At 57.1% G+C, this 57,671-nt stretch carries 48 protein-coding genes and 4 tRNA genes (2 of these 52 only partly in view); 39 read left to right on the top strand and 13 right to left on the bottom strand.

Annotated elements, in window-relative coordinates:
* Together thpD and chaB are read left to right on the top strand one after the other, a co-directional pair.
* Positions 1 to 473, top strand: partial view of an ectoine hydroxylase gene (gene thpD, locus ACAM27_RS13200; RefSeq protein ID WP_226538086.1) — the 3' portion only. Its footprint begins 385 nt before the window's first position; only the last 473 of its 858 coding nucleotides appear in the window; the start codon falls outside the window, past its left edge; its stop codon occupies positions 471 to 473.
* Positions 474 to 518: 45 nt separating this feature from the next.
* Entirely contained in the window at positions 519 to 749 is a 231-nt protein-coding gene (gene chaB / locus ACAM27_RS13195; RefSeq protein ID WP_011785326.1) for a putative cation transport regulator ChaB, read from the top strand.
* Positions 750 to 781: 32 nt separating this feature from the next.
* Here the strand turns inward: chaB and lpxH are convergent, their stop codons facing one another.
* Positions 782 to 1,516 (bottom strand): UDP-2,3-diacylglucosamine diphosphatase, encoded by a 735-nt coding sequence (lpxH, locus tag ACAM27_RS13190; RefSeq protein WP_113879022.1) that lies wholly within the window; start codon positions 1,514 to 1,516, stop codon positions 782 to 784.
* Positions 1,513 to 2,013, bottom strand: a complete 501-nt coding sequence (locus tag ACAM27_RS13185) for a peptidylprolyl isomerase (RefSeq protein ID WP_011785324.1) — start codon at positions 2,011 to 2,013, stop codon at positions 1,513 to 1,515. Before ACAM27_RS13185 ends, lpxH begins: the two co-directional genes overlap by 4 nt.
* 161 nt (positions 2,014 to 2,174) lie before the next feature.
* Here ACAM27_RS13185 and ACAM27_RS13180 point away from each other — a divergent pair, with 161 nt between their 5' ends.
* The 3 genes from ACAM27_RS13180 (at position 2,175) to ACAM27_RS13170 (ending at position 7,572) form a co-directional block, all read left to right on the top strand.
* Positions 2,175 to 3,854, top strand: coding sequence for a glutamine--tRNA ligase/YqeY domain fusion protein (locus ACAM27_RS13180; protein ID WP_011785323.1), 1,680 nt, complete (start codon positions 2,175 to 2,177; stop codon positions 3,852 to 3,854).
* On the top strand, positions 3,854 to 5,245 hold the full coding sequence (cysS, locus tag ACAM27_RS13175) for a cysteine--tRNA ligase (protein WP_011785322.1): 1,392 nt from the start codon (positions 3,854 to 3,856) through the stop codon (positions 5,243 to 5,245). The genes ACAM27_RS13180 and cysS overlap by 1 nt, the downstream gene beginning before the upstream one ends.
* A 146-nt stretch (positions 5,246 to 5,391) precedes the next feature.
* The gene (locus ACAM27_RS13170) at positions 5,392 to 7,572 is read left to right on the top strand and encodes a malate synthase G (RefSeq protein ID WP_011785321.1); all 2,181 of its coding nucleotides are present in this window, start codon (positions 5,392 to 5,394) and stop codon (positions 7,570 to 7,572) included.
* Between the two features lie 84 nt (positions 7,573 to 7,656).
* On the opposite strand, the gene folD is transcribed toward ACAM27_RS13170, so the two are convergent.
* A complete protein-coding gene (gene folD / locus ACAM27_RS13165) occupies positions 7,657 to 8,517 on the bottom strand; it encodes a bifunctional methylenetetrahydrofolate dehydrogenase/methenyltetrahydrofolate cyclohydrolase FolD (protein ID WP_014421154.1) in 861 nt (286 codons plus the stop codon).
* A 222-nt stretch (positions 8,518 to 8,739) separates the two neighbouring features.
* Here folD and ACAM27_RS13160 point away from each other — a divergent pair.
* The 10 genes from ACAM27_RS13160 to ACAM27_RS13115 all read left to right on the top strand — a co-directional run bounded on the left by ACAM27_RS13160 (position 8,740) and on the right by ACAM27_RS13115 (position 18,037).
* Positions 8,740 to 8,816: transfer RNA gene (locus ACAM27_RS13160), tRNA-Pro, on the top strand.
* 32 nt (positions 8,817 to 8,848) lie between these two features.
* Positions 8,849 to 8,925, top strand: a tRNA-Arg gene (locus ACAM27_RS13155).
* Positions 8,926 to 9,013: 88 nt separating this feature from the next.
* Positions 9,014 to 9,089: transfer RNA gene (locus ACAM27_RS13150), tRNA-His, on the top strand.
* 65 nt (positions 9,090 to 9,154) lie between these two features.
* A tRNA-Leu gene (locus ACAM27_RS13145) sits at positions 9,155 to 9,239 on the top strand.
* A 218-nt stretch (positions 9,240 to 9,457) separates the two neighbouring features.
* Positions 9,458 to 10,762 carry a trigger factor gene (tig, locus tag ACAM27_RS13140; RefSeq protein ID WP_222533822.1) on the top strand — a complete coding sequence of 435 codons (1,305 nt, stop codon included), beginning with the start codon at positions 9,458 to 9,460 and terminating at the stop codon, positions 10,760 to 10,762.
* Positions 10,763 to 10,925: 163 nt separating this feature from the next.
* A complete protein-coding gene (clpP, locus tag ACAM27_RS13135) occupies positions 10,926 to 11,561 on the top strand; it encodes an ATP-dependent Clp endopeptidase proteolytic subunit ClpP (RefSeq protein ID WP_011785318.1) in 636 nt (211 codons plus the stop codon).
* Between the two features lie 76 nt (positions 11,562 to 11,637).
* On the top strand, positions 11,638 to 12,921 hold the full coding sequence (gene clpX / locus ACAM27_RS13130; protein ID WP_011785317.1) for an ATP-dependent Clp protease ATP-binding subunit ClpX: 1,284 nt from the start codon (positions 11,638 to 11,640) through the stop codon (positions 12,919 to 12,921).
* 175 nt (positions 12,922 to 13,096) lie between these two features.
* Positions 13,097 to 15,514 (top strand): endopeptidase La, encoded by a 2,418-nt coding sequence (gene lon / locus ACAM27_RS13125; RefSeq protein WP_222197394.1) that lies wholly within the window; start codon positions 13,097 to 13,099, stop codon positions 15,512 to 15,514.
* Between the two features lie 238 nt (positions 15,515 to 15,752).
* Positions 15,753 to 16,025 carry an HU family DNA-binding protein gene (locus tag ACAM27_RS13120; protein WP_008174603.1) on the top strand — a complete coding sequence of 91 codons (273 nt, stop codon included), beginning with the start codon at positions 15,753 to 15,755 and terminating at the stop codon, positions 16,023 to 16,025.
* A 158-nt stretch (positions 16,026 to 16,183) separates the two neighbouring features.
* Complete coding sequence (locus ACAM27_RS13115) at positions 16,184 to 18,037, top strand: SurA N-terminal domain-containing protein (protein ID WP_222197395.1); 1,854 nt, start codon at positions 16,184 to 16,186, stop codon at positions 18,035 to 18,037.
* A 54-nt stretch (positions 18,038 to 18,091) separates the two neighbouring features.
* Here the strand turns inward: ACAM27_RS13115 and ACAM27_RS13110 are convergent, their stop codons facing one another.
* Positions 18,092 to 18,964 (bottom strand): MurR/RpiR family transcriptional regulator, encoded by an 873-nt coding sequence (locus ACAM27_RS13110; RefSeq protein WP_369612110.1) that lies wholly within the window; start codon positions 18,962 to 18,964, stop codon positions 18,092 to 18,094.
* 207 nt (positions 18,965 to 19,171) lie between these two features.
* On the opposite strand from ACAM27_RS13110, the gene zwf reads away from it, so the two are divergent.
* Genes zwf through ACAM27_RS13095 form a run of 3 tightly spaced genes read left to right on the top strand, consistent with a single transcriptional unit; the run spans position 19,172 to position 22,051 of the window.
* Positions 19,172 to 20,647: a glucose-6-phosphate dehydrogenase gene (zwf, locus tag ACAM27_RS13105; RefSeq protein WP_222197396.1), complete on the top strand. Its 1,476-nt coding sequence runs from the start codon at positions 19,172 to 19,174 to the stop codon at positions 20,645 to 20,647.
* A complete protein-coding gene (pgl, locus tag ACAM27_RS13100) occupies positions 20,640 to 21,353 on the top strand; it encodes a 6-phosphogluconolactonase (RefSeq protein ID WP_222197397.1) in 714 nt (237 codons plus the stop codon). The genes zwf and pgl overlap by 8 nt, the downstream gene beginning before the upstream one ends.
* A 50-nt stretch (positions 21,354 to 21,403) precedes the next feature.
* A complete protein-coding gene (locus tag ACAM27_RS13095) occupies positions 21,404 to 22,051 on the top strand; it encodes a bifunctional 4-hydroxy-2-oxoglutarate aldolase/2-dehydro-3-deoxy-phosphogluconate aldolase (protein WP_121206787.1) in 648 nt (215 codons plus the stop codon).
* A gap of 77 nt (positions 22,052 to 22,128) precedes the next feature.
* Here the strand turns inward: ACAM27_RS13095 and pyk are convergent, their stop codons facing one another.
* Positions 22,129 to 23,577 carry a pyruvate kinase gene (pyk, locus tag ACAM27_RS13090; RefSeq protein WP_183578936.1) on the bottom strand — a complete coding sequence of 483 codons (1,449 nt, stop codon included), beginning with the start codon at positions 23,575 to 23,577 and terminating at the stop codon, positions 22,129 to 22,131.
* Positions 23,578 to 23,852: 275 nt separating this feature from the next.
* On the opposite strand from pyk, the gene edd reads away from it, so the two are divergent.
* Genes edd through ACAM27_RS13075 form a run of 3 tightly spaced genes read left to right on the top strand, consistent with a single transcriptional unit; the run spans position 23,853 to position 27,228 of the window.
* Positions 23,853 to 25,673, top strand: coding sequence for a phosphogluconate dehydratase (edd, locus tag ACAM27_RS13085; protein WP_369612109.1), 1,821 nt, complete (start codon positions 23,853 to 23,855; stop codon positions 25,671 to 25,673).
* Positions 25,670 to 26,635 (top strand): glucokinase, encoded by a 966-nt coding sequence (glk, locus tag ACAM27_RS13080; RefSeq protein WP_369612108.1) that lies wholly within the window; start codon positions 25,670 to 25,672, stop codon positions 26,633 to 26,635. Before edd ends, glk begins: the two co-directional genes overlap by 4 nt.
* Positions 26,632 to 27,228, top strand: coding sequence for a uracil-DNA glycosylase family protein (locus tag ACAM27_RS13075; protein ID WP_011785307.1), 597 nt, complete (start codon positions 26,632 to 26,634; stop codon positions 27,226 to 27,228). Before glk ends, ACAM27_RS13075 begins: the two co-directional genes overlap by 4 nt.
* Here the strand turns inward: ACAM27_RS13075 and glpD are convergent.
* Both glpD and ACAM27_RS13065 read right to left on the bottom strand, forming a co-directional pair.
* Positions 27,212 to 28,753 (bottom strand): glycerol-3-phosphate dehydrogenase, encoded by a 1,542-nt coding sequence (glpD, locus tag ACAM27_RS13070; protein ID WP_369612107.1) that lies wholly within the window; start codon positions 28,751 to 28,753, stop codon positions 27,212 to 27,214. The two genes, ACAM27_RS13075 and glpD, sit on opposite strands and share 17 nt — an antisense overlap.
* 84 nt (positions 28,754 to 28,837) lie before the next feature.
* Positions 28,838 to 30,088 carry a substrate-binding protein gene (locus ACAM27_RS13065; RefSeq protein WP_011785305.1) on the bottom strand — a complete coding sequence of 417 codons (1,251 nt, stop codon included), beginning with the start codon at positions 30,086 to 30,088 and terminating at the stop codon, positions 28,838 to 28,840.
* Positions 30,089 to 30,288: 200 nt separating this feature from the next.
* Here ACAM27_RS13065 and ACAM27_RS13060 point away from each other — a divergent pair, with 200 nt between their 5' ends.
* Entirely contained in the window at positions 30,289 to 31,290 is a 1,002-nt protein-coding gene (locus ACAM27_RS13060) for an FAD:protein FMN transferase (protein ID WP_369612106.1), read from the top strand.
* 20 nt (positions 31,291 to 31,310) lie between these two features.
* On the opposite strand, the gene ACAM27_RS13055 is transcribed toward ACAM27_RS13060, so the two are convergent.
* The 3 genes from ACAM27_RS13055 to ACAM27_RS13045 all read right to left on the bottom strand — a co-directional run bounded on the left by ACAM27_RS13055 (position 31,311) and on the right by ACAM27_RS13045 (position 36,575).
* Positions 31,311 to 32,765, bottom strand: a complete 1,455-nt coding sequence (locus ACAM27_RS13055) for a general secretion pathway protein GspF (RefSeq protein WP_228198054.1) — start codon at positions 32,763 to 32,765, stop codon at positions 31,311 to 31,313.
* Positions 32,766 to 32,885: 120 nt separating this feature from the next.
* Positions 32,886 to 35,378, bottom strand: a complete 2,493-nt coding sequence (locus ACAM27_RS13050) for a LamG domain-containing protein (RefSeq protein WP_369612105.1) — start codon at positions 35,376 to 35,378, stop codon at positions 32,886 to 32,888.
* Between the two features lie 3 nt (positions 35,379 to 35,381).
* Entirely contained in the window at positions 35,382 to 36,575 is a 1,194-nt protein-coding gene (locus ACAM27_RS13045; RefSeq protein ID WP_227548969.1) for a hypothetical protein, read from the bottom strand.
* Between the two features lie 201 nt (positions 36,576 to 36,776).
* Between ACAM27_RS13045 and ACAM27_RS13040 the strand changes: the two genes are divergently transcribed.
* The 15 genes from ACAM27_RS13040 (at position 36,777) to ACAM27_RS12970 (ending at position 51,903) form a co-directional block, all read left to right on the top strand.
* Positions 36,777 to 39,455, top strand: a complete 2,679-nt coding sequence (locus ACAM27_RS13040; protein ID WP_369612104.1) for a hypothetical protein — start codon at positions 36,777 to 36,779, stop codon at positions 39,453 to 39,455.
* 22 nt (positions 39,456 to 39,477) lie between these two features.
* The gene (locus ACAM27_RS13035) at positions 39,478 to 40,230 is read left to right on the top strand and encodes an SH3 domain-containing protein (protein WP_369612103.1); all 753 of its coding nucleotides are present in this window, start codon (positions 39,478 to 39,480) and stop codon (positions 40,228 to 40,230) included.
* Complete coding sequence (locus ACAM27_RS13030; protein WP_014421172.1) at positions 40,200 to 40,844, top strand: outer membrane beta-barrel domain-containing protein; 645 nt, start codon at positions 40,200 to 40,202, stop codon at positions 40,842 to 40,844. Before ACAM27_RS13035 ends, ACAM27_RS13030 begins: the two co-directional genes overlap by 31 nt.
* 12 nt (positions 40,845 to 40,856) lie before the next feature.
* Entirely contained in the window at positions 40,857 to 41,360 is a 504-nt protein-coding gene (locus tag ACAM27_RS13025) for a TlpA disulfide reductase family protein (RefSeq protein WP_278803373.1), read from the top strand.
* Positions 41,361 to 41,379: 19 nt separating this feature from the next.
* Positions 41,380 to 41,616, top strand: a complete 237-nt coding sequence (locus ACAM27_RS13020; RefSeq protein ID WP_222180059.1) for a DUF4266 domain-containing protein — start codon at positions 41,380 to 41,382, stop codon at positions 41,614 to 41,616.
* On the top strand, positions 41,603 to 42,763 hold the full coding sequence (locus tag ACAM27_RS13015; RefSeq protein WP_374730288.1) for a DUF3570 domain-containing protein: 1,161 nt from the start codon (positions 41,603 to 41,605) through the stop codon (positions 42,761 to 42,763). Before ACAM27_RS13020 ends, ACAM27_RS13015 begins: the two co-directional genes overlap by 14 nt.
* 19 nt (positions 42,764 to 42,782) lie before the next feature.
* Positions 42,783 to 43,334 carry an AraC family transcriptional regulator gene (locus tag ACAM27_RS13010; protein ID WP_369612102.1) on the top strand — a complete coding sequence of 184 codons (552 nt, stop codon included), beginning with the start codon at positions 42,783 to 42,785 and terminating at the stop codon, positions 43,332 to 43,334.
* A gap of 20 nt (positions 43,335 to 43,354) precedes the next feature.
* Complete coding sequence (locus tag ACAM27_RS13005) at positions 43,355 to 45,289, top strand: hypothetical protein (protein WP_369612101.1); 1,935 nt, start codon at positions 43,355 to 43,357, stop codon at positions 45,287 to 45,289.
* Positions 45,282 to 48,164, top strand: a complete 2,883-nt coding sequence (locus tag ACAM27_RS13000; RefSeq protein ID WP_369612100.1) for a tetratricopeptide repeat protein — start codon at positions 45,282 to 45,284, stop codon at positions 48,162 to 48,164. Before ACAM27_RS13005 ends, ACAM27_RS13000 begins: the two co-directional genes overlap by 8 nt.
* On the top strand, positions 48,151 to 48,720 hold the full coding sequence (locus ACAM27_RS12995) for a tetratricopeptide repeat protein (RefSeq protein ID WP_014421179.1): 570 nt from the start codon (positions 48,151 to 48,153) through the stop codon (positions 48,718 to 48,720). Before ACAM27_RS13000 ends, ACAM27_RS12995 begins: the two co-directional genes overlap by 14 nt.
* 15 nt (positions 48,721 to 48,735) lie before the next feature.
* Positions 48,736 to 49,047: a hypothetical protein gene (locus ACAM27_RS12990; RefSeq protein ID WP_222447950.1), complete on the top strand. Its 312-nt coding sequence runs from the start codon at positions 48,736 to 48,738 to the stop codon at positions 49,045 to 49,047.
* A 133-nt stretch (positions 49,048 to 49,180) separates the two neighbouring features.
* Positions 49,181 to 49,888 (top strand): MotA/TolQ/ExbB proton channel family protein, encoded by a 708-nt coding sequence (locus ACAM27_RS12985; RefSeq protein WP_014421181.1) that lies wholly within the window; start codon positions 49,181 to 49,183, stop codon positions 49,886 to 49,888.
* A 25-nt stretch (positions 49,889 to 49,913) separates the two neighbouring features.
* Entirely contained in the window at positions 49,914 to 50,426 is a 513-nt protein-coding gene (locus tag ACAM27_RS12980; RefSeq protein WP_014421182.1) for a biopolymer transporter ExbD, read from the top strand.
* Positions 50,423 to 50,923: a biopolymer transporter ExbD gene (locus ACAM27_RS12975; RefSeq protein ID WP_014421183.1), complete on the top strand. Its 501-nt coding sequence runs from the start codon at positions 50,423 to 50,425 to the stop codon at positions 50,921 to 50,923. The genes ACAM27_RS12980 and ACAM27_RS12975 overlap by 4 nt, the downstream gene beginning before the upstream one ends.
* Positions 50,924 to 50,928: 5 nt before the next feature.
* Positions 50,929 to 51,903, top strand: coding sequence for an AgmX/PglI C-terminal domain-containing protein (locus ACAM27_RS12970; RefSeq protein ID WP_014421184.1), 975 nt, complete (start codon positions 50,929 to 50,931; stop codon positions 51,901 to 51,903).
* A gap of 41 nt (positions 51,904 to 51,944) precedes the next feature.
* On the opposite strand, the gene ACAM27_RS12965 is transcribed toward ACAM27_RS12970, so the two are convergent.
* The 3 genes from ACAM27_RS12965 to ACAM27_RS12955 form a co-directional block, all read right to left on the bottom strand.
* On the bottom strand, positions 51,945 to 53,669 hold the full coding sequence (locus tag ACAM27_RS12965) for a diguanylate cyclase domain-containing protein (protein ID WP_369612099.1): 1,725 nt from the start codon (positions 53,667 to 53,669) through the stop codon (positions 51,945 to 51,947).
* 80 nt (positions 53,670 to 53,749) lie between these two features.
* Positions 53,750 to 55,549, bottom strand: coding sequence for a PHA/PHB synthase family protein (locus tag ACAM27_RS12960; RefSeq protein WP_369612098.1), 1,800 nt, complete (start codon positions 55,547 to 55,549; stop codon positions 53,750 to 53,752).
* Positions 55,550 to 55,619: 70 nt separating this feature from the next.
* The gene (locus ACAM27_RS12955; RefSeq protein ID WP_022991791.1) at positions 55,620 to 55,976 is read right to left on the bottom strand and encodes a phasin family protein; all 357 of its coding nucleotides are present in this window, start codon (positions 55,974 to 55,976) and stop codon (positions 55,620 to 55,622) included.
* Positions 55,977 to 56,121: 145 nt separating this feature from the next.
* On the opposite strand from ACAM27_RS12955, the gene ACAM27_RS12950 reads away from it, so the two are divergent.
* Both ACAM27_RS12950 and ACAM27_RS12945 read left to right on the top strand, forming a co-directional pair.
* Entirely contained in the window at positions 56,122 to 56,442 is a 321-nt protein-coding gene (locus ACAM27_RS12950) for a TraR/DksA family transcriptional regulator (RefSeq protein WP_369612097.1), read from the top strand.
* A gap of 30 nt (positions 56,443 to 56,472) precedes the next feature.
* Positions 56,473 to 57,671, top strand: the 5' portion of a protein-coding gene (locus ACAM27_RS12945) for a DASS family sodium-coupled anion symporter (RefSeq protein ID WP_369612096.1). 265 nt of this gene lie beyond the right edge of the window; 1,199 of the gene's 1,464 nt are visible here — the first part of the coding sequence; its start codon is at positions 56,473 to 56,475; its stop codon lies beyond the right edge, outside the window.

Raw genomic sequence — 57,671 nt, 5'->3', positions numbered from 1 at the left:
TTGAATGGCACTCGGATTTTGAAACCTGGCACACGGAAGACGGGATGCCCGCCATGCGGGCCGTGAGCGCGTCGATCATGCTGACGGATAATAATGCTTTCAACGGCCCGTTGATGCTGATTCCCGGTTCGCATGAGTATTTTGTGCCCTGTGCCGGTGCCACGCCTGAGAACAACTGGACACAGTCACTGCAGAAGCAGACAGCAGGGGTGCCGTCCCGTGATGCTGTAGGTCAGCTGGCAAATCGACATGGTATTGAGGCGCCCACCGGTCCGGCAGGGTCTCTGCTATTGTTTGAGTGCAATACCCTGCATGCCTCTAACCGGAACATGTCGCCCTGGCCTCGAGCCAATCTGTTCTTTGTTTACAACAGCGTGGACAACCACCTTGTGGAGCCATTCTGCGGAAGTAAACGGCGTCCTGAGTATCTGGCGGCTCGTGCCAATACCCGGCCATTAAAGCCCTGGCGGTAACGCTGCTAACTATGGGGATCATCTCTTGGCAAAAGGAGGTAAACGATGCCTTACGATCGCAAATCCGATCTGCCAGACGGGGTTCGAAACAATCTGCCTGCGCACGCCCAGGAGATTTATCGCAAAGCGTTCAATTCGGCTTGGGAAGAGTACCGCAACCCTGAAGACCGCCGTGGCGACGCCGATCGTGAAGAAACCGCCCATCGCGTCGCGTGGGCGGCGGTAAAACAGGAATACCACAAAGCCGACGGTAAGTGGGTGAAAGACCACTCTTGATTTCTGGCAGCAGTACCGCTGCCGTCCAGTACCTAGAAGTCAGCGAGTGGCTGGTGCCTCAGGGCAACGGGCTGGTTCTTGCTGGCTTCAAGCCACCAGACATTCTCGTCCCAGTCCCCCAGCACAATCCTGCGGGCAGGCCTGCCATTGGCTTCCAGTTCATGAATGGCGGGGCGATGGGTATGGCCGTGAATCATCAGTTGGACGTCATGAGCTTCCAGTTCTTTCACGACTTCCTCGGGGGTCACATCCATGATGGTCTCAGCCTTGCCCTGATTCTTCGCCATGGAGATTTCCCGCAGTTGCCGTGCCATCAGCTGACGGTCTTTGAGTGGGCGGGCGAGCAGCATTTTCACGGTTTGCGGGTTACGCATGTTGGCCCGGAACTTCTGATATTCCACATCGGCCGTGCACAGGCTGTCACCGTGCATCAGTAGGGCTGTTGTGCCATACAGATCCACTACCGTTGGATCATCCAGCAGAGTGGCGCCGGCGCGCGCGCAGAAGTCTTCGCCAATGAGGAAGTCCCGGTTGCCGTGCATCAGGTAAATGTCGGTGCCTGTGTCCCGCACCTCCCGCAAGGCCGCCGCCACCTGTTCCTGCAGCGGTGTGCGCTCGTCATCTCCAATCCAGGCTTCAAAAAAGTCGCCGAGAATGTAAAGACGCTCAACGCCCAGAGCCTTGTCTTTGAGGAAGGACAGAAACGCGCCCGTAATATCCGGGCGCGATTCTTCCAGGTGCAGATCCGAGATAAACAGCGTGGTCACGCGTCCTCCAGAACCTCGGCTTTTTCGATCACTACGTCCTCAAACGGGACGTCCTGGTGGCCGGCGCGCATGGTGGTGCGAACGGCGCGGATCTTGTTGACGGTATCCATGCCCTCGGCCACCTTGCCGAATACGCAGTAGCCCCAGCCCTCTGCGTTCTTGGCGGTGTGGTCCAGAAAACCGTTGTTCTCAACGTTGATGAAGAACTGGGCGGTGGCGGAGTGGGGGTCCATGGTGCGGGCCATGGCAATGGTACCGACCATGTTGCTCAGGCCGTTGTCAGCCTCGTTCTGGATAGGTTCGCGGGTTTTGCGCGGCGTCATGCCAGGCTCAAAGCCGCCGCCCTGAATCATGAAGTTGCTGATAACGCGGTGAAAAATCAGGCCATCGTAGAAGCCGTCGCGAACGTACTGTTCGAAGTTTTTGGCGGTTTCCGGGGCTTTTTCGTAGTCCAGTTCCAGTTTGATATCACCGAAGTTTGTCTGCAGCAGAATCATCAGGGTTTCCTGTATTTTGGGATCGGAATGTTGAAAGTGGCTATTGTACTCAAGAGTTTCGTCCGGTGCATGAGTCCGGCATGGATTTGTGAGTATAATAGGCGGTTTAAACGGAGCATCCGGACAGCTCCCATGATTCATTCCCTGTTAACAGAGATTGTATGAGCGCCGAGTCGAAGAAAGCCCACAACTTTATCCAGAGCCTTATTGAAGACGCCATTGCCAAAGGGGAGCACACCGGCAAGGTGGTCACCCGTTTTCCCCCGGAGCCCAATGGCTATCTGCACATTGGCCATGCCAAATCCATCTGTTTGAACTTTGGCATTGCCGAAACCTTTAACGGTGAGTGCAACCTGCGCTTTGACGACACCAACCCGGAAAAGGAAAACCAGGAGTATATCGACGCTATCAAGCAGGACGTGGAGTGGCTGGGCTATGAGTGGGCCGGCGAGGTGTGTTACGCGTCGGATTACTTTGATCAGCTCTATGCCTTTGCCGAAGAGCTTATTCAGAACGATAAGGCTTATGTCTGTGCTCTTAACGCTGAACAGATGGCCGAGTACCGGGGTTCCCTGAAAGAGCCCGGCAAGAACAGTCCATACCGGGATCGCCCGGTAGAGGAAAGCCTGCAGCTGTTCCGGGACATGCGCGACGGCAAGTTCCAGAACGGTGAGCTGGTGTTGCGGGCCAAGATTGATATGGCATCCCCGAATATCAACCTGCGGGACCCGATTCTGTACCGGATTCGCTACGCGGATCATCACCAGACCGGCAGCAAGTGGTGCATCTATCCGATGTATGACTTTACCCATCCGATCTCCGATGCTCTGGAAGGGATTACCCATTCTCTGTGTACCCTGGAATTCGAGGATCACCGGCCGCTGTACGACTGGGTGCTGGACAATATCACCATCCCCTGTCATCCGCGCCAGATCGAATTTGCCCGGCTGAATCTGAACTACACCATTACCAGCAAGCGCAAACTGAAGCGGCTGGTGGATGAAAACGTGGTGGACGGCTGGAACGATCCCCGGATGCCGACGATTTCCGGCATGCGCCGTCGTGGTTACACACCGGAGTCCATTCGCAACTTCTGCGACATGATCGGCGTGAACAAGGCCGGTGGCACCGTGGATGTCGGTATGCTGGAGCACGCTATCCGAGAAGATCTGAATAACCGTGCGCCCCGCGCCATGTGCGTGATGCGTCCGCTCAAGGTCACCCTGACCAACTATCCGGCTGACCAGACGGAAACCCTCACTCTGCCAGTGCATCCGCAGAATCCGGATATGGGCGAGCGGGAAGTGACCTGGAGTCAGACCCTGTTTATTGACCGGGAAGATTTCGAGGTAGAGCCGCCGCGTAAGTGGAAGCGGCTGGCCCCGGACCAGGCGGTGCGGCTGCGCGGTGGTTACGTGATGACCTGCAAAGAGGTTGTGCGTGACGGCAGCGGCGAGATTGTCGAGCTCAAGTGCGAATACGATCCGAATACCCTGGGCGTGAACCCGGAGGGCTACAAACCCAATGGCGTGATTCACTGGGTGTCGGCCAGCGACAGCGTGGAGACGGATATCAATCTTTACGACCGCCTGTTCAACCACGAATCTCCGGACAGCGACAAGGAAGGCGATTTTCTGGATCATCTGAACCCGGAATCTCTGGTCGTTCTCAAAGGTGCCCGCGTTGAGAAAAGTCTGGCTCAGCCCCGTACCGATCTGCCGTACCAGTTCGAGCGCGAGGGATACTTTTTCTGCGACCAGGAACTGACTGAAAAGTCTGGCAAGCCGGTGTTCAATCGTACCGTAACGCTGCGGGATTCCTGGGGTAAGGGAGGCAAGTAATGCGTATCTACAATACGCTGACACAGCAAAAGGAAGCGTTCAAAACCCTGGAGCCTGGCAAGGTTCGTATGTACGTGTGCGGCATGACTGTCTACGACTATTGCCATCTGGGGCATGCCCGGGTGCTGGTGGCGTTTGACGTGGTGACTCGGTATCTGCGGCATCGCGGGTACGACGTACACTACGTGCGCAACATTACCGATATCGACGACAAGATCCTGCGCCGGGCTGATGAAAACGGTGAGGTGTATACCGACCTGACCGACCGGATGATCCGGGCCATGCACGAGGATGAGGCAAAGCTCGGCGTGCTGTCACCCAATGAGGAGCCCCGGGCGACTGCCTTTATCGACGACATCATTGCCATGATCCAGAAGCTGATCGCTGGCGGCCACGCATATGCTGCCGATAATGGCGACGTGTACTTTGCTGTGGAGTCATTCCCGGATTACGGCAAACTGAGCAAGAAAAAGCTGGAAGATCTGGTGGCCGGTGCTCGAGTGGATGTCCAGGAGGCCAAGCGCAGCCCCGCGGACTTTGCGCTCTGGAAGGCCGCCAAACCGGGCGAGGTGAGCTGGCAGTCGCCGTGGGGCGAAGGTCGCCCCGGGTGGCATATTGAGTGCTCCGCCATGTCTACCAAGTGCCTGGGTGACACCTTTGATATTCACGGTGGCGGGCCGGATCTGCTGTTCCCGCACCATGAAAACGAAATCGCCCAGTCGGAATGTGCCACCGGCCACACCTTTGTGCACACCTGGATGCACGCCGGCGCCATTCGAGTGAACAAGGAAAAGATGTCCAAGTCGCTGGGCAACTTTTTTACCATTCGCGAGATTCTGGAAAAGTACCCGGCGGAAGTGGTTCGCTATTTCCTGGTGTCCAGCCACTACCGGAGCCAGGTGGACTATTCCGAGGATAACCTGGCGGAGGCCGGGCGAACCTTGACCAAGCTCTATCATGCCCTGCGGGGTATCGTGCCGGCGAAAGAAGCGGATGTAGCGGAAACGGACCACGACCGTCGTTTTGCCGAGGTAATGGATGATGATTTCAATACTGCTGGCGCCATTGCCGTGCTGCATGCAGTGGCGAATGACATCAATCATTACCGCCGGGAAGGTGATGAAGAAGCCGCCAAGCGCAGCGCGGCCGTTCTGGTGCGGCTGGGTGCTGTGCTCGGTCTGCTGCAGCAGAACCCGGAAGCCTTCTTCCAGGCGGATACCGGCAGTGAGCTGACCGCCGAGGACATCGAGGCCATGATTCAGGCCCGTGCCGATGCCCGTAAAGCCAAAGACTTTGCGGAGGCCGATCGCATTCGCGATGATCTGCTGGAGAAGGGCATTATCCTGGATGACAGCCGTGAAGGAACCACCTGGCGCCGGAGCCAGGACTGAGTTGATTCGCGCAATGTCGCATTGTGCCGGTGGGAATGACCTTGTAGGGAATTTCACGTACAATGCGGCGCTCTAATCAGAACGTCCCCGCGCTATCGGCGCCATCAGGGGAGTCGGGAACTACAAACCCATTGAGGCAAGCAACGATGACAGAACGCGTTCAAGTTGGCGGCATCCAGATCGCCAAGAATCTGTACGATTTTGTAAATAACGAAGCGATTCCGGGCACCGGTATTGAAGCTGACAAGTTCTGGGCCGAGTTCGACAAGATCGTGAACGAGCTCGCTCCGCGCAATCGCGAGCTGCTGCTCAAGCGTGACGAAATCCAGGAAAAAATGGATACCTGGAACCGCGAGCACAAGGGCCAGAAACTGGACATGGCCGAGTACAAGGCGTTTCTGAAAGACATCGGCTACCTGGTAGATGAGCCGGCGGATTTCAAAATCTCCACCTCCAATGTGGATCCGGAAATCGCCACCATGGCCGGCCCGCAGCTGGTTGTGCCGGTCATGAATGCCCGTTTCGCCCTGAACGCGGCTAACGCTCGCTGGGGTAGCCTGTACGATGCCCTGTACGGTACCGACGCTATTTCTGAGGAAAACGGTGCTGAGAAGGGCCGTGGCTACAACCCGGTTCGTGGCGCCAAGGTGATTGAGTGGGCCCGCAACCTGCTGGATGGCTCTGCGCCTCTGGCTTCCGGTAGCCATAAAGACGCCGCAAAATACTATATCGACGGCGGCAAGCTGGCGGTTAAACTTCAGAACGGTGACGTGACCGGTCTGAAAGACGAGTCCGGTTTTGTGGGTTACACCGGCGCTGCCGATGCCCCCACTGGCGTTTTGCTGGTGAAGAATGGCATGCATTTCGAAATCCAGATTGATGCCAGCCATCCGATCGGCAAGGATGACGGTGCCCACGTTAAAGACGTTCTGATGGAATCGGCCCTGACCACCATCATGGACTGCGAAGACTCAGTTGCCGCGGTAGATGCTGATGACAAGGTTGTCGCCTACAAGAATTGGCTTGGCCTGATGAAGGGCGATCTGGAAGAGTCCTTCGAGAAGGGCGGCCAGATGATGACTCGTCGCATGAATGGCGACCGCACCTACACTGGCGCCGATGGCAGCGAGCTGACCCTCAAGGGCCGCAGCCTGCTGTTCGTTCGTAACGTTGGCCACCTGATGACTAACCCGGCCATTCTGCTGAAGGATGGTAGCGAAATCCCCGAGGGTCTGATGGACGGCCTGGTAACATCCCTGATCGCCATCCACGACCTGAAGGGCGACGGCAAATTCCAGAACAGCACCAAGGGTTCTGTGTACATTGTTAAGCCCAAGCAGCACGGCCCGGAAGAAGTGGCGTTCACCAATGAATTCTTCGGTCGTGTTGAAGACGCTCTTGGTCTGCCGCGCTTCACCCTGAAAGTGGGCATCATGGACGAAGAGCGTCGCACCACCGTGAACCTGAAGGCCTGCATCCACGCTGCCAAAGAGCGCACCGTGTTTATCAATACCGGCTTCCTGGATCGCACCGGTGATGAGATTCATACATCCATGGAGTTGGGTCCCTTCATCCGTAAGGGGCCGATGAAGCAGGCTGCCTGGATCAACGCTTACGAGCAGTGGAACGTTGACATCGGCCTGGAAGCCGGTCTGTCTGGCGTTGCCCAGATTGGTAAGGGTATGTGGGCCATGCCGGATCTGATGGCAGGCATGCTGGAGGCCAAGATCGGTCATCCGAAGGCTGGTGCCAACACCGCCTGGGTTCCGTCTCCGACAGCCGCTACCTTGCATGCCACTCACTACCACCAGGTGAACGTGTTTGATGTGCAGAAAGAGCTGGCTAACCGTCAGCGCGCGTCTCTGGACGACATCCTGACTGTGCCGGTGATGGAGGATCCGTCGTCCTTGAGCGCCGAGGACATTCAGCAGGAACTGGACAACAACGCCCAGGGTATCCTTGGCTACGTTGTACGTTGGATCGACCAGGGTGTGGGCTGCTCCAAGGTGCCTGACATCAACGATGTGGGCCTGATGGAAGACCGTGCGACACTGCGTATTTCTTCGCAGCTGCTGACCAACTGGCTGTACCACGGCATCTGCTCTGAAGAGCAGATCATGGAAACCATGAAGCGCATGGCTGCGGTTGTTGATAAGCAGAACGCTGGTGATGCGGCGTATCGCAACATGGCTCCGAACTTTGACGACAGCATTGCCTTCCAGGCCGCTGTGGATCTGGTTCTGAAGGGGCGCGAACAGCCGGCCGGCTACACAGAGCCGCTGCTGCACGCATACCGTCAGAAGGCCAAGGCCAAATACGGGCAGTAAAACGCCCGTCCATAAAAAACCCCGCTTCGGCGGGGTTTTTTATTGGGGTTGCCCCCGCTGACGAAGAATTCGCGGGATGGCGCGTCAGGTGTCGGCGTGCAGCACGTTGGCAGCGTAAAGGGTGTTTTCCAGCAGGGTGGCAATGGTCATGGGGCCGACGCCGCCCGGTACCGGGGTGATGTAAGCCGCACGCTCTGCTGCAGCGTCAAAATCGACATCGCCACAGAGTTTGCCGTCATCCATCCGGTTAATGCCCACATCAATGACGGTGGCGCCCGGTTTGACCCACTCGCCCTTGATGATGCCCGGTTTGCCCACTGCGGCCACCAGGATGTCTGCTTCCCCGACAAATTTCTCGAGATTGTCGGTAAATCGATGGCATACCGTTGTCGTGGCTCCTTTTAGCAGCAGTTCCATGCTCATGGGGCGACCGACAATGTTGGAGGCCCCGACAATAACTGCGTGCTGGCCTTTGTAGGGGGTGCCAATGGAGTCCAGCAGGGTGATGACGCCTGCCGGTGTGCAGGGCCGCAGGGTAGGCTTGCGCTGCATCAGGCGGCCGATGTTGTAGGGGTGAAAGCCATCTACGTCCTTGTCGGGCCGTATCTTTACCAGAATCGGATCAGCATCCAGGTGCGAGGGCAGGGGAAGTTGAACCAGTATGCCGTCAACGGCGGGGTTCTCGTTCAGCTCGTCAACCAGCGCTTCCAGTGCCGCCTGGGAGGTATCTTCCGGTAAATCATAGGACAGCGACAGGATGCCTGCCTGCTCGCAGGCCTTGCGTTTGTTGCCAACGTATACCTGGGAGGCCGGATCGTGACCGACCAGTACCACGGCCAGCCCGGGCGCTCTCAGGCCCTTCTGTTTTCTGGCTTCGACCCCGGCGGCCACCTGTTGCCGGACCTGTGCAGCAATTTCTTTTCCGTTAATCAGTTTGGCGCTCATGTTTCCGTCTTGTCGGTTTGGGCGTAAGAAAGTGAAGGCCGGGCATTGTCTCATGCTTCAGGGTTAACGCCAATGTAGAGGGGGTGGTCGGGAACTCCAGCGGTTACAGTTGGTCACTTATAGGACTGTCTCGGCAAGGAATTTTCAATTCCGTGTTGACGGACGCGATCGGCGCCGGTAATATGCGCGCCAACTTTGCTGAGGCACTTGTTGTTCAGTTAACGGGGTATAGCGCAGTCTGGTAGCGCGCCTGCTTTGGGAGCAGGATGTCGGGAGTTCGAATCTCTCTACCCCGACCACTTTCTGGATATTCAGGTGGGCGAACGGTCAAGCGCCCGTAGCTCAGCTGGATAGAGCATCCGCCTTCTAAGCGGATGGTCGCAGGTTCGAGTCCTGCCGGGCGCGCCATCTCGTTAATCGCAGATTGGTACCGGACTCGCCGAACCAGCAAAGTTGAAGTAAGCAGTAGTGTGCCGGCAGGCACCTCCCTGATGTGGTGGACGTAGCTCAGTTGGTAGAGCTCAGGATTGTGACTCCTGCGGTCGAGGGTTCGAACCCCTTCGTCCACCCCACTTTTCCCCTTGTTTGTTTCCGAGCACCCTGATTCCCTGTTATGGTTCAGAGCTGCGCCGGATATGCGAGAGTGGCGGAATTGGTAGACGCACTGGATTTAGGTTCCAGCGGGTAATACCGTGAGAGTTCGAGTCTCTCCTCTCGCACCACCCTTTCTTTTTTCTGATTTGTCCCCATTGTGTTCCCGTGCCGCGTTGTCAGGCGCGTCTCAAACCCATATTCAGGGTGGCCGGGTGATTCTCTCGGCGGGGCAAACCGTGATAAACTACCGGCTTTTAATTTTGCGTCCCTTTGGGGTGAGCTGCTCCTGCCGGGATTTTGGTTTAATTTTCATTCACCTACAGAATCTGTAATTTGAGGAACTTCCATGCAAGTGTCTGTTGAAACGACCTCCAACATCGAGCGTCGCATGACGATTGGTGTGCCCGCCCAGGAAATCGACCAGGCGGTTCAGAAACGCCTGCAGGAAACTGCTCGCACCGTGCGCCTGAACGGTTTCCGCCCTGGCAAGGTTCCCATGAGCGTGGTCAAGCGTCGTTTTGGTGACAGCATCCGCCAGGAAGTGGTTGGCGAGGCTATGCGCGACAACTACATCAAGGCGCTGCAGGAGCAGGATATCAATCCGGCTGGCTGGCCCAAGTTGGAGCCGAAGACCATGGAAGAAGGCAAGGACCTCGAGTTCGTTGCGACTTTTGAGGTTCTGCCGGAAATTGAGCTGGGCGATCTGAGCAAGATCAACGTTGAGAAGCCGGTGTCTGAAGTTGCCGACAAGGATATCGACAACATGATCGATAATCTGCGTCGCCAGCAGGCCACCATGAAAGAAGTCAAGCGCAAGTCCAAGAACAAGGACATCGTGACTATCGACTTCAAGGGCTCCATCGACGGTGAAGAATTCGAAGGTGGCTCCGCTGAAGGTCATCGTCTGACCCTGGGTTCAGGTCAGATGATCCCTGGCTTTGAAAAGGGCATTGTGGGTGGTAAAGCCGGTGAAGAGCTGGAAATCGATGTCACTTTCCCTGAGGACTACCATAACGAAGACCTGGCGGGTAAAGATGCCAAGTTCGCGATCACTATCCACAAGGTAGAAGAGCCGCAGCTGCCGGAGCTGGATCAAGAATTCTTCAAGCGTTTCGGCATCGAAGCTGAAGACGAAGTCGCTTTCCGCGAGGAAGTGAAGAAGAACATGGAGCGCGAGCTCAAGCAGGCAGTATCCAACAAGGTCAAGAGCGACGTTGTAGATGGTCTGCTGGAGACTACCGAGCTGGAAGTACCTGCGGCTCTCGTTGACCAGGAAATTGATCGCCTGCGTCAGGACGCCGTTCAGCGCTTTGGCGGGCAGGTGGATTTCCAGCAATTGCCAAAGGAAATCTTCGAAGAGCAGGCGAAGCGTCGCGTGAAGACGGGTCTGCTGTTCCAGGAAGTGGTCAAGAAAAATGACCTGAAGGCTGACGAAGCGAAAGTGGAAGAAAAGATCCAGGAGATCGCTTCTACGTATGAACAGCCGGACGAGGTTGTTGCACACTTCAACAGCAATCCGGATCAGAAGGCTCAGGTTGAGTCTTCTGTGCTGGAAGATGCCGTGGTTGATTTTGTGCTTGGCGCGGCCAAGGTAAAAGAGAAGAAGATGAAGTACGAGGAAGCGGTGCAGGCCGGTCAGCCCCAGCGCTGATGGCCGCCGGGCTCTGGCCCGGTGCCGTGTTCTGGAAGCAGCCGGCGTGTCCGGCTGTTTTCATCTGGGCGATCTGCTGGCAGAGTATATGGGGTACCGGAATACAACGGGCTCCCGTTGAAGCAGGAGTCCAAACCATTGTCCATAAGGAGTTCAGGCGCACATGACGCAGAAACCGTTTGATGGCCCTACAATGATAACCAGCTCAGGCCTGGTGCCGATTGTTATTGAACAGACGGCACGCGGCGAACGTTCGTTCGACATTTATTCCCGTCTGCTCAAGGAGCGGGTGATCTTTCTGGTTGGCCCGGTTGAAGATCACATGGCAAACCTCGTGGTTGCCCAGTTGCTGTTCCTGGAATCCGAAAATCCGGACAAGGATATCCATCTTTATATCAACAGTCCGGGTGGCTCCGTTTCCGCCGGCATGTCCATTTACGACACCATGCAGTTCGTGAAGCCGGACGTAGCAACGCTTTGCATCGGTCAGGCAGCCAGCATGGGTGCTTTCCTGTTGTCGGGTGGCGCGAAGGGCAAGCGTGCCTGCCTGCCACACTCCCGTGTAATGATTCATCAGCCGCTGGGCGGCTATCAGGGGCAGGCGACGGACATCGAGATCCATACCCGTGAGATCCTGAAAATCCGCAACACGCTCAACGAGCTGCTTGCGGAGCACACGGGTCAGGACATCGAGACCATCGCCCGGGATACCGACCGTGATAATTTCATGGATCCTGCCCAGGCCAAAGAGTACGGGTTGATCGATACAATACTTGATAAGCGCGTATCGAATAAATAATACTGAAAGTCATCGCATCACTACCGGCCGGCGTACACACTGATGACACCGGCCAACGAAGAACAGAGGTATTTCAATGGCAGATGAAAGAAACGGCAGAGGCGACGATAACGGCAAGTTGCTCTACTGCTCGTTTTGTGGAAAGAGCCAGCATGAAGTCCGTAAGCTCATTGCAGGGCCCTCGGTGTTCATCTGCGACGAGTGCGTTGATCTGTGCAATGACATTATCCGGGAAGAGATTCAGGAGAACGCCCCGGAGGAGGCCAGCGACCGCCTGCCCACGCCGGCAGAGATCCGTGAGACTCTGAATGAATATGTTATTGGCCAGGATCGCGCCAAGGTCGTTCTGTCTGTAGCGGTGTATAACCACTACAAGCGCCTTCGCTACGGCGAGGGCAAGAGTGATGTCGAGCTGGGCAAAAGCAACATTCTGCTGATCGGTCCCACCGGTAGCGGTAAGACCCTGTTGGCGGAAACCCTTGCGCGCATGCTGAATGTTCCGTTTACCATCGCGGATGCGACCACGCTGACCGAAGCAGGCTATGTGGGTGAAGATGTTGAAAACATCATCCAGAAACTGCTGCAGAAGTGCGACTACGATGTCGAAAAGGCCCAGCGCGGTATTGTCTACATCGACGAGATCGACAAGATTTCCCGCAAGTCCGATAACCCGTCCATTACCCGGGATGTATCGGGTGAGGGTGTTCAGCAGGCTTTGCTGAAGCTGATCGAGGGTACTGTCGCTTCGGTTCCTCCTCAGGGTGGGCGTAAACACCCCCAGCAGGAATTCCTGCAGGTGGATACCGGTAACATCCTGTTTATCTGTGGCGGTGCCTTCGCCGGCCTCGACAAGGTTATCCAGGAACGCTCTGAGCGCAGTTCCATTGGCTTCTCGGCTACAGTCAAGAGCCAGGACGACAGCAAGAGCACTGGCGATATCATTCGCGAAGTCGAGACCGAGGATCTGGTGAAGTTTGGCCTGATTCCGGAATTCGTCGGCCGTCTGCCTGTGGTGGCCACGTTGACCGAACTGGATGAAGAAGCACTGGTGCAGATTCTGACCGAGCCCAAGAACGCCCTGACCAAGCAGTATCAGAAGCTGTTTGATATGGAAGGGGTGGAGCTGGACTTCCGGGAAGACGCCCTGCGAGCAGTGGCCAGAAAAGCCATGGAGCGCAAGACCGGTGCCCGTGGTCTGCGGTCGATAATGGAAGCGACCCTGCTGGATACCATGTATCAGATTCCCTCTGAGCATGATGTCTCCAAGGTGGTGATCGATGAGAGTGTGATCAAGGGGGATTCAGAGCCCTTCAAGATCTACGCCAGCAGCGATCACGCCAAGGCGGTGCCCGAAGACTGAACGGGCACAGGGCGTAGAATACTGGGTGATATAAAAGGGGCGTTCAACGCCCCTTTTTCATCTCAGGCCCTTATCGTTTGCTCCCTGATATTTCCCATCGTAAAAAGATTGCAATTTTTGTCAGCGCCCCAATGTTGGGTGATATGCTGAAAGAAATACTGTCAGAGGATTCCCCATGACCCGTATACCTGATGAAACTGTGCACGAATACCCGCTGCTTCCTTTGCGTGATGTGGTGGTGTTCCCGCACATGGTGGTTCCGCTGTTTGTGGGCCGCGAAAAATCCATTCAGGCGCTGGAAGCGGCAATGGAGGGCAGCAAGGAAATCCTGCTGGTAGCCCAGAAAGATGCCTCCACCGACGAGCCGGGCCCGAAGGATGTGTTTGCCATGGGCACCCTGGCGACCGTGCTGCAGATGCTTAGGCTGCCGGATGGCACCGTCAAGGTTCTGGTAGAGGGTAATTCCCGAGCCAGCATTTCTGACATCGAGGAAGGCGATTACCTGTCCGGCCAGGCCATTCTGATGGATGAGGAATCCTTGCCGGAGCGCGAGGAAGACGTCCTCACCAAGACCCTGATGGACGAATTCGAGAAGTACGTGAAGCTGTCCAAAAAGGTGCCATCTGAGGTTTCCAATGCCTTGACCGGCATCCACGAGATTGAGCGTCTGGTCGATACCATGGCCGCGCATCTGGAGATGCGGATCCCCGAGAAACAGGAGTTGCTGGAAGCTCTGGACGTTCGTAAGCGGGTTGATCTTCTGCTGGGCAAGCTGGACGGTGAGATTGATCTGATCGAAGTGGAGAAGCGCATCCGTGGCCGTGTGAAAAAGCAGATGGAGCGCAGCCAGCGTGAGTATTACCTGAACGAGCAGATGAAAGCGATCCAGAAGGAAATGGGCCAGCTCGGCGAGGGTAACAACGATTTCGAGGAACTCGAGCAGAAGCTTGAGGAAGCCGGTCTGCCGGAAGAGGCCCGGAAGAAAACCGAAACAGAGCTGAACAAGCTCAAGATGATGTCGCCAATGTCCGCGGAAGCTACCGTGGTGCGCGGCTACATTGACTGGATGCTGGCGGTCCCCTGGAAGAAGCGCAGTCGGGTTCGTCACGACCTTGAAAAGGCCCGCGAAATCCTGGACCGGGATCACTACGGCCTGGACGAGGTGAAGAAGCGTATTCTGGAGTATCTGGCGGTTCAGAGTCGGGTCAAGAAGGTGAAAGGGCCTGTGCTTTGCCTGGTAGGGCCTCCCGGGGTTGGCAAGACCTCACTTGGGCAGTCCATCGCCAAGGCCACCAATCGCAAATACACCCGCATGGCGCTGGGTGGTGTGCGTGACGAAGCCGAGATACGGGGACACCGCAAGACTTACATCGGCGCGCTGCCGGGCAAGTTGTTGCAGAAGCTTTCCAAGGTGGGTGTGAAGAACCCGCTTTTCCTGTTCGACGAAATCGACAAGATGGGCATGGACCATCGTGGCGATCCGGCCTCGGCTCTGCTTGAGGTGCTGGACCCGGAACAGAACCATACGTTCAATGACCACTACCTGGAGGTCGATTACGACCTCTCTGATGTGATGTTCGTGTGTACCTCCAACTCCATGGATATTCCACCGGCACTGCTGGACCGCATGGAGATCATCCGGATTCCCGGATACACCGAAGATGAGAAGGTCAATATTGCGTTGCGTTACCTTCTGCCCAAGCAGCTCAAGGCCAATGGTCTGCGCAAGGACGAACTGAAACTGCCGGAAGAGACCATTCGGGACCTGATCCGCTACTACACTCGGGAAGCCGGTGTACGGGGTCTTGAGCGCGAAATCGCCAAGATCTGCCGTAAGGTGGTGCGTGAGCACGTAGAGAGCAGCACCAAGGCCTCGGTGACCCTGACGCCGGATCTTCTGGAGGATTACTCAGGCGTCAAAAAGTTCAAATACGGACTGGCAGAAGAAACCAACCAGATCGGACAGGTGACCGGTCTGGCATGGACCCAGGTCGGGGGCGAGCTGTTGACCATCGAGTGCGCTTTGACGCCAGGTAAGGGTCGTGTCGTTAAAACCGGCTCGCTGGGTGACGTTATGCAGGAATCCATTCAGACGGCACTTACAGTGGTCCGGAGCAGGGCGGCCGGCCTGGGTGTGGCGGATGATTTCCACGAAAAACACGATCTTCACGTGCACGTACCAGAGGGGGCAACCCCGAAAGATGGCCCGAGTGCCGGTATTGGCATGTGTACAGCACTGGTTTCTGCACTGACCCGAATTCCCGTTCGGGCGGATGTGGCGATGACCGGTGAAATCACCTTGCGAGGTCGCGTTCTGGCGATCGGCGGCTTGAAGGAAAAGCTGCTGGCAGCCCATCGCGGCGGCATCAAGACTGTCATTATCCCGGATGAAAATGTCAGGGATCTCAAAGAGATACCGGCCAACATCAAGGAATCGCTGGAGATTCGTCCGGTCAAGTGGATTGATGAGGTTCTGGATATTGCGCTGGCTTACCAGCCGGATCCCCGGGCTGAAAATGCTGACAAGGAAACCGGCAAATCGGCCACTTCTGATGATTCCGGCGACGCTGCAGAGCGCATAAATACACATTAAACACCGGATGAGTTGTTGACACGCCTGAGAGCCCGTTGGTATAACTGTTTCGCCGTGAAGCAGCCAATACCAAGGGCTCCCGCGCAGTAAGTGCCTATTCCGAACACCGGTTTAATGCCGCAAGGAATAAAAAAACTGAAGAATGGAATTCTCCCATCGCTTATGCGATAGTCGAGAACGTCCGCGAAAAAACAAACCGACCTATAACATCTTCAACCTGAAATCGAAGGGGTTTAGTGTGAACAAGTCCGAACTGATCGATGCAATTGCAGAGTCCGCAGACATCTCCAAAGCCGCAGCTGGCCGTGCGCTGGATGCCATGACCAACTCAATCACCGGTGCACTGAAGAAAGGCGACCAGGTTACCCTGATCGGCTTTGGCACCTTCTCTGTGAAAGAGCGTGCTGCCCGTACTGGTCGCAACCCGCAGACTGGTGCAGAAATCAAGATTCCGGCCTCTAAAGTGCCTGGATTCAAGGCAGGCAAGGCCCTGAAAGACGCCGTTAAGTAACGGTTCTTTCTCTGGCAGTTCCCGGTTTCGGGAGCTGCCATCAGAATTCAAGGCGCATTCCGGTAAGGGTGCGCCTTTTTGCGTGTTAACGGTGGCTCACTCAGCTTTCGCCTCACCACTACCAACAGCAGAACCTTGAACAGGGATTCGAGAACAACATGCTTCAAGATATTCGGGATAACGCCCAGAGTACGATCGCCAAGGTTATCGTTGGCCTATTGATTATTTCCCTCTCGATCTGGGGAATGGATGCCATCATTGGCGGCTTCACTGGCGAGCCAAAAGTGGCAACGGTTAACGGCCAGGACATCACCGAGCGGGAGTTTCTGCGTACCGTACAGATGGAAAGTCAGCAGCGCCTGATGCAGATGGAGAATCCGGATCAATCCCTGTTGGACGAGGATCAGATTCGCCGCGACGTGCTGGATGCGTTGATCCGGGAGGCCGTGCTCACTCAGGATGCTCAGAGCCAGGGGCTGGAGCTGACCGATGCCGACATCGATTCCCTGATTACCCAGATGCCCCAGTTCCAGGTGGATGGCCAGTTCAATCGTGATCGGTTTGTAGCCACAGTGCGCAATTTGGGCATGGGCGTTGCCGAGTTCCGCGAAAGCATGCGCAAGAACTATGTGGTAAACCAGATTCGCGCGGCGATCGCCCAGACCGGTGTCGTGGCACCTGAGAATGCAGCCCATTTGCTGGCCATTCAGAACCAGACCCGTGACTTCCGCGTGCTGACTCTCGATGGCAGTAGTGTTCAGAACCAGGTGGATGTGACCGAGGCGGACGTACAGGCGTACTACGACGAGAACCGTAACCAGTTTCGTCAGCCAGAGCAGGTGGATGCTGCCTACATTACCTTGTCCCAGGGAGCGTTGGCGGAGTCCATCGAGGTCGCCGAAGATGAATTGCGGACCTATTACGAAGAGCGTGCTGAAGAATACGCACGGGAAGAGCGCCGTGCCTCTCACATTCTTGTAGAGGCTGGTGATGAAGGGCAGGCGACTCTCGCAACCATCCAGCAGCGCCTTGAAGAGGGTGAGTCGTTTGCCGTCCTGGCCGAGGAATACTCAGTCGATACCGTGTCTGCGCAGGAGGGTGGTGATCTCGGTTTTGCCGGCCGTGGTGTCTACGATGAAGCCTTTGAAGACGCTCTGTTTGGGCTGGAAGAAGGCGAAGTTTCTGGCCCGGTTGAGACCAGCTTTGGTCTTCATCTGATCAAGCTGGAAGAGGTGCGCCGCTCCGATGTGCCTGCCTTTGACGAGTTGCGTGAAGATCTGCGACTCGAATTGGCCAGAACCAAGGCCAGTGAGCGTTTTGCGGAAGTTCGCTCGCAACTGGCTGATGCGGCCTATGCCGCCGACGATCTTGCCGGCCCGGCCAAAGAGCTGGGTCTGGAAATTCGGGTGGTCGAAGGTGTCAGCAGGGATGGCGGTGCAGCACCCTTTGATCATGCGGGTCTGGTACGTCAACTGTTCTCTGAAGATGTACTTGAGGGTGGCTACAATACCGAGTTGATCGACGTGGGTGATAACGTCTCGGTCGTTGCCCGGGTGCGCGAGTATCACGAACCGCGCCAATTGGAGTTGGCCGATGTGGAGCCGGAGATTCGTCGGATTCTGGAGAGAACCGAAACCCGGGATGCGCTGGCAGCCCGTGTTGATGAGCTCGTGGCTCAGCTTGAATCCGGTACCAGTGCTGACGAACTTGGTGCCGGTGAATGGCAGCAGTTTGAAGATCAGGGCCGGAGTGTGTCTGGCCTGAGCCCGCGCGTGGTGCAGGAAGTGTTTTCTATGGCCCGCCCGGATGGTGACTCGCCAAGCGTTGGCCGCTCCGTTACGGCCGATCAGGCTGCTGTCATTGTGCTGACCGGTGTCAACGAAGGTGAGGTTGATCAGGAAGGTGCGGAATACCAACAGCTGATGCGTTTCCTGGCGCAGCTGGAGGGGCAGCGTGAATATACGGCCTACCAGCAGTACCTTCGCAACACAGCTGAAGTTGAGCGGAACTGATTTGCTATAGACCTCACAAAAAAGCCCCCTTTCGGGGGCTTTTTTGTGAGCGGTTCATTCTTTCGGATATCGGGTAGCTTTCAGGCTTTCCTTGATTTTCTTGAGATGGCCCAGAAAATCCGATCCACGTTTCAGCGTTACACCGGTTGCGAGGATGTCGATGACCGTCAAATGAATAATTCTGGAAGACATGGGCATGTACACTTCTGTGTCTTCCGGGGTTGTGACGCCAACCACCACCGTACAGAACTCCGCAAGAGGGGATTCCGGGTTTGTTATACCAATAACCGTTGCGCCGTTCTCTCGCGCCACTCTGGCGATATCAACGCTTTCCTTGGTTCGGCCGGTGTATGAGATCATTACGATCACATCTCCGACCTGCGCCCCTGCCGCCACCATTCTTTGCATGAGAGCGTCGTCGTATGAGGTTACGGGAATGTTGAATCGAAAAAACTTGTGCTGGGCATCGAGTGCGACCGACGCTGAGCCGCCCATGCCAAAAAAGTGGATCTGTTTTGCCTGGATAAGATAGTCGATGGCCGAAGCTAGCGCTTTGTGATCGAGTGACTGGCGAGACTTATCCAGGTTGGCAATGGTGCTGAGCATGATTTTGTCAGCGAATTCAGCCACGGTGTCGTCGGGCTCTATATTCTGGCCGACATAGGGTGTTCCTGTCGCAATGCTCTGTGCTAATCGGATCTTGAAGTCCGGGAAGCCCGTCGATGAAAAACTCCGACAGAATCGGTTTACAGTAGGTTCGCTGACATTGGCCGCCCGGGCCAGGGCTGCAATGCTGTACCGCGTTGCAGCGCTGGGGTCCTTAAGAATCGCTTCTGCCACTTTGCGCTCGGACTTGTTCAGATTATCCAGGCGTTCCTGAATATCTTCCAGCAGATTCTCTTCCCGGTGCGCGTGACTGGTTGTCATGAATGGATGCTCCGTTGATCTCTTGGGGGCCGAATCATCTAAGAACTCGGGAGTATACCGTTTTATTGGTGTGTTTGCGGTAGTCAACGTGTCATAACGTGGTTTTCTGAGGGCTGGGAGTCAGCAGTTTGACTGTTTTTTTTCTAAAACTACTACTTCCTGTTAATGTGAATGAAGTGGAGCGGCAAATCATGGAGGGCGCGACTCATGGTAAAGAACGCGAATGCCCCGTGTGACCTGATGCTTTTTGGCGCCTTGGGTGACCTGGCTCAGCGTAAACTCTTCCCTGCGCTGTATCAGCTGGAGCGCGCGGGCTTGCTCGCGCAGGGCAGTCGCATTCTGGCGATTGCGCGCACGAAGGCAACAACAGCGGACGTCCGGGAGCAACTGTTTGAAAAGCTTCGCTATCATGTGAAAGACCGTGAGTTTGATGCTGGTGTTGCGAATGCATTTCTGCAGCGGGTGGATTACCTGTTGCTGGATTTCACAGATCCTGAGGGCTATGGGGCTCTGCGTGAGTGGCGGGATGAACCCAACAACGAACTCATCGTCTATATGGCCACGCCGCCTTCGATGTATGGCGTGATTGCCCGCAATATGAAAGCGACCAGTTGTTGTAATGAGAAAACCCGGGTGGTGGTGGAAAAGCCTATTGGCCACGACCTTGAGTCGTCCCGGGTCATCAACGATGAGCTTGGAGAGGTCTACCACGAAAACCAGTTGTTCCGGATTGATCACTATCTGGGTAAGGAGACCGTGCAGAACCTGATTGCCCTGCGATTCGCCAACAACCTGTTTGCCTCCCAGTGGGACCAGAATCATATCTCTCACGTTGAAATTACCGTCGCGGAGAGCGTCGGTATAGAAGGGCGCTGGGGCTATTTTGACCAGGCCGGTCAGATTCGCGACATGATTCAGAATCACCTGCTGCAGTTGCTGTGCCTGATTGCGATGGATCCGCCTGCTGACCTGTCAGCGGACAGTATCCGGGACGAGAAGGTAAAGGTACTCAAGGCGCTGAAGCGGATTACCCCGGACATGATGGATCGGTACGTCGTGCGTGGTCAGTACACTGCAGGCACCAGCAATGGCAAGCCGGTTCCGGGTTATCTGGAGGAGGAAGATGCCAACAAGGGCAGTGCCACCGAAACCTTCGTGGCCCTGAAGGCTGAGATCGACAACTGGCGCTGGTCTGGTGTGCCATTTTACATCCGCACGGGCAAGCGACTACCGGAGAAGCTTTCCCAGATCATCATCCATTTCAAGCCCGCGCCTCACTACATTTTTGACCCGGACCAGAAGCATTTGGCCAACAACAAACTGATTATCCGGTTGCAGCCGGATGAGGGAATGGCCCTGAAAATCCTGACCAAGGATCAGGGTCTGGATAAGGGGATGCGATTGCGGCAGGGACCGTTGGAGCTGACCTTCTCCGAAACCTTTGAAGCGGAACGCATTCCGGATGCCTATGAGCGTCTGCTGTGGGAGGTGATGAAAGGTAATCAATACCTTTTTGTTCGCAGAGATGAGGTGGAATACGCTTGGCGCTGGGTCGACGAGATTATCGCGAACTGGCGAGACAGTGGCGAACCGCCCAAGCGATATGCCGCCGGCACCTGGGGCCCGGTTGCCTCCATTGCCATGATCACACGGGATGGGAGGAGCTGGTATGAGGATGCCTGACATTCGCTTGCCAGAGGGGGTCGGGTTCCACGCCGACGATAATGCCGGGGGCGTGGCCCGGGCCTTGGCCTCGACCGTCGCCGATGTGCTCGCCAGTCGTCTTGAACAGGCGCCCAGGGCCAGCCTGGTGGTGTCCGGAGGCTCTACGCCTTTACCCTTCTTCAAGGCGTTGTCCGACGCGGATCTGGACTGGTCCAGAGTGGATGTTGTGCTGGCGGACGAGCGCTGGGTGCCGGAGGGCGACCCTGCCAGTAACACAACCCTGGTCAGAAACAATCTGTTAGTGGGCAGGGCTGCGAAAGCCCGTTACCTGGCACTGAAGCAGCCGGGGGAAATCCCGGATCAAGGATTGGAGGCAGTTCGGCAGGCGCTTTCGGTGCTGGTTCTGCCGGTGGATGTGGTGATACTGGGAATGGGCAATGACGGTCATACCGCTTCGCTGTTTCCGGATGCGCCTGAGCTGCCTGAAGCCATGGATAAGTTCAATACTGGCCTAGTAGCGGCGATGACACCCGAATCCCAGCCTCAGCCCAGGGTGACGCTGACCCGGGCGGTACTGGCGCAAGCGCGCTTTACCGCGCTGCACCTGAAAGGGGAGGACAAGCTGGATACACTCAGAAGGGCGTGTTCGGCTCTGGATGATGTATTTGCCATGCCGGTGCGGGCCTTCCTGAAACCCGGCCTGGAAGTGTTCTGGAGCCCGTGACGGCGCGTTGCTTGTCTGGTCACCGCCGCTAACTGCTTTAGGAGATCATCATGAATCAATTGTCGGACTATCATCGCGAGCGGGTGCAGGCCGTTCTGGCAGCCTCACCTCTGGTGCCTGTGATTGCGATCAAAGACCCGGACGATGCCATCCCGCTGTGCCGTGCGCTGGTAGATGGAGGTATTCGGGTGCTTGAAATCACCTTGCGCACAGAGCATGGAGTGCGTGCCATTGAAAAGGTCAGAAAAGCCATTCCCGAAGCCTGGGTTGGTGCAGGAACGGTTACCAGTATTGCCCAGTATCGACAGGTGGAGTCTGCTGGTGCGCAGTTTGTGATTACCCCCGGGGTTACTGAGGCCATTCTGGAGTTCGGTGTTACCTCCGAGGCACCGCTGTTACCAGGGGTTTCGACGGTGTCCGAGCTGATGATGGGGTATGCGTTGGGCTATCGGGAGTTCAAGTTTTTCCCGGCGGAAGTGGCAGGGGGTATCCCTGCGCTTAAGGCCTTCAGCGGGCCATTTCCCGATGTCGTCTTTTGTCCGACTGGTGGCATTAGCCGCCAGACAGCCAGAGATTATCTGGCGTTACCGAATGTCTGTGCTGTTGGTGGGTCCTGGCTCACGCCGGCAGAGGCCATTGCCGGTAAAGACTGGCCGGCAGTGTCGGAAATTGCCAGGGGAAGTCTGGGCGACCTTTAAACCGGTAAACACAAAACCCACCGTCGTGGTGGGTTTTGTGTGTCTGGCCGAAGGCTGTGTCAGGCGCTGCTCGGCGGCTAGCGGATATCGCTGCCAACGCGCACGATTTTCATAGTGTTGGTGCCGCCCTGAGCGTTGACGTAATCCCCCTTGGTAATCACCACCAGATCACCTTCGCCGACTACGCCGCGTCTGCGCAGTTGTTCCACGGCCTCAGCATTGGTCTGCTCATTGGCAATCCGGGCCGAATCGAAGGGTATGGTCTGCACGCCGCGGAAAAGAACCACCCGGTGCTGGGTGGAGTGATGGCGCGACAGGGCAAAGATCGGCAGGCTGGACTTGATGCGTGACATCAGTCTGGGGGTAGCGCCTGTCTCAGTCATGCAGATGATGGCACGCACACCCTGTAGGTGGTTGGCGGCGTACATGGCAGACAAAGCGATGGCTTCGTCGACCCGCTCCATGCTCTCGTGAATCCGGTGTTTGGACTGGTGCATGGAGGGATGCCGTTCGGCCCCCAAGCAGATGCGGACCATGGCCTCTACCGCTTCTTTCGGATAGTCACCTACTGCGGTTTCGGCCGACAGCATGACCGCGTCGGTGTAGTCCATTACGGCATTCGCGACGTCGGACACCTCGGCCCGGGTGGGCATCGGGTTGGTGATCATCGATTCCATCATCTGGGTCGCGGTGATTACTGCCCGGTTCAGTACCCGGGCGCGGGCGATGATGTGCTTTTGAACCGCTACCAGTTCGGCATCGCCAATCTCAACCGCCAGGTCGCCCCGAGCGACCATGACGGCGTCTGAGGCGAGGATGACCTCATCCAGAGCCTGGTCGTCGTGTGCCAGCTCCGCCCGCTCAATTTTGGCGACCAGGCCTGCTTCCGAGCCGGCTTCGCTCAGCAGTCTGCGTGCGATGTGCATATCTTCGGCGGTGCGCACGAATGAGACGGCGACATAATCCGCGCCAAGTTTGGCGGCGGTAACAATGTCCTGCTTGTCTTTCTCCGTCAGAGCTTCGGCAGACAGTCCTCCGCCTCGTTTGTTCAGGCCCTTGTTGTTGGATAATGGGCCGCCAATAAGTACCTTGGAGGTAATGCTGTGCTCGTCTACCGACATCACTTCCATTTCGATGCGGCCGTCGTCGAGCACCAGAATGTCGCCGGGGGTAACGTCTTCAATCAGTTGCTCGTAGTCGATGCCCACCCGCTCTGCTGTGCCGGCGTTCTTGTCCATGCTGGCGTCGAGAACGAAGGTTTGCCCGGCTTCCAGAAAGACCTTGTTATCGGTGAATCGCGCGATGCGCAGCTTGGGGCCCTGAAGGTCGGCGAGAAGGGCAACAAAGCGGCTCTGTGCTGCAGCGGCTTCACGAACCTGGCGGGCCCGGGCCATGTGCTCTTCGGCGCTGCCATGGGAAAAATTCAGGCGAGTCACGTCAACGCCAGCCTTGATGATGGCGGCAAGTGACTCCGGTGTGTCTGTGGCGGGGCCGAGCGTGGCGACAATTTTCGTGCGCCTGAGCATATGTGGGTGTCCTTATTCCGGGTTCGCCGGTATGGTCGAAGAGTCGACAGTGCCGGCGGTCAATGAAAACGGGTGCCAGTATATGAACTACTGATGACCCTTCTGTGACACGGTTTCACCTCGCTAGATGTTCGAGGGCTCCCGGTGCCTGCTTTCGTGATATGTAGTAAAGTTACCAAAATAATGGCGATAATTTTTTGCTGTGTCTATGTTTTGAAGCGTTTTTTACTATTCTTTGTTCTATGTTCGAGTGAATCCGTAGAGGAGGCTGCAGGATGCATCCAACCATAGTGAAGGTTACTCAGAGAATTGTGGCCCGAAGTCAAGCCACGCGGCAAGAGTACCTCCGTCGTATGGCGGCGCTGAAAAAGAACTCCCCCCAACGGGGCACGCTGTCCTGTGGCAACCTTGCCCACGGCTTTGCCGCCTGTAATCAGGCGGATAAGAACACGCTCAAGTTGATGAACAAGGCCAACGTGGCAATCGTAACGGCCTACAACGATATGCTTTCGGCTCATCAACCCTACCAACAGTTCCCCGATATCATCCGCGAGGCGGCCCATGGTATGGGGTCGGTGGCCCAGGTTGCCGGGGGCACACCCGCCATGTGTGATGGCGTGACCCAGGGGCAGCCTGGCATGGAGCTCAGCCTGTTCTCCCGGGACACGATCGCCATGGGCACGGCGGTTGCTCTCAGCCACAACATGTTTGATGCCACGCTGTTGTTGGGGATCTGCGACAAGATTGTTCCGGGGCTGCTCATCGGATCGCTGAGTTTTGGCTATCTGCCGACCATACTGGTACCCGCCGGCCCCATGCCGTCCGGATTGCCCAACAAAGAGAAGCAGCGCATCCGTCAGCTCTATGCTGAAGGCAGGATTGGCAAAGAGGAGTTGCTGGAAGCCGAGAGCAAGTCATACCACAGTCCCGGTACCTGTACCTTTTATGGCACCGCCAACAGCAACCAGCTGTTGGTTGAGGTGATGGGGCTGCACTTGCCGGGTGCCGCCTTTGTGAATCCAGGCACACCGCTGCGTGATGCGCTGACCAGGGCAGCGACGGAACAGGTGATCCGGTTATCGAAACCTAACGGTGGAGATCTGGGGCTGGGCGATATGGTAGACGAAAAGAGCATCGTCAATGCTCTGGTGGCCCTGCTGGTAACGGGCGGCTCAACCAACCACACCATTCACTGGATAGCCATCGCCCGCGCTGCCGGCATCATCATTGACTGGAATGACTATGCCGAGCTTTCTGCGGTTGTGCCCTCGTTGACCCGTATCTATCCCAATGGCCAGGAGGATGTGAATGCCTTCCACGAGGCGGGTGGTACGCCGTTCCTGATCCGCGAACTGCTTGCTGGCGGATACCTGCATAACGACGTGCACACAGTGATGGGCCCAGGCTTGGAGCAGTACGCCCGCATGCCGGAACTCGACGATGGTAAGCCCGCCTGGAAGCCTGCAGCTGAGCAAAGTGCCATGCCGGAGGTACTCCGTGGTGTGGCCGAGCCTTTTGCGCCGGATGGTGGGCTCAGGGTGCTGGAGGGCAATCTGGGCAGGGGCGTGATCAAGGTCTCGGCAGTCGCGCCTGAGCACCATACCATTGAGGCCCCGGCCGTGGTATTCAACGATCAGAACGAGCTCAAGGCGGCCTTCGAGGCCGGAGAGCTGAATCGGGATTGCGTGGTAGTTGTGCGATTTCAAGGACCCCGTGCCAATGGTATGCCCGAGCTACACAAGCTCACCCCTTATCTGGCGGTGTTGCAGGACAGGGGCTACAAAGTGGGCCTGGTGACGGATGGCCGGATGTCTGGCGCTTCCGGGAAAGTACCTGCCGCCATCCACGTATACCCCGAAGCGTTAGATGGCGGACCTTTGGCCCGAGTTGAAGACGGGGATACTGTTATCCTGGATGCCCGCAACGGAACCCTCAGCATCAGGGTAGAGGATGACGTGCTGGCCGCCCGCAGGCCTGCAACGATGGATTTGTCCGGCTATCATACGGGCTACGGGCGGGAGCTGTTTGGTTGGTTCCGTCGTTCGGTAAGCAACCCTGAACAAGGTGCCAGTTTTTTCTGGAACCACGAGGCATGACGGCAGAACACTATTCTCTGGTGGGGGACATTGGGGGAACCAATGCACGCTTTGCTCTGGTGGGGCAGGGCAGTATAGAGCCAAAAGCTATTGAAGTTTTGCACTGCCGTGATTACGAGAACCTGGATCAGGCGGTGGTCACCTATCTGAAACGTGTAGGTGTGGCGTCGGTCAGGCAGGCCTGTCTGGCCGTGGCCTCCCCCTTGCGCGGTACCCGGGTGACAATGACCAACAACCACTGGCGCTTTGATATTGAGGCGGTGCGACAGGTCTTTGGCTGGTCGGCCTTCAAGGTCATCAATGATTTTACAGCCACGGCGCTGGGCGTGCCCCATGTATCGGACGCCAATCTGGTGCACGTTTGTGGCGGCCCGGGAGACCCTGGCCGGCCGAAACTGGTGATGGGCCCGGGAACGGGGCTGGGCGTTTCCGGTCTGGTTCCGATTCGAAATGGCTGGGTGCCTTTGGTGACTGAAGGGGGCCATGTGGATTTTGCGCCCACCGATGACACGGAAATGGACGTGTTGCGCCTTCTCCGGTCCCGGTTTGGGCGGGTGTCGGTCGAGCGGATTCTGTGCGGCCCGGGTTTGCTGAACCTGTATCAGGCCCATGCCGAAATCCGTGGCGTGGCGGCCCCGCTCGATGCTCCGGAGAAGATTACAGCCGCCGCTGTGGACGCCTCCGATGCCTTGGCCGGGGAAGTCCTTCGGCATTTCTGCGAAATGCTTGGGCGAACCGCAGGCAATTCGGCGCTGACGCTGGGGAGTCTGGGCGGCGTGTATCTGTGTGGCGGTATGCTGCCAGGATTTCTCGACTTTTTTCTTGAGAGCCCGTTCCGTGAAGCCTTTGTAGCCAAGGGGCGGATGCGTCCGCTAATGGAATTTACACCGGTTTACGTGGTGACAGAGCCCTATACTGGTTTACTGGGAGCTGCCGAAGCGTTAGGAAATTCCGAGGTATGACCGATTCTTTGATAAACCTGTCCTTTGATGAGCTGGTTCGGCGTGTTCGTGCCTGTCAGATTTGTGCAGGCGATCTGCCCCACGAGCCGAGGCCGGTCATTCAGCTTAGTGAATCCTCCCGCATTCTCGTGGTCGGGCAGGCGCCGGGTCGACGGGTACACGAAACCGGTCTGCCGTTTAACGACCCCAGTGGCGACCGGCTGCGCCAATGGATGGGCATTACCCGCGACACCTTTTACGATGAACAGAAACTCGCCATTCTGCCCATGGGATTCTGTTATCCGGGCACCGGTAAATCCGGAGACCTTCCTCCACGCCCCGAGTGCGCTCCGGCCTGGCGCCAGGCGTTGCTCGACCGCTTGCCGGAGATTCGCCTGACCTTGCTGATCGGTCAATATGCTCATGCCTGGCATATTCCCGGCGCAAGGCGTGCGGTTACCGAGAATGTGCGGCAGTGGCAACAATTCTGGCCTGATGTCATTCCGATGCCCCATCCCAGCCCCCGCAATAACCTCTGGTTGCGAAAGAATCCCTGGTTTGAAGCGGAAGTGGTGCCGGCCATTCAGGCCAGAGTTGCTAGCATTCTGGACTGACCTGGCCACTCCGGGCCATATACTCAGATAGCTCGCTGTATTGTTCCGGGTTAATGTACAGGCCCTGTTTGGTTCGCCGCCAGAGCAGGTCCTCTGGTGTGATCGCCCATTCGTGGGTCATCAGATAATCCACCTCGCGACGAGACAGGGTATCGGTAAACCAGTGGCCGAGATCGGCCATGTTCTGACAACCTTCCAGAATGTGGTAGCTGCTGGTGCCATAGCTTCGCACAAACCGATGGATCACAGCATCGTCCAGCCAGGGGAAATCGGCCGCGAGTTCGGTGGCCAGTTGCTCCTGAGTGTTGAAGTCCCCGCCGGGCAGCACGGCCGTTCGGGTCCAGGACCGGCCGGCACCGGGAAAATAGCGACTGACCTGATCGGTCACAGCTTCGGCGAGCTTCCGGTAGGTGGTGATCTTGCCCCCGAACACCGAGATCAAAGGGGGCAGCGAGTCCTCATCATCAACCTCGAATGAGTAGTCGCGAGAGGCAGACTGTGCGGTGCCACCCTCGTCGTCCATCAGCGGCCGAACACCGGAGTAACTCCAGACTACATCGTTGGCGGACAGTTGCCGGCGGAAATACTGGTTGACGATCGACAGCAGATAGTCGGTTTCCTCTGGGGAAATCCGTGCCTGCGACGGATCGCCCACGTAATCGACATCGGTGGTGCCGATCAGGGAGAAGCGGTCCTCGTAGGGGATCACGAAAACAATGCGCTCGTCCTGATTCTGAAGAATATAGGCTTCGGTATCCTGATTGAGCCTGGGTACCACGATGTGGCTGCCCTTGACCATGCGGATCTGCTTGGGAGCTGGCATAGACAGGCTTTCACCGAACAGGCTGCTGACCCAGGGGCCGGTGGCGTTAACGACCACCTTGGCGCGGATGTTGTACTGCTTGTCCCGGTGGTGATCGTCCAGGGTGGCGTGCCATTGCCCGTTACGGCGCTCGGCGCGGCTACAGCGGGTGCGGGTCAATACGGTTGCGCCTTTTTCAGCGGCCTTGCGAGCAGACAGTACCACCAGCCGGGCATCATCAACCCAGCCATCCGAATACTCGAATCCACGGCTGATGTCTGGTTTCAGGGGCGAGTCCGGGCCAAAGGTAATAGACCGGGAGCCGGGCAGCAGTTCGCGCTTGGCCAGATGATCGTAGAGGAAAAGGCCGGTACGGATCATCCACGCTGGTCGCAGGTGGGGCTGATGGGGCAGGCGAAAACGCATCGGCCACATGATGTGGGGGGCGTTTCGTAGCAGGGCCTCCCGTTCACCGAGTGCTTCCCTGACCAGCCGGAATTCGTAATGCTCAAGATAGCGCAGACCGCCGTGGATAAGTTTGCTGCTGCTGGACGAAGTGGCAGAGGCAAGATCGTTCATCTCACACAGAACAACCCGAAGCCCCCGGCCTGCGGCGTCCATGGCAATTCCGGTGCCGTTTACGCCGCCCCCGACCACCAGAACATCGCATTGCGTGGGGGGAGTGTGAGAGTTGCCTGAAACCAGTCCTTTGTTATTTGCCACTGCCTGAGTGCTCCTGATAATCGCACATAACGCCTGTCATGGAACGATTATCAGGAAACTGCCTGGTCCGGTAAAGCGACCCTGTCACAGGCGGGTGGGCTTACCTGCCTCTTTGCGGCGTTGCTCCCACTCTTCGCGGGTTTGTGCGGCTTCATCACCGGGCAGGAAGTCGATGATCTCGAAGTAATCAGAGCTGAACTGGTCTGCCACCACGGTTTCACGAGGTTTGATCCGGACCACGTAGACGGTCTGGACATTCTGGTGGTCGAACTCGCGCCAGTACTGTTCATCTTTCAGGAAGCTGTAGCGATGCCCCTCAAGGGCCCGGATAACGGCGTCTGTGTTGGTGCTGCCGGCCCGTTCGACAGCATCCTTGTACTGGTAAACAATGCTGTAGGCCGAGGCCGCGGATGATGAAGGGCGCATTTCATAGCGGTCTGAGAAGGCCTCAACAAAGTCTTTACCGCGCTGGTAGTTGTTCTCGTAGGGCAGGTTCCAGACCCAGGGGGCGGCACCAACAACACCTTCCATGATGGTCGGGCCAACCTGTCTGACCATCCCCAGTGTCAGGTTGGGCACAACGATCTGCATTTTTTCCGTCAAACCCATTTCATAGGCCAGGTTCAGAGCCCGGACCATGTCATCGCCGAACAATACCATCATCAATACCTTGGCATCGCTCTCCTGGGCCTGTTCCAGCGCTGCGCGGAAATCATTGATCAGCGCCCGGGGGAAGGGGGTTTTTACACCCTGGTGCACGTCGGTGTTTTCGGTGTTGGAAAACTTTCGTACCGATTCTTCCACGGACCATCCCCAGGTGTAGTCTGAGGTGATGTAGAAAAACTTCTGGTCGGCGTGGTTACGATTGAGATACTGGCTCAGTGCCTTGGCCGTCATCCAGGCGTTGTAGGGCTCCCGGAACATATATCGATGCCCCTCGGCGCCGGTGGTGGCATTGGAGTAGGTCAGGGTGCCGAAGTAGATTCGGTTACGATCCCTGGCGGCTTTGCCGGAAGCAATAGCGACGGCGCTGGAGACGCCACCGAAAACCATCTGCGCGCCCTCGCGGTCAATCAGTTCGGCGGTATTTCTGGCGCCCTGGTCTGGTTCTCCACGGGTATTGCGAATCACCAGTTCGAGGGGCTGGCCCATAACACCGCCTGCCTGGTTGATTTCATCTACCGCCAGATAGGCGCCAAGCCGTTGTTGAAGGCCCTGGTCCTTGTATCTTCCGGTCTGGGGGTAATTCAAACCTATCTTGAGGGTATCGGCGAGGACGGTCGTGCTGGATAATAGCAGGACAGTCGCAAAGATCAGCGCGTTCCTTGGTCTCATTTACGTTGGCCTCCGTAACGGCAGCACAGCTGGTATGGCTGCGTTGCAAACAGTTATTTTGATTGTTTATTGGGCAACTCAAGTGTCAGCCGATACTGTCCGGCCAACAATGGGACTAAAGTTGAAGTTCCGGTAACAATTTGTAGGACGAGCGTTCGATCACACAACCGTTGCTATAAGGCAGGGAAACATTGAGAAGAATGACCTATTCGCGCTCGACTGAAAGCCTGTCGGTGGTGCTCATGGCATTGCTCGCATTGCTGGTGGCGATTCCGGCCAGTGCCGAGTGGCACCGATACTCCGACACGGCAATGACAACGCCCGTTGAGCTTGAGTTCTGGGCTGATGAAAGCGTGACCGCCGATGTGGTGGCCCGTGAGGTATTCGATGTATTTCACCATGTCGATACCCAAATGAGCCGGTACCGGGCAGATTCTGAATTATCAGCGCTGAACCAGGAGGCTGGAAAAGGCCCGGTTAACGTCAGTGATGGTCTGTTTAAGGTGCTTCAGAAAGCCCGTGAGGTGTCCGAGCTGAGTGAGGGGGCATTCGATGTCACCTTTGGCTCGGTGGGTTACCTCTATGACTTTCGGGCCGGCAAGCAGCCAACGGATGAACAGGTAGCGACCGGGCTCACGCGGGTAAACTTCCGCGATGTCGTACTGGATGTATCCGGGCAAACGGTGGCGTTTCGCCAGCCGGGAATGCTGGTGGACCTGGGCGGCATTGCTAAAGGTTACGCTGTCGATCTGGGTATTGAAGTGCTTGAAGCCCACGGCATACGCCACGCCCGGTTGAGTGCTGGCGGTGATATGCGTCTGCTGGGGGACAAGCGGGGGCGCCCGTGGTATGTGGGTATCCGGGATCCCCGGTCTGGCAATGACAACGCGGTGGTGTTGCCTTTGGCGGATGTTGCGGTATCCACATCCGGCGACTACGAGCGCTTTTTTGTTGATGACGCCGGTGAGCGCGTGCACCACATACTGTCACCGAGCACTGGCCGTTCGGTGAAGGGAGTACAGAGCGTTACGATTATTGGTGACGATGCATTGACCACCGATGGCTTGTCCACCGCGGTTTTTGTTCTGGGCCCTGAGAAAGGCCTCAAGATGGTGGAGCGCTTGCCGGCGATCGATGTGGTTGTGATCGACGACAAACGCATGATGCATGTGTCAGAAGGGCTGGTTCCCCCAGAGCCGTAGTAGAGGCAACGTCCCTGCTGTCAGCCGTTGATGGTGCCGTTGACCACATTGGAGAACGCAATCAGGCTGTCCTGCATGGTGCTGTTGCCCAGGCCGTGGCCGGTAAAGCGAGCGCCAAAATCACCCTGTTCGCCATGCAGTGCCATGTAGTTCAAAAGCACCGTTTGAACCAACTGGTTGACGTTGTTGGCGGCCGGGCTGGAACCTGTGTCAACGGATGCATCTGGACGCATGGAGCCGATTTGCCTTCTAATCGGGGTAGGGCGGCCCTTTGGATCGTAGATGAGGAAGAACGAGGCAGCCGTTTGTTGGTTGTCACCAGTCCATTCACCTTTGCCTCTGCCTTCCAGGGAGTCATCAATTCGACCATTGCTGGAAACCGAGCCGTCGCTGAATACATACAGCATCAGCGGCGTTCCAATTCGTGCAGCGTATTCGAGACATGCCCCCATGCAGCGGCCTGCCTGTTCGTCCCGCCGCTCTCCCGTGCCTCGCTCACCAGTGTGGTAGTCGTATCCACCCATGGTGATAGTACCTGCACCAGCGTAGCCGTTAAGCACCAGTTTCATCACAGAGGCTGTTTTCTGGAATTCCCGATTCCCGTTGAATTCCGAGCTTGAGAAAATACCGGCCGGGCCAACGATGTCGGGATCGGCCATTGGATCAAGAGGGTTTGCCTCTTTGCCATAACGGTCTGCGAGGTCTGCACTCTTGAGATACCCGCACTTCACCAGCTTTTTGACCACCTCATCTGTGGTGATCCCAGCGTTCACTTTTTTCATTTTGGCGTCGCTGATCTGGTAGATAGACTCCATGACGGCCACAGCATCGGAGGGATCAAGAATTCCGATCAAATCGCCTACGTCTACCAGGCCCGAGGCATCAGATGGGCGGTCTACCTTGGTGGGCCTCACTTCGGGGTCTATCAGGTTCATCGGCGCCATGGAGTTGCCCCCGGATTCCGAGCTCTGGGAGCCTATTAACGTAAGTAACTCTCCGTTGGCGCCGGCTTTGTAGATTCCATACATCGGGTTGTGTGGATTGTTGCCAGTATCGTTTTCTGAGCGAGCGGCGATGATAGCGCCATCCACGCCTGCGCGTGTGCTGGCACTGGTGCTTTGCATAATACCTCTCAGAAAACCACTATCGGAATGAAACGCCAGGCCAAGCTCCTCGTTTACGAAGGCTGGGTCAGAAGGCAGCATGTCACCCGGAAGCCCGAGTTTGTTGTATCCCGCAGTGGTTAGAAAGTCCATCTGACCACCCGCTTTGCCCATGAGTACGTTGGAGCCCGCGATGTTGGCGCCGCCGGCCAGATCAAAGCAGATGAAGGGTATCTTTCCGGCACCGGACACGGCGATACCGCAGCTTTCTTTCAGATTCTCGAGATCGGACGACAGCGCTGCGGCTGCCTGACGTGGATTGGCGAACAGGCTGAAGACCGAGGCGCCGAACAGGGTGGCCGAACCTGCCATCAGTCCTTGGGAAATAAACTCGCGTCTGGTCCGCGGCTTGCCATGATCCTGGTGGAGGAGGGGGCTGCCGTTTGCCAAAGGTTTTTTCCGGGATTTGCGTATAAACATGATCGGCTTCCTTTACTGAACCAATGTGGTGGCGCTGCCAAGAACAGCGGCACAACTTGCCTTGACAATCGTCTTGGTGCGGTCATCTTCACAAGCATTACCACCACAGGCCTTCAACTTATTGATGAGTGCATACAGCTCTGTCTGGATCTCATTGTCGCTCGGTTGGGAAGCCAGATTATCTCCCACGAAATGGGTCATCAGGGAGCTTGTAATCAAGCTGTTGCCGCCATGATCAAAAGCGCTTTCGGCCGGAGCAGAAAAGTTAAAGCCAGGGAACATAGTTGATCGGAGCTCGTTGTTCTCTATCAACGCATCGCAATACTGGATAGCCAATTGCGTAACCGCCATCTGGTGCGACGACAGGAACCCCTGAATATTCTCCACCGTGGGCAGTTGTTGCTTCACGGTATTGTAGGTGGCACTTACATCCGGATGCGTGGTGGCAACGCCGGTCATTCGGGCCATGGAGGCATTGATTTCATCAAAGGTTTTCAGACCGATTTCCGGTGACGCCGGAAGGTCTGCCGGCTCGGGCTGCGGCAGGGGCGCGGGCTCGGTCCGGGCAAACTGGTTGCTGCCAATCTGATCAAAGGTCAGGAAGAACTCGTCAATTCCGGGGCCGCCTTCAAGCGCAATAATGGTGCCCAGAGGGGACAGTGGCTGGCCGATGCCTGGCTGGTAGAGGTCTGCATCCAGCAGGACATCAAGGTTGGCCCAGGCTTGCCCGACAGTGGCTTCTTTGCCGTTGATACCCAAACGCATTCCCCTGAGCGGGATATTCGAGGGCTCGACGCTGTCATCCAGGCTGATGAAAAACGGACTGGTGAATCGGTAGGCGTAGCTGTCGAACTGGCTGACTTCAAAGACGATAAAGCTCTGTGGCAGGTCAATCAGGTGGGAGACCCCGAACAGCAGATAGAACTTCTGGCCTACACCTACTTCAAAGTTGGCCTGAATCTGCCGGGGTGTCAATGCACGGTTGTGAATGGCCACCATACGGATGGCCCCCTGCCACGGGGAATTACCGTCGGTTTCATTACCCAGCACCAGGGCAAAGCTGTCGTCCCACTCGGTTAGAAGTCCGCCCTCGTCAGGATCAAGGACGCCCGAAAACTCGCCATTGACAAAGATCTGTCGACCGGTCGTCGGGCTGTAATTAACCACCACATGCTGCAAGGTTGCTTGCAACAGCATATCGGCATCCTGAGTTGCAAAGGCGCTGTTCTCGTCGCTGGTGGTGGAGCGATGCAGTACTTCGTAACGCTGGAGCGACTGGCTCAGGGTTACATTGCGTGTGGTCGCGGAACCGGAATAGGTGACGATGCGGGCGTCTTCCTGGGTGATATTCCCGGGAGCTACCCAGGCTTCGATGCTGTATTCACCGGAGGTGGTCAGTTGGGTGTGGAGTTTTCGGCTTGCCGAGGTGCTGCCCTGGGCCTTGCCGGCAGGCACCATGAATCCTTCGCTGTTTTCTCCTGCGGGGCCAAGGTCAATGCCCCAGCCGCCAACCCAGTCAACGTTGCCGCTGAGCGTTAGATTGAGCGGTGGCTCAATACCGCTGGTGTCAAATGCAGTTTGCCCTTCACCCGCTTTGAATTCGTACAGGGCAATGACATTGTCTTCATAGCGACCGCCGGAGTTGGCCAGCAGGCCGTCGGCACTGAGCTCAACCGCCTTGCTGACCACCAGAGCAGGGTCGACAGGCGTTGCGCTCAGGTCCTTGACCATTTCCAGAATCTTCATTTCCATCAGGTTGGCCGAGGCTACGCAGTCGTTATCCCAGCAATTATGGAAGTCAAAGCGCAGCCGCTGTACCAGGCGAGAGTCGGCGGGCACCGTGGCATCAATGCGGCTTCGGGCCTGGTCGTAGGCGGTGTTTACATCGGCACTGGCAATATAGGGTGTCTGACCACCATCGCTATGGCACTCGCTGCAGTACTGTTCGAGCACCGGATACACTGTGGTGGCGAACAGGCCGGGCTCGGCCGGCAGAGAAATGGTGGCCCCCGGATCTTTCAGGGCCGGTGCACGTAACTCGACGGTTTTGGCCGAACCTCCACCGCCTGCCCAGTTTGTGATGTAGGTTGTCAGGATGTCGGCGCAGGCAGAGTTGCTGGATAACCAGCAGTTATGGCCACCTGCCACTTTGGTTACCATCAGGGAGTCAGACGGATCCGAGAGATTTACAATCTTCTTTGCCTGGGAATAGGCGCTGTTGACGTCCTGCTCATTAACAAAGGTGGGCGACTGACCATCGGCCCCGTGGCAGGACCCGCATTTATCCTGGGTAACCAGATTGTCCCAAACGCTGCGTTTGAAATTGGACACATCCTCGGTTGCCGGGGCCGGACCACTGTAGACAATGCCGCCTGAGTTGCCGGAGGTGTTGGGAAGAGATTCTGTAGACTCTCCGCCACAGGCCGCCAGCAGCAGGGTGGCTCCCACAACAACGAGTACCGATTTCAGGGCTTGCGCCGGTGTGTGTGCTCGCAGTGTCATCATCTGTTACTCCCCCATGCAGTAAACAGCGGATTCAGCGAACACCTGCTTCAGGTTGTAGCCCTGGTTCGCGAAGCTGACAACCATACTGTTGACCTTGGCCCGGTCATCACTGTCCGAGGGTGGGCGCAGGCAAACGTTCTCGAAGACTTTCTTCACCTGACACTGGGCGAAGGCCTGGGAGTGGGCGAATTCCCGACCCAGGCTTTTGGCGCCGTTGCCGGAGCCGGGCAAGGTCGGATCCCAACCAAGGCGTCGATTGGCACCCTGGCGCCAGTAATTGTCCCAGCGGTCGTCAGGTGTGACATAACCCTGCTCAAACGTCGCCGAATTGATGTGATATTTGCTCTGAACCCGGGTTCCGGTTACCGGATCTGTCGTGCCGACGGCGTTGTAGACCAACCGCCCCAATTCACCGTCGGGGTCGTTGTTCTGGTCATACCGGTAGTCGTAATAGGCAAAGGCCTGTGTCATCGGATCCATGCCGGTGTGGCAGCCTACGCAGTTATTGAGAAAAACCCGGCTGTCTCCGCCGGGGCTGCGAGAGACATCCTGCCGAATACGGTCGGTGGGCAGGGTAACGTCAGCGACCTGCTCCAGGTCGTTGCACATGTGGTTGATCAGGGTAAACCGGAACATGGCGCGGTTGGTGCCCGCGCTGAAGAATGCTCGGGCAGAGGCACGGGAGGTGATCACGCCGGCCGTGGCCGACGAGGGTAGTCCGTTATAGCTGGACTGGCTGACCCGAATCAGGTTATCGCGCAGGCTGATGCCCCGGGATTCCAGTTCTGAGTAATGGTTGTTGTTGCTCACAGAGTAGGGCGGTAAACCGAGAGACGGATCGCCAATGTAGAGCACGTCTTCAAAAAGGATCTTCCGAAAATCCTGGTCGTCACGAACCATGCCGACAACGGTGGCAATGTAATCGTTGAGAGGCACGAACTTGGACATGGCCTCGTTGGTCCATGGCGCAGCAAAGTTCTTGAGCGTGACATCGTAAAAGGCGGGATCTTCCATGGCAATGAACGCAGCGCCTTCGGGATTGGAAGGTATCAGGTCGGCCATCGACTGGAGGACGCTCTCGGACGGTGGAACGCCCGCAATACGGTCGTGTATCTGTTTGGCCTGTTCCCTGGCGCCTGCCTCAGCCAGGCTGGACACCATTCCTGAAAGAACGATGATACTGCAAGCCATGGTCATCAGGCTTGTCATCCTGTTCCGGGCGGTCATGTCCGTATCCCTCAATGATGGTTAGCATCCGCACATTAATGCTTTTTGACAATTGTTAAAAGTTTACGACTTGCTATATCTTAAAAATTGAGTCCCAGGCCACGTTATTACATTGCGTTACGTAAAAGCTTTGGAGTGACAGGTTCGAACCGACTTAATTTATGTCATGGAATGTCATCCACCACAGGGTTTGTTACATTGGAAGTCACGTCATCGGTTCTCTCTGCTCGCTATCACCGTGGTCGGTTGCTGGCCTGTATCGGTGCACTGTCGCTGACAGGATGCCTGTCTGGCGGTGACAGCCAGAAGGCTGATCCGGTTGTGGTCGAGGAGCCGGTTGCCTACATAAAACGGCAACTTGTATTCAATGAAAACACCGGCTCGCTGGTTGAGGATGACCTTGCGAACCCCGCAGAGTTCAGGCCAGGCGCCCGCCTTCTTCTGAAGTCCAGCGCCGCAGCACGTTCTTCGGCAAAGGATATATCCTCTGCTGCATTTTCTGGTGGTGCCCCTGGACAGGGGGGCTACGATGTCAAAGATCTTCACGTGTCCCAGGATGGAAACCGGTTACTGTTTGCCTTGCGTGCCCCAGAGATAGAGGGTGCCGACGATGACGAACAGCCCACCTGGAATATCTGGGAATACGATCGGACCGCGGCATCGCTTCGCCGTATTATTGATTCGGATGTGACCGCCCGCGCGGGTCAGGACGTGGCGCCGGCTTATCTGCCTGACGGCCGGATTGTTTTCTCATCCACACGCCAGCGCGTATCCAAGGCGATTCTGCTGGATGAGGGCAAGCCTCAGTATTCCGGCCTGGACGAGGAACTGGACAGTCCGGCGTTTCTGCTTCATGTCATGGATGAGGATGGCCGCAATATCGAGCAGATCACCTTTAACCAGAGCCATGACCTGGACCCCGTGGTTATGGGCGATGGCACCATCATTTTCAGTCGTTGGGATAATGCCGGTCAGACTCGAAACAATGGTGTGAACCTTTATCGCGTCAATCCTGACGGTACCGGGTTGAGCTACCTTTACGGCCGGCATTCCCATGAGTCCATTTTGGAAGCCGGCGACATCCAGTTCCTGCGGCCTCAGACACTGGATTCAGGCAACCTGCTGGTTCAGCTGCGCCCCTTTGAAAGCGACGACTATGCGTCGGTGCTGGCAGAAATTGATGTTGAAAGCTTTGTTGAGGCCAATCTTCGCGTCGATGGCACTGAGGCTGTGGGACAACGCCCATTGATTCCGGGCATTCGCCTGAATGGCGAGTTGTCTCTTGACGGGCGCTACGGGTTTGCGTCGCCGCTACTGGATGGCTCCGGCCGTTACCTTGTCAGCTGGACTCCTTGCCGATTGCGGGAAGTTACGACCGATCGCATTGTAAATTGTACGGAAGATCGACTGGCTTCTGACCAATATCGTCCGGCCCCTCCGGTCTATGGGCTCTGGCTTCTGGATGCGGCTGAAAGCACCCGCCGTCCGATTGTGACTGCGGTAGAAGGCGTCCAGTTTGACGAGGCCTTGCTGATGCGAAGTCGCCCACTGGAACGTTTTATTCCAGAGGCCCAGTTCCCCGGCGAAGCTGGCGCGTTGGCGGATGACGGCTACGGAATTCTGCACATTCGCAGTGTTTACGATCTGGACGGCTCGGACACCACGTCAGCCGGCATCCCCGCCATGGCCAATCCGGTGCAAACGCCCCCGGAGCAGCGGCCAGCAAGATTCCTGCGCCTTGAGAAGCCCGTGGCGATACCCGATGACGACGTACGGGATTTCGACAACAGCGCTTACGGGCGAAGCCGTGGCCAGCTAATGCGTGAGATCCTCGGTTATGTGCCGGTTGAGCCGGATGGCTCGGTGAAAGTGGCGGTCCCTGCCAATGTTTCCTTTGCGATCAGCGTGCTGGACGGGCAGGGACGAAGACTCGGGCCAAGGCATGAGAACTGGCTGTCCGTGCGCCCTGGCGAGACCCGGGAGTGTTCAGGTTGCCACAATCCGGATAGCTCCGCTCCTCATGGCCGCACCGATGCTGGCCCCGCGCCCGCCTGGGCCGGGGCGCCAACCACTGGCCGGCCATTTCCGAACACCAATCCTGCACTGTTTGCCGACATGGGCGAAACCATGGCCGAGGTCTATGGCCGAATCAACGGCATTCGCCGACCGTCACCGGATCTTGTGTACGAAGATGAATGGACCGACCCGAATGTGGCGCCATTGGGCGCGAGTTTCGCGTACGCTTACGGTGACCTGGACACGGCTCCGCCCATTTCCGGTGTCTGTGCTGGCGAGTGGTCGCCCAACTGCCGTATTGTGATTAACTACGAACAGCATATCCATCCACTTTGGGGTAAGCTCCGGCAGGAAGTGGACCCTGTCACCATGGACGTCATTTCTGATTCCACCTGTACCGGCTGCCACACTACCGCTGATGCAGCAGGCGCTGCTCAGGTCCCCGCCGGGCAACTGGATCTGGGCGATGGCCCGTCACCTGCAGAGCCGCTGCACTTCAATTCTTATCGCGAACTCCTCTATCCGGACAACGAGCAGGCGTTGATGAACGGCGCCCTCGTGGATGTGCTGGTGGATTCCGGGGAGGTGCTGAGGGATGAAGAGGGCAATCCGATCCTTGATGCTGATGGGAACGAGCAACCGATCATGGTCACCGTGCCGGTTCGGCCATCCATGTCTGTCAATGGCGCTCGGTTCAGTCGATTCTTTGATGTGTTCGGAGCCGGTGGCAGCCATGAAGGTTTTCTGAAGCCTTCCGAACTGAGGCTGGTTTCAGAATGGCTGGATATTGGTGGCCAGTACTACAACAACCCCTTCGATGCCCCGGAAGACTGATCCAAGGACTCAAGCTCGCGCCATGCCCATCGCCATTCTCATGATTTTACTCTTGCTCCCTTCCCAGAGTTGGGCCGGTTGGTTATGGGGCTCTGAGGGCCAGGACGTGGCCCGGGTGCAGGTAACCGAAGCCTATCTGTCCTGGAGGACGGGCCCGGCATCCGGATACCCGGTGTTCCATACAAGTGAGAAAGGCGAGTGGCTGACCATCCTTCAGCGCAAGACCAGCTGGATCAAGGTGATGGACTCCCGAGGCAGGGAGGGCTGGGTGTCGGTGGCGGACCTGGCTCAAACCGTGGATGTCACGGGAGAGACCGTGAGCCTACAGGTTCCTGACCTGGATTCGTTCGGGAAGCGACGGGCAGAAGCCGGTTTGATGATGGGCGAGTTTGACGGTGCTGCCGTGATGGCTGGCTATGGAGGTCTTTGGCTGACCCGGAATCTGTCTGCAGAGCTGTGGGGGTCTCAGATTCTCGGCAGTGCCTCCGAGATTCGGATGGTTAATGGCAATCTGGTGCATCAGCCATTTCCGCACTGGCGGATATCGCCTTTTTTCACTCTGGGGATTGGCCATATCTGGGTTGAGCCGAAAGCGTCTCTCGCCCAGCCGGAGGAACGTGATAACAGCATCGGCCATGCCGGCCTTGGAATCAGGGCCTACATCACTGATCGATATTTCATCCGTGCCGAGGTGAAGGACTACAAAGTCTTCACGACCCGGTCCACCAACGAAGAAGCGACAGAATGGAAAATCGGACTAAGCATCTTTTTCTGAAACCGCTGTGCCTTGCGGCAGGCCTTTGCACCGCAGCGGCAGGACAGGCGCAGGAAGACCGCCCGCTGATCGAGCCCGATGTGACGCCGGTGCCGGTTACCGAAGCCCTGATCGATACCGAGAACTTCGAGATCGGGGCATTTGTGGGTGTGCTGAACATTGAGGATTTTGAATCGTCCCTGTTGTACGGCGGCAAGCTGACATACCACCTGAGCGAATCGTTCTTTTTCGAAGCAGGTGTCGGCTTTGCAGAAGGCGGCGAGACCAGTTTCGAGAAGCTGGCCGGAGATGTGGAGGTGCTGACCGACAGTGAGCGGGACTATAGCTACTACAACATCAACCTGGGGTACAACGTGCTGCCGGGTGAGGCGTTCCTCACAGAGAATTACGCCTTCAACACCAACTTCTATCTGATTGCCGGGGCAGGGGCCACGGAGTTTGCCGGCGATACCCGTTTCACCCTGAATGCGGGTGCCGGCTATCAGGTTCTATTGACCGACAGCGTGTCGGTGCATTTTGGTGTACGGCAACACTTTTACGACATTGATGTGCTTGGGGAAGAGAAGACCTCCGTCAATACCGAGGTCAGTACCGGGTTGTCTGTGTTTTTCTGAAATTAAGGAGGAATGGCTGTGAGAGCATCCATAGCAAGACTGGCATTGACGGGTGTACTGGCCTGCGCGAGCCCCTTGGCCGCGGCTGAGGCCATTAACATACCGGCGCCAGACTTTACCCTGGAAAGCCGCTCCGGGGAAAACCTGCGGCTGGAGGATCATCGGGGAGAGGTCGTTATGCTCAACTTCTGGGCTTCCTGGTGTGGGCCCTGCCGTCAGGAAATGCCCCTGATGGACGAGCTATACAGCCAGTACAAGGATCTCGGTTTCACCATTCTGGCGGTGAACGTGGATGAGAACCGGGACGAAGCCCTCCGTTTCCTCGACAAGGTGCCGGTCAACTATCCGATTCTTTACGATCCGGAGAGCTCGGTCAGTGAACTGTATGAGGTTCAGGCCATGCCAACGACGGTGATGATTGACCGGAACGGCAATGCCCGATATCTGCACTACGGCTACCAGCCAGGTTACGAGGATGAATACGAGCAACAGATTCGCGAACTGGTGCGCGAGTAACTTCTGGACGGTGCCCGCTATGCGAATTTTGTCGATCCTGTCGTCCCTGTCTCTGGTTGCACTGCTGTTTATGTCGACCGGCTGCAGCTCGGTAAAACCCTGGGTGAAACCCTACGAGCGTGACAACCTGGCGGATCCGGTCATGAGTCTGAGCAGGCATGGCACGGCTGACGCCTACATGCATCACGTCTATCAGGCCAGAGAATCCGCTCGCGGTGCTGAAGGCGGTTCAGGGGGTGGCTGTGGCTGTAACTGACAGATTTCGGGTTGCTGCTCTCAGTCTGACGGCCCTGATGGTGTTACTCACGGTTCAGTCCGCCACAGCGGCGACCTTACCCGTGGACAAAGTAGACGTGCTCTATCATCGTTACGATGGTGGCGGCATGGTGATTGATGGCCCGTCGGTGCTGGTCCGCAAAGGGATTGGCCCCCAGGTCTCATTTTCCGGTCAGTATTACGTGGATTCTGTGTCTGCTGCCTCGGTGGATGTATTGGCGACAGCCAGTGCCTACGAGGAGGAGCGCACAGAATACACCGTGGGTGTGGATTACCTGCACGACAAGGCCATTCTGAGTCTGGGTTATACCAACAGTACGGAAAATGATTACGAAGCCAATACCCTCTATTTTTCGGTGAGCCAGGAATTCTTCGGAGGCATGTCCACGGTGACCATGGGCTATGCCAGTGGCTGGGACGAAGTGGGTCGGGTTGGTAATGATTCCTTCAGCGAGGAAGCCGATCGTCGTAACTACCAGCTGGGCCTCAGCCAGGTCGTTACCCGTAACAGTCTGGTAGGCCTGGACCTCGAAGTGGTCACAGACGAGGGTTATCTGCAAAACCCGTATCGTGTGAACCGCTACATTAATCCCGACAATCCAGTGGAGTTCCTGACTCAACCGGAACGGTATCCGGAAACCCGAACCAGTACCTCCGTGGCTGTGCGAGCGCTTTACTATCTGCCGTATCGCGCCTCAATACGCGGTGAATACCGCTATTTTTCAGATACCTGGGGTATTAACGCCCATACCATGGAACTGGGTTACGTGCACGGGTTGAACCAGCACTGGACCCTTGAAGGTTCCGTCCGCTACTACACCCAGAACGAGGCGGATTTTTACAGCGATCTTTTCCCGTTCGAGAACTCCCAGACCCATCTTGCCCGGGACAAGGAACTCAGCTCGCTTTCAGGGACAACCCTGGCAGTAGGCGCGGTGTACGAATGGAAACAGACGTCGCTTCCGGGCATTGATCGTCTGCAGTTCAGTCTGTTGGTGGACTGGCTGAATTTTGATTATGACAACTTCCGGGATGTCACTGCGGCCGGAAACTATCTCCCCGGCGAAGAACCCCTTTACTCCTTCGATGCCTATGTAACCCGGGCGTCATTGATTCTTGAATACTGAGCATGCAGGAAGAACGACCATGGCCACTTGCTTGAACTCCCGATTTCCGGCGCTGTTAGCGGCATTGACCCTCGCCCTGACAGCCCCTGCCTTCGCCCAGTCCAATCCCGGGGAGGAGAAGGATGAGACCGCGGTCGCCGAGCAGGTCGAGGCCCTCAAGAAGAAGGTTATCCGGCTTAACCGGGACCTGTTTATCCTTGAGGAGGACCTGCTGTTTCCGGCCAGCACCCAGGTTGCGGTGTTTGTCAGCGTGGATGCTGGCAAGTTTCTGAAGCTGGATGCGGTCAAGCTGAAGGTTGATGACGAGATCGTTGCCTCTCATCTCTATACCGAGCGTCAGGCGAAAGCACTTGAACGCGGCGGTATGCAGAGGCTTTACGTGGGCAACCTGAAGACCGGAGCCCATCAGGTGACGGCGTTCGTCGAGGGCATCGGGCCGGATCAGCGGCCTTACAAACAGGCAGCGTCGCTGGAATTCGAGAAGGGCACCGGCACAGCTGCACTGGAGATCCGTGTTGAGGATCGCTCTTCCGATTATCAGCCTTCAGTTTCCATCGTGGAGTGGGAGTAAGCCGCGCCGTGGGATTGACAGTGATCAAGCCATTTCGAACGCTTTCGGTATTGTTTACCGGCGCTTTGTTATGGCTGACTATGGTTGCTCCGGCCCAGGCCGATGAGCCCCGACCTGAGCGGGCGAAGGACCTTCGGTACGGTTGGGCTCTGTATGAGTATCATCAGGGCAATGTCTTTGAGGCTCTGACCCAGCTGGCGGTTGCCCGTGAGCAAGGCGGTATCGAAGGACATGGTGATCACCCGGCTTTGGTAGAGGGTGGGCTGATGTTGTCCTGGGGCATGACCCGTGAGGCCAGCAAATTGTTCACGGAACTGCTCGGTAGTGACGGCACGGGTAGCACACTTTCGCCGGATGTTCGCAATCAGGCCTGGTTCTATCTGGGCAAGGTGTTTTTCCTGGAAGGTAATCGTGAGCTGGCCGGTGAGAATCTCGAGCGCGTGGATGCCGAGGCACTCGCTGAGGCCAACCATGACCTCTATCGGGAGTGGGTTTATCTGCGAGCACGAGTGGCCATGATGTCTTCGAGGATCGAAGACGAATCGAAGCTGACGTCGCTGAAGGAACAACTGGAAGACACGGACATCTGGTCCCTTTACCTGCAATACAATTCAGCCGTCGCCGCTCTGGACGCGGGAGACGTCGCGACAGCCGAGGCTGAACTGCAGACACTCATCGCCATCATTCAACAATCTGCCGATTCCGCCAAACCAGAGGCCGAACGCGAAGGCCTGTTGGACAGGGCCCGACTGTCACTTGCCCGGCTTTACCTCAGGGATGACCGGTTCGACGCGGCGCTTGAGATCCTTGGCGACATGCCGCTGAATGGCGTATTCGCTGACCAGGCCCTTTTCGACTATGCCGTAGCGGCGGCCGGGCAGGGCAGGCCGGATCGGGCACTTGATGCGCTTGATACGCTGTCAAACAGGAATCTGTTTTTGCCCTGGCGACAGCAGGTTCCGTTTGCCCGGGCCTATGTTCTTGAGCAGATGAGCAGACCGCAACGAGCACTGTCAGCCTTCAAACAGGCAGCGGACCTCTACCAGGCCCGTATAAAGGAGCTGGACAATATCCGCAATGAGCTCAGTGAACAGAGCCTGATGGCGCAGCTCGACTTTACTCGTGACAGCGACGGGATTCTCACGGATTCCTACGGCCGTTTGCGGGTCCAGCCTTCCGATTTCGGCATGGCCGAAGTGCTGGCTTCGGAGACTTTTCAGCAGGCGCTTGCAGAATTGAACGAGCTCTACCAAATGCAATCCTTTATCGCCGAGCGGCAGTCCCGGTTTGAATCCTTCCGGATCATGCTGGAAACCCGCGAACAACAGCGTCAGGTGCGGATTGCGGAAACCCGTCGGGCGCTCGAAAACCAGCAGGCGGACCAGTGGCAGACGTTGCATGAGGAATTCAGGGAAACGATCGCCACTGCGTTGGCTGAAGAAGACGTTCAATTCTTCATGACCGCAGAACAGAAAGCACTGAGAGACAAGCTCAATGAGGTTGAAGAAACGCTGGCGGGCTTGCCTGATGATGCCACCACGGCCAGCCAGCGTGAGACTTACCGGAGAATGCGTGCCTACTTCGACTGGTGGATTGCGGATGACTATGGCGTGAATCGCTGGGCGGCACAAAAGCAGTTGCGGGAGCTGGACCGTGAAATGCAGCACTTTCAGGCCCAGCGGCAGAAGGTTGAAGCCCTGATGTCCGACGGCGACCGCCATGCCGAACTGGCTCGGCGCATTTCTGCCAGCGAGCGCGAACTCGCCACCCTTGGCCAAGAGGTGGCGGTTGCATTGAGCAACGCCCGGCGAATCCTCCTGAGCCAGGTAGACAGTATGCTTGTCGCCCAGCAGGAGGAGCTCAATGGGTATCTGGTGGCTTCCCGCCATGCCCAGGCCAGGTTGGCGGACCAACTGTTCCGTGCATCGCAAAGCGCAGGAGCCAGTGATGAGTAACGGAATGCCTGGAAAGATCGTGAGAGGCCTTGTCGTCGCAGGGGCCCTCGTCATGGCCAGTGGCTGTCAGATGTTACAGTCGATGATGCCGGCCGGCGATGAGGAAATGCCCAGGGTCCGTGAGGGCACCCTGGCAGCGCTTCCGGAGAGGGAAACCCGGCAGTTTCAAGTTATCGAGGCTGGCAGCGGCCCCGCGGATGATGTCTCTATCGAAACGGTGATGGACAGCTACAAGGCGCTGTTGCCGCTGGTGGACGATCCCCGCAAGCAGGTTACCATCCGCCACCGGCTGGCCGATCTGGAGTTCCAGCGGGCGGAGCGGAAAATGGCCGATACCGCCGTCGATGAGCTCTCGGGCGCTATCGAGGCCTACCAGCGTCTTCTGTCGGAATATCCCGAGCGCGATGGCAATGACAAGATCTACTATCAGCTTGCCAGGGCCTGGGAGCTTCGGGGCGCGACGCCCCAGCAACTCGATACTCTGGATACCCTGGTCCGGCGGTACCCCGATTCGGACTACTGGATAGAAGCCCAGTTTCGCCGCGGCGATCTGCTGTTTATCGATGGCCGATACCGGGAAGCCGAGCAGGCATTCGACGAGGTTACCCTCGCCAGCCAGGAGCGGATGGCCGATGCCTCGTTTCTGGTAAACGCGCATTACATGAAGGGCTGGAGTCTGTTCAAGCAGGCGCAATACCAGGAAGCCCTGTTCAGCTATGTAGAAGTGCTTGATCTGGTGATGCCCGAGGGGCAACCGGTGGAAGATGTGGATCGGCGGAGCCAGACCTTGATCGAGGATCTGTTCCGGGTCGTAGGGCTGTCCTTGTCTTACCTTGATGGCGCGGAAACCTTGCAGGCGCTGTTTCGCCAGACTGGTGGGCGCCCCTATGAAATCCTGGTCTATGACCGCTACAGCGAGCTCTTGCTGGAGCGGGAGCAATACGGTGATGCGATCGACGTCTTTGAGGCCTACATAGAAGACCACCCGGCGAGTCCCTGGGCGCCACGCTACCACATCCGGATTATCGATACCCTGGAATTGGCCGGTTTCACCCGTACCGTCCCTGAAAGAAAGGCCGACTTTGTCAGCCTTTACGGTATTTACAGCGACTACTGGCAGTCAGCGGGCCCGGATGCGATGGGTTTCATTGAGCAACAGCTGGAGCGGCTCCTGCCTGAGCTGGCAGACCGCCAGTACCTGTTGGCAGGGGAGGCCTCCGATCAGCGGCAGGCCGATGATCACTACCGCAAAGCCGCCAGTTATTACGCCGAGTTTGCCGCCACCTTCCCGGATCATCCCCGCACCCCGGAGCGTCTGTTCCTTCTGGGTGAAACCTATCTGGAGCTGGAAGACTGGGCGGAAGCCATCGCCGCTTTCGAGCGTGTGGCCTATGACTATCCGCAGGACACCGTATCCGGGCGGGCAGCCGAAGCCGGCTACGCGTCGGTTCTGGCATTCCGTGAGTATTCAATAACCTGGAACAGTCTATCCGTATCAGAACAGGCGGCTTATCAGGAACTGCAGCAGTTGAATCGGCTGAGGTTTGCAAATGCGTTTCCCGAAGACCCCAGGGCCCCGGCGGTGTATTACATTGCACTACAGCGGGAGTTTGACCGGAAAAACTGGGAAGAGACCGTCAATATGGCGGCCCGGCTTGTGACCTGGCAGCCCACGCCTTCCGCTGAGTTAACGACAGAAGCCTTCCTGTTCTCTGGCCACAGCCTCTCTGAACTGGCTCGGTACGCTGAGGCGGAGCAGGCTTACCGTGATGCCCTGGCAACCATGGCCGAGGATGATGAGCGAAGAAGCGGGGTACGTGAAAACCTGGCCGCTGCGGTCTATCGGCAGGCCGAGCAGTTGGCCGATGCCGGTAATGTGGAAGCTGCCGTCAGCGAGTTCCTGCGAGTCGGTGCTGTGGTTCCGGAATCCGCACTAAGGGCAAACGCTGAATACGATGCCGCCTCACTTCTGATAACCGCCAAGCTCTGGGAACCGGCCATTGGTGTGCTGACCAGTTTCCGAAGGGCTTTCCCGGACCACGAATTGATTGATACGGTCCCGGCAAAACTGGCGTTGGCCTATCGTGAAACGGCGCAGTGGGAGCGAGCAGCCGACGAATTGCAACAAATGGTGGCTCTGGCGACAACGCCGGAAGAGCGAAGAGAAAACCTGTTGATTGCAGCAGAGCTGTACGATCAGGCCGGAAACCGTGACAAGGCCATCGATACCTGGCGGAATTACGCCAACAGCCATCCCGAGCCGGCCGATGTCTACATGGAAGCGGCCAATCGGCTGGCTGAGCTCTATCAGCAAGCTGATGACACCGTAAAAAGAGATTACTGGTTGCGCAAGCAAATGGAAACGGTGGACCGGAATCCGGACGCGGCGGACGACCGCATGCGCTACCTTGCCGCGTCAGCCTCGGCCATTCTCGCCCGCGAAGCGCTTGCCCGGTATGACAGCATTCGCCTGACGTTGCCACTGAATGAGAGCATGGCTGCAAAGACCGATGCGCTTGAACGGGCAGTTAATGCCTACAAGAAAACCGCCAGTTACGGCCTTTCGACGTTCGCAACCGAGGCCGGATACCAGATTGCCCATATCTATGGACGCCTCGGTGCCGATCTGATGGATTCGGAGCGGCCCACCGGGTTGAGTGAGCTTGAGCTGGCCCAGTACGAGCTTTTGTTGGAAGAGCAGGCCTATCCATTCGAAGACAACGCCATCGATATCCACGAGCAGAACATCCGGCGGGCCCGGGAGGGCATTTTCGATGAGTGGGTCAAGCGCAGCTACGAGGCCCTGGGAGTCCTGCTGCCAGGACGCTACCGGAAGGAAGAAGTGACCTCGGGGGTTGTCTATGAACTTGATTAAGTCCGGTGGTCTCTGTCTTTGGTTGTTAGTTGGGTTGTCTGGATGTGTCACGGCCCCGACGCCGCCAGAATCTGATCCTCGGGCCGAGCCGGCTGTCCTCGAGGCGTCATTCCGGGAAGCGGTCCGGGCCATGGAGCAGGACAACCTTGCCGAAGCCCGGACTCGTCTGGAGCAACTGACTACTGACTACCCGGACAAGGCCGGTCCCATGGCGAACCTTGGCATTATCGCTTTCCGGGAAGGGGATTCCGATAGCGCGAGACAATGGTTTGAGCGCGCGCTGGCAGTCAATCCTGAGCATGTCCAGGCGTTGAATCATCTGGGCGTGATTGCCCGGAATGCTGGAGAATTCGATGAGGCGGAACGGTATTACCGAGCTGCGTTGGCGGCGGATCCGGACTACGCGCCTGCAATCCTCAATCTGGCCTTCCTGCTCGATATCTATCTGGGTAACCCCGCCGATGCGGTTGAACTCTATGAGCGTTATCAATCGGCTGCCAGCGAACCGCACCCGAGACTGGAAGACTGGATATTTGATGCGAAAAACAGAATCTGATTTGGATAGGTTGATATGAAACATCTTGCGCCGATTATTCTGGCCGCTTCCGCTCTGATAGCTGCGGCGCCCATGCTTTACGCCCAGGACACCCCGGGTGTGGTAACCATCGAAGGTACCCGCATTCGTGGCGACCAGGAAGTGCCCACGGTCATGTATCTGGTGCCCTGGCAACCACCGGAAGTTGAACAACTTCGGGCGCCAGACGAGCGGCTCATGGTTAATCAGGGGATTGCGCCGCTGGAACGATATGAATTCCAGAGGCTGGTGCAATACCACAACGAATTCCTGAAACAGACACAACCGGCAGATGAATCGTCGGAGTGAGACATTCCTCACATCTGCTCTGTGTTCTTGCGCAAAAATAAACAAACCCTCACACAGACTTGCGCGAACTTACCCTGTCCGGGCGAGCTCGCGAATAGACTGATCTGAAAACGGACCATGGAGTGCCCAGAAAATGATCGATACCGCCGTTCGCTTCTTCCAGGAAGGTGGCTTTTTTATGTTTCCGATCGCCGTTGTGCTGATCATCGGACTCATTGTTGCCATTGAACGTTACGTCTACCTTTCCGCCCAGAAACTGACCAACCGTCGGGATTTCAACCGCCTGCACCAGATGATTGCAAAGCGCGATCTGAGGGGCGCCCTGAATTACACTCAGGAGTCCGGTAGTGCCATGTCCACCATGATCGGTTTCGGCCTTCAGCGCCTGGCCCGCCGCCAGGGTCGCGAAGAGATCGAATACGCCATGGAAGAGGGGTTGCTGGATGTTATGCCTCGGCTGGAAAAGCGCACACAGTACCTGGCAACACTGGCGAACATCGCCACGCTGCTGGGCCTGCTTGGTACCATTATCGGTCTGATTGCCGCCTTTACCGCAGTAGCCGCCGCCGATCCGGCCCAGAAAGCGAGCCTGTTGTCCCAGAGTATCTCGGTTGCCATGAACACCACCGCCTTCGGCCTGATGTCCGCCATTCCGATGCTGCTGATCCATTCGCTGCTTCAGACCAAGACCAACGAGATTGTTGACAGCTTCGAGATGGCCGGCATCAAGGTGCTGAACCTTCTCAGCGATGGCTCAGGCAGCAAAGCCGCGGTTCAACCACAGGGTCAGAATGCCGCCGCGCCGGCACAGGTAGCGACTCCGGCCGGTAGCCCGGCCTGATAACCAGCCAGAAGGATGTCAGGCCATGAGACGGAAACATCGTCGCCTACAGAGTGAGGCCGATCTCGACATCACGCCCTTCATGAACCTCATGATTGTGCTGGTGCCGGTACTGCTGCTGAACATGGTGTTCGCCCACACCAGCGTTCTGGAACTCAACTTTCCGACCGGCGAGAGCCTGTCGGCAGAGCAGGCTGAAGAACTGCAGATCCAGGTTGTGATCTATGAAGATCGGCTGGTTGTTGCAGATAACCAGGGCGGCGTCATCAAGGACATACCCCGGCGTGAGGGCGAGTATGATTTTGCTCTGCTCAAGGATGTCATGAAAGAGATCAAGAGTCGGGTGCCGGACAAAAAGGATGTGATCATCATGCCGTCCCGGCAGACCTCTTATCAGTCTCTGGTTTCCGTGATGGATACGGTGCGCTCCTATGAAGCCGTAGTGGCTGGCAGTGTTGTCGAGGCCGAATTGTTCCCCGAAATCTCCCTCGGAGATGCACCTGCCCAGACCTCGGGCACCGCGGAGGTAAGTTCATGAAAGAATCCGCGAAAGCCCGTCGTCTGAAACGGCATTACCGGCGCAACAAAAGCCAGGGAAAAATGAACCTGGTGTCGCTGATGGATATTTTTACCATCCTCGTGTTCTTCCTGATGGTGAACTCTTCGTCTGACGTACAGGTACTCAACCAGAACAACACCATCAAATTGCCCGATTCGACTGCCCAACAACCCCCGGGTGATGTACTGGCACTAACCGTGACCGACCGGGATATCCTGGTGAACGGCCGGCTGGTGGTGAAACGCGACGCGTTCCAGACCTTCGAGGGGCAGGTTGAGCCATCGCTGAAGCAGGAGCTCGACTACCAGGCCAGTCGTTCGTCGGCGCCAGCACCGGAGGCAGGTCGCCCCATTACCATTCTTGCGGACCGGGAACTTCCTTACGAGCTGCTCAAGAAAATCATGTCCACCTGTGTGGACGCCGGTTATGCCAGCATTTCCCTGGCGGTTAATCAGCGCACGGAACAGGGGGCCTGAAGCTAATGGATTATCGCTACGGATTGCCCTGGAATCAGGAGAGGGGAGAGCGCAAGAGACTGTTTGCAGCCGCGGTTGTCGTGGTGCCCCTGTTTCTGATTTTCGCGGGCTATGTGAGTTGGGTTGAGTTGCCGGAACAGGATCGGCAGGAACAGGAAGCCTTGCCGCCTCAGTTGGCGAAGCTGATTGTTGAGAAAAAGGAGCCACCCAAGCCGATATTGCCAGAGCCCGAGCCGCCAAAGCCTGAGGAAAAGCCGGTGGAGCAGGCGAAGCCTGAGCCAAAACCCGAACCCGCTCCAGCGCCGGTTGTTCCAGAACCGGAAGTGGCTGAAAAACCGGAACCAGAGCCCAAACCGGAAGAAGTGGCCAAGGCTCGGGAAAAGGCGAAAAACACCGGGATTCTTGCCATGGGCAAGGAGCTGTCGAAGATCAGTTCGCTGGCAGAATCGGTCAAACTGGATAGTCCGGTTACCAATACGGCCGAGCCGATCGCCAGGAAGACCGGTGATACCCTGGCTTCCCGTGCTACCGAAAACACCCGCAGTAGTGGTGTGAATGAAACCGCTTTGAGCCGGGAAACCCGTGAGCTTGCCCTGGCAGAACGGGAGCGCGCGGAGGTGGCCGAGGCGGAACGTGTGGCTGCGGTAAAAGAGACGGTGCGCAGGGAGCAGCAGGAAACTGCCTCGAAATCGCGTAGCCGGGAGGAGTTGCGCCGTACCATGGATGCCAACAAGTCCGCCATTTACAGCATCTACAATCGCGAGCTGCGCCGAAAACCCTCGCTGCAGGGCAGTATCACGCCCGAACTGGTTATCGAGCCGAATGGTGCGGTGTCCAGTTGCTCGGTTGTGGAGTCAACACTCAACGAACCGGCACTTGAGAACAAGATCTGCAACCGGTTGCGGTTGGTAGACTTTGGAGCACGACCAGGAGTCGACAAGACCACCATTCGTTATCCGATCGAGCTGTTGTCGAGCTGACGGTTGGCTCCGGTTCAGGGGTGGTGAAGGATCGCTCCTGATCAGGCGCTTTCGACAGTGTGGGGCGCAAACAGCTTGTAGCGGTTTCGCCCCTCCCGCTTGGCACGATACATGGCGATGTCGGCGCCGTTGATCAGTTCCTGAACGGTGGTACCGTCTTCCGGATACAGGCTGATGCCAATGCTTGAACCCACGTTTATCTGGTTGCCGTTGATCTGATAGGGCCGTTTGTTTGCTTCAATCAGCCTGTCAGCCACGGCAAACACGTCGGATAGCCGTTCCATCTCCGGTAGTAGCACAATAAACTCGTCGCCTCCAAGTCGGGCGAGTGTGTCGTCTTCCCGCAGGCAGTCTTTTACCCTGGTAGTGAACTGAAGCAACAGGTCATCCCCCACCGCATGGCCCAGGGTGTCGTTCACTTCCTTGAAACGGTCCAGATCCATAAACATCACTGCAAGCAGCATTTCCTTGCGATGGGCATGGCGAATGGCGTGCTCCAGCCGGTCTTCCAGCAATCGTCGGTTCGGCACACCGGTGAGGGCATCGTAGTAGGCTAGTTGTCGGATCTGTTCCTCGTTCCTGCGATTTTGCGTGATATCCGTGAACAGGCCCGCGTAATGTGTGGTATTGCCGTCATCGTCGGTGATTGCCGTAATGGTCAGTAGTTCCAGATAAAGCTCACCGGTTTTTCGGCGATTCCAGATTTCTCCGCGCCAGTAGCCGTGGGTTTCCAGGGAATTCCACATGCGCCGGTAGAACTCGCTGTCGTGGCGCCCGGATGAGAGCAGATCGGGTGACCGACCGATGACCTCTTCGGCGGTATAACCGGTCAGTTGGGTGAATGCCGGGTTGACGAATTCAATGCAGACGTCTTTGTCGGTCACCATTATGCCTTCAAAAGACGATTCAATGACCCGCTCCGCCAGTTGCAGGGTTCGCCTCGATTTGGCCAGGGCCTGATCCCTTTGTTCGAGGGCTTCGCGAAGATCGTCCAGATACATTTGCTCAGCGCCGGTCAGCATGTCGTGATAACCGATCAGGCCGGTAACCTCTCCAAGCTGATTGACCACGGCAAGATGGCGGATGCGATGATCTATCAGCAGATCGCGGGCGTGAATCAGCGGGTCTTCTTCGTTTACGGTGAGCAGAGGCCGGGTCGCCAATTCATTGACCAGGGTGTTGCTGGTGTGGCGTGCAATAAACCGGACCATATCCCGCTCGGTCAGAATCCCCAAACCTTCTTCGTCGCAATCGACCACCACCGCATCGGCATGATGGCGATGCATGTAACTGGCCACTTCCGCCAGAGACTGGTCGCCCCGAACCACCAGTGGCGGGCGCGGTACGGCCGCCCGCACTTCCCGAAGTCGCAAGTAGGGTTCCAGGCCCTGGTTGAGGGCCAGGTCGGTCTGGGAAAGGATACCGACCGGTTTGCCACTACTGTTAGTCACCAGAAAATGGCGTTTTCCGGTATCGCGTAAACGAACCGCGGCTTCACCGGCATCGAGTGTCTCGGGTAAGGTCAGCACAGGTGAGCTCATCACTGTACTTACCGGCTGTTGGAATGTTTCGGGATCTGTAAAGTCGATCGCCAGGGCGTCATGTTCTGTCCAGATACCAACAACCGTTCCGCCATTGGTAATCAAAATGGAACTGACTGCGGTTTCGGACATCCGGGCAGCTGCATCGGCAATGGTTGTGTCCAGATTACACTGAAGCAGGACGCCCGTGTGCATAATGCGTGATATCGGAAGCGGCTGCCCCATGGGCACTCCTGTTATTCTTGGTCTGTCTGTTGCGAAGAATTCGCTAAAAGTGAACCCTCGCTCATTTATATTGAAGTCTATCAACCCCCGGCTTCCGATGCCTTAACTTTTACGTAGCTTCCAGGCGCGTCCTCAATCGCCTCAAGCGGGCCTTCCCCGGGCTGACGGGGCTGAACTTGCTCTCCCTCGAATGTCGCCAGCCATTCACGCCAGTGTGGCCACCACGAACCAGGATGATGTTCGGCGCTATCAAACCAGTCATCTGCTGAGCCTGGCAATTGGTTATTGGTCCAGTACCCGTATTTTTCCTTGTAAGGGGGGTTGATGACCCCGGCAATATGGCCGGACCCGGACAGAACAAATCGCACATCGCCGCCGTACACGCTGGCTCCCCGATAAGTCGTCTTCCATTTTGCGATATGGTCCTGCCGGGCGGACAGGAAGAAAGAGGGCACTCTGATGGCGGAGAGATCAATGCTTTCACCCGCAATCGTCAGGGCATCCGGCTGCACCAGCCGGTTATGCAGGTACATTTCCCGGAGGTAGTAGCTGTGCATTCTGGCGGGGAGGTTGGTGCCGTCGGTATTCCAGTACAGCAGGTCGAAGGCTTTTGGTTTCAGGCCTTTGAGGTAGTTGTTGGTCCAGTAAGACCAGAACAGATCGTTTTCCCGCAACAGATTGAAGGTGAAGGCCATGGCCCGGCCATCCAGGTAGCCTTTGCGCTCCATGGTGCGTTCGATGCCGCGGATTGAGTGATCGTTAATGAAGACGCCGATGCCGCCGGGGTCCGAGAAGTCGAGCAGGGTGGTCAGATAGGTGGTACTGACGATCGGGTTACGTTGCTTTTTCGCCAACCAGGCCATCGTGGTTCCGAGCAGGGTGCCGCCAATGCAGTAGCCGATGGCATTCATCTGTTGCTCGCCGGTCGCTTCAGTGACAGCATCAATGGCAGCCAGCGGGCCTAACTCCATGTAGTCGTCCCAGCCCCTGTTTTTCTGGGCTGGCCCGGGATTCCGCCAGGAAATCACAAACACCGTCTGGCCCTGGTCTACCAGCCAGCGAATGAAGGAATTGCGTTCGGTGAGGTCGAGAATGTAGTACTTGTTGATCCAGGGAGGAACGATCAGAAGCGGGCGCCGGGCCACGGTTTCAGTTGTTGGCGAGTACTGGATCAATTGCATCAGTTCATTCTGGTACACCACTTTGCCGGGCGTTGTTGCCAGGTTGCCGCCCACCTCGAAGGCCGAACGGTCGGTCATGGCGACGTTGAACAGATTCGGGTTTTGCCGGATATCGTCTACCAGGTTGCGGGCCCCATCCACCAGATTCATGCCCTTGCGCTCCCAGGTTATCCTGAGGACTTCCGGGTTGGTCAGCGGGTAGTTGGAAGGTGAAAGCGCGCTCGTCAACTGGCGGGCGTAGAACAGCATCTGGTCGCGACCCGGGCCGGGCAGACCCTCCATGCCTTCAACCCAGTTCAGAAAGGCTCGGGAGTTGATCAGATAGGCCTGTTGGAGCACATCGAAGGACAGATGCTTGTGCCAGTCCTCCGCCATGAAGCGCCGGTCGTCTGGATCTGGCTCGGCGACCGGTTCCATCGGTTTGCCGGTAATTCTGGTCAGGGTATAGCGAGCCAGCCCAAGGTGTTTGCGGGCAAGATCAATTTCAGCACTGGCGAACCGCAGCGGGTGCAGCAGCAGATCCTCGGCCATGGTCCGGTAGGCGTCCGAGATTTCGCTCAGTGTGGAGAGTTTGGTGTCCTCCATCATGCCGGTGTCACCGAGCCACTTTTCCAGCTGTTGCTGGCCCTGGCGGACGTTATCCTCAAAGGTTTTCACCAGATGGGTGGCGGTTTTGCTCACGAAATCCAGACCGAACATAGGGCTCTCCTGCCGCTGAATAAAAAACGGCCGGAATGGATACCATTCCGACCGGTTTTGCTCCTGCCTTTCAGGCTGCAGATTTGGAACCGCTGGCCTTGGCAGTTGGTGCCTTCTCTTTGGCAGGTTCGCTCGAATCCTGTTCAAAGGCTTTCTGTACCTGGTCACGGGTTTCGCTGAAGTAATCCTGCCAGGCTTTCCAGTCCTGGGTGAACTGGTCACTGAGGGATTTGAGGGTCTCTGCCTGGTCGGTGGTCAGTTGCTTCAACCCATCCAGATCGCGAACTTCGGCGACTTTTCGAGCCTGGTCCATGGCGACATCGGCATAACGACGAAACGCATTCATCTGCATTTCGGCGGCCTTGCTGAACTGGGTGAAAAGGGTTTCGTTGAGGCGGTTGGCCTTGTTGATCATATCCTGATTCATTCGTTACAACTCCTTTGTAGTGATTGTCGGAACAGGTAGTTTAGCTCAGCTTCGATGACATGATTTTGACAGGCGTCAAACCGGCTTTCACCCTATCTCCTAGTCTATAGTTAATTCGATAACAGATAGATCCGGGAGACATCCGATGGCAAACCGAAAATCCGAGCTGGAAACCCTGAAAGCAGACCTTGAAGCCAGGCTGTCCCGCTACCAGGCGCATCAGCGCAGGGAAGCGGGGGCACTGGAAAAGGATTTCGAAGAGCAGGCGAGCCAGACCCAGAACGATGAAGTAGTGGATTCCCTGGAAGCGGAAACCCGGGCGGAACTCCAGCAGATTGATCACGCCCTTGAGCGGATAGACCAGGGCGCCGGCAACGAGTGCGAGCAGTGTGGTAAGGACATTGATCCCAGGCGGCTGCAGGTATTGCCGTATACCACAGTTTGTGTAGATTGCGCGTCAGACTGACAACCTGGACGCAAAAGCACAGGATAAACAATGGCTGAAGTGCAACGCAACGACGGAACCCGTTCCGGGCTGCCGAAGAGTCAGGTAATCGGTCTGATCCTGGGGGTGGCGTTCCTCCTGGCAACGCTGGCCCTGCCTGCGCCAGGCTCCATGGGGGCGGAGGCCTGGGCGGCGCTGGGGCTCATGCTGCTGATGGCCACCTGGTGGTCCACCGAAGCGATACCGATTCCGGCCACAGCCCTTTTACCGATCGTGCTGGTACCCGCGCTTGGGCTTGGCACTATCGGGCAGGCAACGGCGCCCTACGCCAATCCGATCATCTTCCTGTTTCTCGGTGGGTTTACCCTGGGCCTGGCGATGCAGCGATGGAATCTGCATCGGCGTATTGCCTTGCTGACGCTCAAAGCCATGGGCGATCAGCCCAGGCGACAGATTGCCGGCTTCATGCTGGCGACGGCATTTTTGAGTATGTGGGTAAGTAATACCGCAACCGCCATCATGATGTTGCCCATTGGCCTGTCCGTGGTGGCGATGATGGACAACACGAATCCGGAGGGTGTTCGGAAATATGCAACGGCGCTGCTGTTGGCCATCGCCTACTCCGCGAGCATTGGCGGTATTGCCACTCTGATCGGGACCCCGCCCAATGCGTTACTGGCGGCCTATCTGAGTGAAAATCAGGGTATCTCGGTGGGCTTTGCCCAGTGGATGGTGCTGGGTGTTCCGGTCACTCTGGTGATGTTGGTGCTGACCTGGTGGTGGCTGACCCGCCGGGATTTCGGCATTGGCCGGGCATCGGATAGTGGCCAGATGATTCGGGATGAGCTGGCCAAACTCGGGGCCATGAGCCGGGGAGAGCGGCTGGTGGCCGTGGTGTTTGTCATCACGGCAACGGCGTGGATTTTTCGCCCTCTGTTATCTGCCAGTCTGATGCCTTGGTTGAGTGACACCGGCATTGCGATCGCGGCAGCGATCGCCATGTTCCTTATCCCGGTGGATACCCGTCAAGGCACCTTTGTTCTGGATTGGGATTCCGCCAACAAGTTGCCCTGGGGAGTACTGTTGCTCTTCGGCGGCGGCCTGGCCATGGCGGGGGTGATCAGTAGCTCCGGCCTTGCGGAATGGATTGCCGGCAGCCTGGGCGTGGCTGGCGCATTGCCAACCATCGTCATGATGGTAATTGTGGCCGCCGTGATTATCTTCCTCACCGAAGTGACCAGTAATACCGC

This window comes from Marinobacter sp. RI1, from assembly GCF_041155085.1.
Lineage (GTDB): Bacteria > Pseudomonadota > Gammaproteobacteria > Pseudomonadales > Oleiphilaceae > Marinobacter > Marinobacter nauticus.
The sequence above is the reverse complement of the archived record's forward strand: the minus strand, read 5'-3'. Positions and strand labels throughout refer to the sequence as shown.

Excerpts from the sequence above, each read along its gene's own strand:
- chaB (WP_011785326.1), top strand. The coding sequence starts at position 519 with ATGCCTTACGATCGCAAATCCGATCTGCCAGACGGGGTTCGAAACAAT.
- ACAM27_RS13185 (WP_011785324.1), bottom strand. The coding sequence starts at position 2,013 with ATGATTCTGCTGCAGACAAACTTCGGTGATATCAAACTGGAACTGGAC.
- ACAM27_RS13180 (WP_011785323.1), top strand. The coding sequence starts at position 2,175 with ATGAGCGCCGAGTCGAAGAAAGCCCACAACTTTATCCAGAGCCTTATT.
- cysS (WP_011785322.1), top strand. The coding sequence starts at position 3,854 with ATGCGTATCTACAATACGCTGACACAGCAAAAGGAAGCGTTCAAAACC.
- ACAM27_RS13170 (WP_011785321.1), top strand. The coding sequence starts at position 5,392 with ATGACAGAACGCGTTCAAGTTGGCGGCATCCAGATCGCCAAGAATCTG.
- folD (WP_014421154.1), bottom strand. The coding sequence starts at position 8,517 with ATGAGCGCCAAACTGATTAACGGAAAAGAAATTGCTGCACAGGTCCGG.
- tig (WP_222533822.1), top strand. The coding sequence starts at position 9,458 with ATGCAAGTGTCTGTTGAAACGACCTCCAACATCGAGCGTCGCATGACG.
- clpP (WP_011785318.1), top strand. The coding sequence starts at position 10,926 with ATGACGCAGAAACCGTTTGATGGCCCTACAATGATAACCAGCTCAGGC.
- clpX (WP_011785317.1), top strand. The coding sequence starts at position 11,638 with ATGGCAGATGAAAGAAACGGCAGAGGCGACGATAACGGCAAGTTGCTC.
- lon (WP_222197394.1), top strand. The coding sequence starts at position 13,097 with ATGACCCGTATACCTGATGAAACTGTGCACGAATACCCGCTGCTTCCT.
- ACAM27_RS13115 (WP_222197395.1), top strand. The coding sequence starts at position 16,184 with ATGCTTCAAGATATTCGGGATAACGCCCAGAGTACGATCGCCAAGGTT.
- ACAM27_RS13110 (WP_369612110.1), bottom strand. The coding sequence starts at position 18,964 with ATGACAACCAGTCACGCGCACCGGGAAGAGAATCTGCTGGAAGATATT.
- zwf (WP_222197396.1), top strand. The coding sequence starts at position 19,172 with ATGGTAAAGAACGCGAATGCCCCGTGTGACCTGATGCTTTTTGGCGCC.
- pgl (WP_222197397.1), top strand. The coding sequence starts at position 20,640 with ATGCCTGACATTCGCTTGCCAGAGGGGGTCGGGTTCCACGCCGACGAT.
- ACAM27_RS13095 (WP_121206787.1), top strand. The coding sequence starts at position 21,404 with ATGAATCAATTGTCGGACTATCATCGCGAGCGGGTGCAGGCCGTTCTG.
- pyk (WP_183578936.1), bottom strand. The coding sequence starts at position 23,577 with ATGCTCAGGCGCACGAAAATTGTCGCCACGCTCGGCCCCGCCACAGAC.
- edd (WP_369612109.1), top strand. The coding sequence starts at position 23,853 with ATGCATCCAACCATAGTGAAGGTTACTCAGAGAATTGTGGCCCGAAGT.
- glk (WP_369612108.1), top strand. The coding sequence starts at position 25,670 with ATGACGGCAGAACACTATTCTCTGGTGGGGGACATTGGGGGAACCAAT.
- ACAM27_RS13075 (WP_011785307.1), top strand. The coding sequence starts at position 26,632 with ATGACCGATTCTTTGATAAACCTGTCCTTTGATGAGCTGGTTCGGCGT.
- ACAM27_RS13065 (WP_011785305.1), bottom strand. The coding sequence starts at position 30,088 with ATGAGACCAAGGAACGCGCTGATCTTTGCGACTGTCCTGCTATTATCC.
- ACAM27_RS13060 (WP_369612106.1), top strand. The coding sequence starts at position 30,289 with ATGACCTATTCGCGCTCGACTGAAAGCCTGTCGGTGGTGCTCATGGCA.
- ACAM27_RS13055 (WP_228198054.1), bottom strand. The coding sequence starts at position 32,765 with ATGGCAGGTTCGGCCACCCTGTTCGGCGCCTCGGTCTTCAGCCTGTTC.
- ACAM27_RS13050 (WP_369612105.1), bottom strand. The coding sequence starts at position 35,378 with ATGATGACACTGCGAGCACACACACCGGCGCAAGCCCTGAAATCGGTA.
- ACAM27_RS13045 (WP_227548969.1), bottom strand. The coding sequence starts at position 36,575 with ATGACCATGGCTTGCAGTATCATCGTTCTTTCAGGAATGGTGTCCAGC.
- ACAM27_RS13040 (WP_369612104.1), top strand. The coding sequence starts at position 36,777 with ATGTCATCCACCACAGGGTTTGTTACATTGGAAGTCACGTCATCGGTT.
- ACAM27_RS13035 (WP_369612103.1), top strand. The coding sequence starts at position 39,478 with ATGCCCATCGCCATTCTCATGATTTTACTCTTGCTCCCTTCCCAGAGT.
- ACAM27_RS13030 (WP_014421172.1), top strand. The coding sequence starts at position 40,200 with ATGGAAAATCGGACTAAGCATCTTTTTCTGAAACCGCTGTGCCTTGCG.
- ACAM27_RS13025 (WP_278803373.1), top strand. The coding sequence starts at position 40,857 with ATGGCTGTGAGAGCATCCATAGCAAGACTGGCATTGACGGGTGTACTG.
- ACAM27_RS13020 (WP_222180059.1), top strand. The coding sequence starts at position 41,380 with ATGCGAATTTTGTCGATCCTGTCGTCCCTGTCTCTGGTTGCACTGCTG.
- ACAM27_RS13010 (WP_369612102.1), top strand. The coding sequence starts at position 42,783 with ATGGCCACTTGCTTGAACTCCCGATTTCCGGCGCTGTTAGCGGCATTG.
- ACAM27_RS13000 (WP_369612100.1), top strand. The coding sequence starts at position 45,282 with ATGAGTAACGGAATGCCTGGAAAGATCGTGAGAGGCCTTGTCGTCGCA.
- ACAM27_RS12995 (WP_014421179.1), top strand. The coding sequence starts at position 48,151 with ATGAACTTGATTAAGTCCGGTGGTCTCTGTCTTTGGTTGTTAGTTGGG.
- ACAM27_RS12990 (WP_222447950.1), top strand. The coding sequence starts at position 48,736 with ATGAAACATCTTGCGCCGATTATTCTGGCCGCTTCCGCTCTGATAGCT.
- ACAM27_RS12985 (WP_014421181.1), top strand. The coding sequence starts at position 49,181 with ATGATCGATACCGCCGTTCGCTTCTTCCAGGAAGGTGGCTTTTTTATG.
- ACAM27_RS12980 (WP_014421182.1), top strand. The coding sequence starts at position 49,914 with ATGAGACGGAAACATCGTCGCCTACAGAGTGAGGCCGATCTCGACATC.
- ACAM27_RS12975 (WP_014421183.1), top strand. The coding sequence starts at position 50,423 with ATGAAAGAATCCGCGAAAGCCCGTCGTCTGAAACGGCATTACCGGCGC.
- ACAM27_RS12970 (WP_014421184.1), top strand. The coding sequence starts at position 50,929 with ATGGATTATCGCTACGGATTGCCCTGGAATCAGGAGAGGGGAGAGCGC.
- ACAM27_RS12965 (WP_369612099.1), bottom strand. The coding sequence starts at position 53,669 with ATGGGGCAGCCGCTTCCGATATCACGCATTATGCACACGGGCGTCCTG.
- ACAM27_RS12960 (WP_369612098.1), bottom strand. The coding sequence starts at position 55,549 with ATGTTCGGTCTGGATTTCGTGAGCAAAACCGCCACCCATCTGGTGAAA.
- ACAM27_RS12955 (WP_022991791.1), bottom strand. The coding sequence starts at position 55,976 with ATGAATCAGGATATGATCAACAAGGCCAACCGCCTCAACGAAACCCTT.
- ACAM27_RS12950 (WP_369612097.1), top strand. The coding sequence starts at position 56,122 with ATGGCAAACCGAAAATCCGAGCTGGAAACCCTGAAAGCAGACCTTGAA.